The sequence below is a fragment of the Streptomyces sp. NPDC047108 genome (assembly GCF_040643575.1).
Classification (GTDB): domain Bacteria; phylum Actinomycetota; class Actinomycetes; order Streptomycetales; family Streptomycetaceae; genus Streptomyces.
On sequence record NZ_JBEYUP010000001.1, the window covers coordinates 238402 to 296072 of the forward strand.

At 71.8% G+C, this 57671-nt stretch carries 39 protein-coding genes, 1 tRNA gene and 5 pseudogenes (1 of these 45 running past the window's edge); 18 read left to right on the top strand and 27 right to left on the bottom strand.

What is annotated here, in order from left to right; translation table 11 throughout:
* From ABZ822_RS01065 to fabG, 5 genes are all read right to left on the bottom strand, one after another.
* On the bottom strand, positions 1–1067 hold the 5' portion of the coding sequence (locus ABZ822_RS01065; protein ID WP_360845434.1) for a beta-ketoacyl-[acyl-carrier-protein] synthase family protein. The gene continues 199 nt to the left of window position 1, outside the view; 1067 of the gene's 1266 nt are visible here — the first part of the coding sequence; its start codon is at positions 1065–1067; its stop codon lies off the left edge, out of view.
* Positions 1064–1489, bottom strand: coding sequence for a cupin domain-containing protein (locus ABZ822_RS01070; RefSeq protein WP_360845436.1), 426 nt, complete (start codon positions 1487–1489; stop codon positions 1064–1066). The genes ABZ822_RS01065 and ABZ822_RS01070 overlap by 4 nt, the downstream gene beginning before the upstream one ends.
* Before the next feature lie 157 nt (positions 1490–1646).
* The gene (locus ABZ822_RS01075; RefSeq protein WP_360845438.1) at positions 1647–1967 is read right to left on the bottom strand and encodes a TcmI family type II polyketide cyclase; all 321 of its coding nucleotides are present in this window, start codon (positions 1965–1967) and stop codon (positions 1647–1649) included.
* 155 nt (positions 1968–2122) lie between these two features.
* Entirely contained in the window at positions 2123–3607 is a 1485-nt protein-coding gene (locus tag ABZ822_RS01080) for a peptide MFS transporter (protein ID WP_360845440.1), read from the bottom strand.
* Between the two features lie 10 nt (positions 3608–3617).
* Positions 3618–4358: a 3-oxoacyl-ACP reductase FabG gene (gene fabG / locus ABZ822_RS01085; RefSeq protein ID WP_360845442.1), complete on the bottom strand. Its 741-nt coding sequence runs from the start codon at positions 4356–4358 to the stop codon at positions 3618–3620.
* A gap of 152 nt (positions 4359–4510) precedes the next feature.
* Here fabG and ABZ822_RS01090 point away from each other — a divergent pair, with 152 nt between their 5' ends.
* On the top strand, positions 4511–6784 hold the full coding sequence (locus tag ABZ822_RS01090; protein WP_360845444.1) for a multicopper oxidase family protein: 2274 nt from the start codon (positions 4511–4513) through the stop codon (positions 6782–6784).
* Here ABZ822_RS01090 and ABZ822_RS01095 read toward each other — a convergent pair.
* Entirely contained in the window at positions 6745–7911 is a 1167-nt protein-coding gene (locus tag ABZ822_RS01095) for an acyltransferase domain-containing protein (protein WP_360845446.1), read from the bottom strand. The genes ABZ822_RS01090 and ABZ822_RS01095 overlap by 40 nt on opposite strands.
* A 96-nt stretch (positions 7912–8007) precedes the next feature.
* On the opposite strand from ABZ822_RS01095, the gene ABZ822_RS01100 reads away from it, so the two are divergent.
* From ABZ822_RS01100 to ABZ822_RS01115, 4 genes are all read left to right on the top strand, one after another.
* Positions 8008–9606 carry an acyl-CoA carboxylase subunit beta gene (locus ABZ822_RS01100; protein ID WP_360845448.1) on the top strand — a complete coding sequence of 533 codons (1599 nt, stop codon included), beginning with the start codon at positions 8008–8010 and terminating at the stop codon, positions 9604–9606.
* Positions 9603–9833 (top strand): acyl-CoA carboxylase epsilon subunit, encoded by a 231-nt coding sequence (locus ABZ822_RS01105; protein ID WP_360845450.1) that lies wholly within the window; start codon positions 9603–9605, stop codon positions 9831–9833. Before ABZ822_RS01100 ends, ABZ822_RS01105 begins: the two co-directional genes overlap by 4 nt.
* Before the next feature lie 328 nt (positions 9834–10161).
* The gene (locus ABZ822_RS01110; protein ID WP_360845452.1) at positions 10162–11568 is read left to right on the top strand and encodes a diaminobutyrate--2-oxoglutarate transaminase family protein; all 1407 of its coding nucleotides are present in this window, start codon (positions 10162–10164) and stop codon (positions 11566–11568) included.
* Positions 11514–15758: a Pls/PosA family non-ribosomal peptide synthetase gene (locus tag ABZ822_RS01115; RefSeq protein WP_360845454.1), complete on the top strand. Its 4245-nt coding sequence runs from the start codon at positions 11514–11516 to the stop codon at positions 15756–15758. Before ABZ822_RS01110 ends, ABZ822_RS01115 begins: the two co-directional genes overlap by 55 nt.
* A gap of 202 nt (positions 15759–15960) precedes the next feature.
* On the opposite strand, the gene ABZ822_RS01120 is transcribed toward ABZ822_RS01115, so the two are convergent.
* The 7 genes from ABZ822_RS01120 to galU form a co-directional block, all read right to left on the bottom strand.
* A tRNA-Ala gene (locus tag ABZ822_RS01120) sits at positions 15961–16034 on the bottom strand.
* A 101-nt stretch (positions 16035–16135) separates the two neighbouring features.
* The gene (gene glpR / locus ABZ822_RS01125) at positions 16136–17386 is read right to left on the bottom strand and encodes a gephyrin-like molybdotransferase receptor GlpR (RefSeq protein ID WP_360845456.1); all 1251 of its coding nucleotides are present in this window, start codon (positions 17384–17386) and stop codon (positions 16136–16138) included.
* Between the two features lie 151 nt (positions 17387–17537).
* Positions 17538–18161: a GNAT family protein gene (locus ABZ822_RS01130; protein ID WP_360846902.1), complete on the bottom strand. Its 624-nt coding sequence runs from the start codon at positions 18159–18161 to the stop codon at positions 17538–17540.
* Between the two features lie 2 nt (positions 18162–18163).
* Positions 18164–18658: a MogA/MoaB family molybdenum cofactor biosynthesis protein gene (locus tag ABZ822_RS01135; RefSeq protein ID WP_360845458.1), complete on the bottom strand. Its 495-nt coding sequence runs from the start codon at positions 18656–18658 to the stop codon at positions 18164–18166.
* The gene (moaC, locus tag ABZ822_RS01140; RefSeq protein WP_360845460.1) at positions 18655–19185 is read right to left on the bottom strand and encodes a cyclic pyranopterin monophosphate synthase MoaC; all 531 of its coding nucleotides are present in this window, start codon (positions 19183–19185) and stop codon (positions 18655–18657) included. The genes ABZ822_RS01135 and moaC overlap by 4 nt, the downstream gene beginning before the upstream one ends.
* A gap of 54 nt (positions 19186–19239) precedes the next feature.
* On the bottom strand, positions 19240–20535 hold the full coding sequence (gene glp, locus ABZ822_RS01145) for a gephyrin-like molybdotransferase Glp (RefSeq protein ID WP_360846904.1): 1296 nt from the start codon (positions 20533–20535) through the stop codon (positions 19240–19242).
* 106 nt (positions 20536–20641) lie between these two features.
* Positions 20642–21565 carry a UTP--glucose-1-phosphate uridylyltransferase GalU gene (gene galU / locus ABZ822_RS01150; RefSeq protein WP_360845462.1) on the bottom strand — a complete coding sequence of 308 codons (924 nt, stop codon included), beginning with the start codon at positions 21563–21565 and terminating at the stop codon, positions 20642–20644.
* Between the two features lie 82 nt (positions 21566–21647).
* On the opposite strand from galU, the gene ABZ822_RS01155 reads away from it, so the two are divergent.
* A complete protein-coding gene (locus ABZ822_RS01155; RefSeq protein WP_360845464.1) occupies positions 21648–22244 on the top strand; it encodes a 5-formyltetrahydrofolate cyclo-ligase in 597 nt (198 codons plus the stop codon).
* 101 nt (positions 22245–22345) lie between these two features.
* On the opposite strand, the gene ABZ822_RS01160 is transcribed toward ABZ822_RS01155, so the two are convergent.
* Positions 22346–25108, bottom strand: coding sequence for a penicillin acylase family protein (locus ABZ822_RS01160; RefSeq protein ID WP_360845466.1), 2763 nt, complete (start codon positions 25106–25108; stop codon positions 22346–22348).
* Between the two features lie 194 nt (positions 25109–25302).
* On the opposite strand from ABZ822_RS01160, the gene ABZ822_RS01165 reads away from it, so the two are divergent.
* From ABZ822_RS01165 to mscL, 5 genes and pseudogenes are all read left to right on the top strand, one after another.
* Positions 25303–26802: a potassium/proton antiporter gene (locus ABZ822_RS01165; RefSeq protein ID WP_360846906.1), complete on the top strand. Its 1500-nt coding sequence runs from the start codon at positions 25303–25305 to the stop codon at positions 26800–26802.
* Positions 26803–27127: 325 nt separating this feature from the next.
* Positions 27128–28420 (top strand): annotated as a pseudogene (locus ABZ822_RS01170) (MFS transporter); the annotation flags it as partial.
* Positions 28421–28669: 249 nt separating this feature from the next.
* The gene (locus tag ABZ822_RS01175) at positions 28670–29074 is read left to right on the top strand and encodes an FmdB family zinc ribbon protein (protein ID WP_360845467.1); all 405 of its coding nucleotides are present in this window, start codon (positions 28670–28672) and stop codon (positions 29072–29074) included.
* A gap of 106 nt (positions 29075–29180) precedes the next feature.
* Positions 29181–30029, top strand: coding sequence for an S-methyl-5'-thioadenosine phosphorylase (locus tag ABZ822_RS01180; RefSeq protein WP_360845469.1), 849 nt, complete (start codon positions 29181–29183; stop codon positions 30027–30029).
* A 529-nt stretch (positions 30030–30558) separates the two neighbouring features.
* Positions 30559–31047 (top strand): large conductance mechanosensitive channel protein MscL, encoded by a 489-nt coding sequence (gene mscL, locus ABZ822_RS01185; RefSeq protein WP_360845471.1) that lies wholly within the window; start codon positions 30559–30561, stop codon positions 31045–31047.
* 64 nt (positions 31048–31111) lie between these two features.
* Here mscL and ABZ822_RS01190 read toward each other — a convergent pair whose 3' ends face one another.
* From ABZ822_RS01190 to ABZ822_RS01215, 6 genes and pseudogenes are all read right to left on the bottom strand, one after another.
* On the bottom strand, positions 31112–31312 hold the full coding sequence (locus ABZ822_RS01190) for a hypothetical protein (RefSeq protein ID WP_360845473.1): 201 nt from the start codon (positions 31310–31312) through the stop codon (positions 31112–31114).
* Positions 31313–31377: 65 nt separating this feature from the next.
* Positions 31378–31629 (bottom strand): annotated as a pseudogene (locus tag ABZ822_RS01195) (hypothetical protein); the annotation flags it as partial.
* Positions 31630–31631: 2 nt separating this feature from the next.
* Positions 31632–32252 (bottom strand): Rieske (2Fe-2S) protein, encoded by a 621-nt coding sequence (locus tag ABZ822_RS01200; protein WP_360845475.1) that lies wholly within the window; start codon positions 32250–32252, stop codon positions 31632–31634.
* Positions 32249–32848, bottom strand: a complete 600-nt coding sequence (locus tag ABZ822_RS01205) for a 4Fe-4S dicluster domain-containing protein (protein ID WP_360845477.1) — start codon at positions 32846–32848, stop codon at positions 32249–32251. The genes ABZ822_RS01200 and ABZ822_RS01205 overlap by 4 nt, the downstream gene beginning before the upstream one ends.
* Positions 32849–32855: 7 nt before the next feature.
* A complete protein-coding gene (locus ABZ822_RS01210) occupies positions 32856–35039 on the bottom strand; it encodes a molybdopterin oxidoreductase family protein (RefSeq protein ID WP_360845479.1) in 2184 nt (727 codons plus the stop codon).
* Positions 35036–36046, bottom strand: a complete 1011-nt coding sequence (locus ABZ822_RS01215; RefSeq protein WP_360846908.1) for an MFS transporter — start codon at positions 36044–36046, stop codon at positions 35036–35038. Before ABZ822_RS01215 ends, ABZ822_RS01210 begins: the two co-directional genes overlap by 4 nt.
* 397 nt (positions 36047–36443) lie before the next feature.
* Between ABZ822_RS01215 and ABZ822_RS01220 the strand changes: the two genes are divergently transcribed.
* On the top strand, positions 36444–37619 hold the full coding sequence (locus tag ABZ822_RS01220; protein WP_360845481.1) for a low temperature requirement protein A: 1176 nt from the start codon (positions 36444–36446) through the stop codon (positions 37617–37619).
* 241 nt (positions 37620–37860) lie between these two features.
* Here the strand turns inward: ABZ822_RS01220 and ABZ822_RS01225 are convergent, their stop codons facing one another.
* The 4 genes and pseudogenes from ABZ822_RS01225 to ABZ822_RS01240 form a co-directional block, all read right to left on the bottom strand.
* Positions 37861–39855: a fructose-specific PTS transporter subunit EIIC gene (locus tag ABZ822_RS01225; protein WP_360845483.1), complete on the bottom strand. Its 1995-nt coding sequence runs from the start codon at positions 39853–39855 to the stop codon at positions 37861–37863.
* Positions 39856–40282: 427 nt separating this feature from the next.
* Positions 40283–41212, bottom strand: a pseudogene (gene pfkB / locus ABZ822_RS01230) (1-phosphofructokinase); the annotation flags it as partial.
* Positions 41209–41970 carry a DeoR/GlpR family DNA-binding transcription regulator gene (locus tag ABZ822_RS01235; protein WP_360846910.1) on the bottom strand — a complete coding sequence of 254 codons (762 nt, stop codon included), beginning with the start codon at positions 41968–41970 and terminating at the stop codon, positions 41209–41211. The pseudogene pfkB and the gene ABZ822_RS01235, both read right to left, overlap by 4 nt.
* A gap of 312 nt (positions 41971–42282) precedes the next feature.
* The gene (locus ABZ822_RS01240) at positions 42283–43290 is read right to left on the bottom strand and encodes a sigma-70 family RNA polymerase sigma factor (protein ID WP_360845485.1); all 1008 of its coding nucleotides are present in this window, start codon (positions 43288–43290) and stop codon (positions 42283–42285) included.
* A gap of 171 nt (positions 43291–43461) precedes the next feature.
* On the opposite strand from ABZ822_RS01240, the pseudogene ABZ822_RS01245 reads away from it, so the two are divergent.
* Positions 43462–43977: pseudogene (locus tag ABZ822_RS01245) on the top strand (N-acetyltransferase family protein); the annotation flags it as partial.
* A gap of 281 nt (positions 43978–44258) precedes the next feature.
* On the opposite strand, the gene recQ reads toward ABZ822_RS01245, so the two are convergent.
* A complete protein-coding gene (gene recQ / locus ABZ822_RS01250; RefSeq protein ID WP_360845487.1) occupies positions 44259–46277 on the bottom strand; it encodes a DNA helicase RecQ in 2019 nt (672 codons plus the stop codon).
* 987 nt (positions 46278–47264) lie between these two features.
* On the opposite strand from recQ, the gene ABZ822_RS01255 reads away from it, so the two are divergent.
* The 5 genes and pseudogenes from ABZ822_RS01255 (at position 47265) to ABZ822_RS01275 (ending at position 55833) form a co-directional block, all read left to right on the top strand.
* Entirely contained in the window at positions 47265–49511 is a 2247-nt protein-coding gene (locus tag ABZ822_RS01255; RefSeq protein ID WP_360845489.1) for a glycosyltransferase, read from the top strand.
* Positions 49508–50788 (top strand): acyltransferase, encoded by a 1281-nt coding sequence (locus ABZ822_RS01260; protein ID WP_360845491.1) that lies wholly within the window; start codon positions 49508–49510, stop codon positions 50786–50788. Before ABZ822_RS01255 ends, ABZ822_RS01260 begins: the two co-directional genes overlap by 4 nt.
* A 70-nt stretch (positions 50789–50858) precedes the next feature.
* A pseudogene (locus tag ABZ822_RS01265) lies at positions 50859–51136 on the top strand (TIGR03767 family metallophosphoesterase); the annotation flags it as partial.
* 105 nt (positions 51137–51241) lie between these two features.
* Positions 51242–53323, top strand: coding sequence for a SpoIIE family protein phosphatase (locus ABZ822_RS01270; RefSeq protein ID WP_360845493.1), 2082 nt, complete (start codon positions 51242–51244; stop codon positions 53321–53323).
* Between the two features lie 35 nt (positions 53324–53358).
* On the top strand, positions 53359–55833 hold the full coding sequence (locus tag ABZ822_RS01275; RefSeq protein ID WP_360845495.1) for a SpoIIE family protein phosphatase: 2475 nt from the start codon (positions 53359–53361) through the stop codon (positions 55831–55833).
* 101 nt (positions 55834–55934) lie between these two features.
* Here ABZ822_RS01275 and ABZ822_RS01280 read toward each other — a convergent pair whose 3' ends face one another.
* Together ABZ822_RS01280 and ABZ822_RS01285 are read right to left on the bottom strand one after the other, a co-directional pair.
* Positions 55935–56909, bottom strand: coding sequence for a CU044_5270 family protein (locus ABZ822_RS01280; RefSeq protein WP_360845497.1), 975 nt, complete (start codon positions 56907–56909; stop codon positions 55935–55937).
* Positions 56902–57519, bottom strand: coding sequence for an RNA polymerase sigma factor (locus ABZ822_RS01285; protein ID WP_360845499.1), 618 nt, complete (start codon positions 57517–57519; stop codon positions 56902–56904). The genes ABZ822_RS01280 and ABZ822_RS01285 overlap by 8 nt, the downstream gene beginning before the upstream one ends.
* Positions 57520–57671: the final 152 nt, after the last annotated feature.

Genomic DNA, 57671 nt, shown 5'->3' on the forward strand with positions numbered 1-57671 from the left:
ATCTCGATGGAGCCGATCGAGCCGAGCGAGTGCCCGACCATGGACTTGATCGAGCTGACCGGGATCCGGTACGCGTGCTCGCCGAGGCTGCGCTTGTACGCGGCGGTCTCGTGGCGGTCGTTCTGCTTGGTGCCGGAGCCGTGGGCGTTGGCGTAGTCGATCTCGTCGGGGTTGATCCGGGCCTCGTCGAGCGCGGCGGTGATCGCCTCGCCCATCTCCCGCCCGTCCGGGCGCAGTCCGGTCATGTGGTAGCCGTTGGCGCGGGCGGAGTAGCCGGCGACCTCGCAGTAGATACGGGCGCCGCGCCGCCGGGCGTGCTCCAGCTCCTCGATCACGAAGACCGCGGAACCCTCGCCGAGGACCAGCCCGTTGCGTCGCCGGTCGAACGGGCGGCAGGCGTGCTCGGGGTCGTCGTTGCTGGTGGAGGAGGCCCGCAGGGTGTCGAAGCAGGACACGGTGATCGGATAGATCGGGGCGTCCGTGGCTCCGGCCACCATCACCTCGGCCGAACCCTCGCGGATCAGGTCGACGGCGTACCCGACCGCGTCGATGCCCGCGCAGCAGCCGGAGCTGACGACGGTCGCGGGACCCTCGGCCCCCGCGGCCCACGCCACCTCGGTCGCCAGGGAGCTGGACATCACGTACGAGTAGAGGTGCGGCACCATGTAGCCCTGATCGACCAGCCACCGGCGGCCGTTGTCGCTGACGGTGCGGTACTCCTGCTCCATGGAGATGGCGTTGCCGACGCCGTTGCCGACGCTGACGCCGATGCGGTGCGGGTCCTCCGCGTCGAGGTCGATGCCGCTGTCGGCGACGGCCTCGCGGGCGGCGACGATCGCGAACTGTCCGGCCCGGTCGGTGCGCGCGATCTCCTGGTACGACAGGCCGTTCCGCTCCGGGTCGAAGTCGCACTCGGCCCCGATCCGGCTGCGGAACGGCGACGGGTCGAAGAGCGTGATGCGCCGGGTCGCCGTACGGCCCTTGACGATCATCTCCCAGAAGTTCTCGCGGCCCGGCTGCCCGGGGGCGACGACACCGATGCCGGTGATCACCGCGCGTGCGGTCATCGCACGTCCCCCACTTCGGGCAGGGTGCCCTCCCCCGGCAGCGGCTCGCAGTCCACGTGCCCGAGTTCGGGGCGCGGGGCCAGAGGGCTGAGGAAGAACGCGACGAACGCCTGCTCGGTGCCGGGGTTCTCGATGCGGTGGCGCACGCCGATCGGGACCATGAAGGACTCGCCCGGCTCCAGCACCACCTCCCGGCCCTCGACCCGCAGCAGGATCCGCCCGCGGATGGTGTGGAAGAACTCCTCGGAGTAGGGGTGGTAGTGCTCGGAGACGAACTCTCCGGGCTCCAGCGTGCCCACGCCCATGAACCCCGAGGTGGCTCCGCAGGTCTTGGGGCTGAGCAGGACACGCAGGTCGCCGCCGCGCTTGCGGTTCGGCTCCACGTCGTCGATGGCGACCTTGGTCAGGTCGGAGGTCTGCATAGGTGCTCCACAGGTGGGGACGGAAATACCGGGGACGGAGTGCGGCGGACCGGCGGACTCGGTGGTCCGGATGCGGCCGGACAGGGCCTGGGGCCCGATGCGCCTTACAGGGCCTGGGGCCTGATGGGCCGGACAGGGCCTGATGAGGCCGGCGGGTTCAGGGCGTCCAGCTGTAGAAGGCCTCGGCCATGGAGTCCTTCGGCTCGCGCCACGACGGGTCGTACGGCGTCATGAACTCCTGCAGCCGGGTGTTGATGTCCTGGTAGAGCGGGTGGCTGCGGGCCTTGTAGAGATCGCCGTTGATGGGCGCCTCCGCCTCGACGAGGTGGAAGTACAGCCCGTGGAAGCGGAAGAGCGTGCGCCGCTGGACGCCGATCATGTGCGGCAGATCGGTCGCGTCGGACTCGGCGAAGAGCGCGGCCACCTTGTCCGCGTCGTCGGGGTCCATCCGCGCCACGATGAGGGTGCGGTGCGCCATGGAGACTCCTTCGGGTAAGGCCCGGAGCGGTCGGGCAGGACGGACGGCCGTGGCGCCCGTGAGCGGACGGGTGCCGTGCCCGGAAGCGGTCGGGCGGCTGTCCGAATGCGATGCTGGCCCGCAGGACTTGAGACCTCGTCCAGGGCAGCTCGACGTCAGATTCGTGCCGTTCTGCGGCGGAGTAAAAGGGCGGTAAAGGCCGCTGCTGCGGCGAATCCCGCCAGGTAGATCCAGAGCGGCAGGACGCCCACGAGATGCGACAACTGCCCGCCGACACCGGCTCCCAGGGCCGCCCCGAGATAGAAGAGCCCCATCATCCGGCTGCCATGCCCTTCGGGCGTCGACTCCGCCGTGGTGCTCAGCCCGACGGGCCCGAAGACGAGCTCGCCGCACGTCATGCACAGGAAGGCGCCGAGCAGCCACAGGGCGGAGACGAGGGTGTTCCCGTCCGCGGCGAACCACGCCCCGGTGGCCAGGACGGCGAAGCCGCCCCCGGCGCACAGCAGTCCCGAGGAGAACTTCTGCACCACCCCGGCGCGTGCCCCGATCCGCAGCCACAGCCAGGCGAACAGCGGCGCCAGGAGCAGCAGGAAGAGCGGGTGCGCCGACTGGAACCAGCTCGCGGGCACGGTGAACCCGGCGATCCCGCGGTCCGTGTGCTCCCGCGCGAACAGGCTGAAGACGGAGCCCAGTTGGCCGTACATGGCCCAGAACAGCACCGAGGGCACGAAGATGCGCCGGTAGCCGCGGATCCGCGCGCGCTCCGCCTCGTCCAGCTCCGCGCCGCGCAGCAGCCGCCGGAAGTACCAGACAGGCGCCACCAGTGACGCCAGCCCGCACAGGGCCAGGACCGGCCGCAGCGGCAGGCCGCCCGCGACGGCGACACCGGCCCCCAGCAGCACGGCCACCGCAAGGGCGGCCCAGGCGCGGCGGATCAGGCGGCGCAGCGCGTCGGGCGGAAGGGGGCGGCTGGGGCCGGTCGCCGCGCCGCGCAGCGACGAGGCGCCGTGCAGGTACTGGAGGACGCCGAAGGCCATGCCGACGGCAGCGGCGCCGAACCCCAGGTGCCAGTCGACGCGTTCCCCCAGGGCGCCGGTGACGAGCGGGCCGACCAGGGCGCTGACCTGGATGCTCATGTAGAACAGCGAGAACGCCGCCTGCCGCCGGCTGCTGCTCGCCCCCGGGTTCATCTGGTCGAACATCACGGGCAGGTTGGGCTTGAGCAGCCCGGTGCCGCAGGCCACCAGGACCAGGCCCAGATAGAACGTGGCATGGGCGGGCACCGCCATGGAGAGGTGGCCGGCCATGATGACGAGGGCGCCGCAGAGCATGGCCCGGTGGGTGCCCAGCACCCGGTCCCCGAGCCAGCCGCCGGGCATGGCGGCCAGGAACGACGCGGAGATGTAGAGGCCGAAGAGGGCGCCCGCCGTGCCGTCGGAGAGCCCGAGGCCTCCCTCGGAGGCGGGCGCGGTCGCGTAGAGGAAGAGCAGCGCCTGCATGCCGTAGAAGCTGAAGCGCTCCCACATGTCGGTCATGAACAGGGTGGAGAACCAGCGCTCCCGGAACATCGACCGCAGCGGCCTGCCGGGATCGTCCTGAACGGTGGCGGGTCGCGCGGCCGCCGTGCTGCCGGAGGTCATGACGCCCTCCTCACAGCGCGATCCCGCCGTCGATCTGCACCACTTGACCGGTGATGTAGTCGGCGGCGTCGGAGACCAGGAACGCGACGAGTTCGGCGACGGACTCCGCGCTGCCGAAGCGGCCCATGGCGATCTTGCCCAGGGCGGCCTCCCGCGCCTTGGCCGTCATGCCGTCGAGCATCTCGGTCTCGATGAAACCGGGCGCGACCGCGTTGACCCGCACGCCGTAGGGCGCGACCTCCTTGGCCAGGGCGCGGGTGAGGCCGTTCAACCCGCCCTTGGCGGCGGCGTAGTTGGTCTGGCCCGCGTTGCCGTACACCCCGATGACCGAGGAGACGTTGACCAGTGCCCCGGCCCTGCGGGTGAGCAGGCCGCGTACGACGGCGCGGCAGACGTTGAACGTACCGTCCAGGCTGGTGCCGACCACGGCCTGCCAGTCCTTGGCGGCCATCAGCGCCATCGGCCGGTCCCGGAGCACACCCGCGGAGTTGACCACCGCATAGGCCGGGCCGAGCTTCTCCTCCGCCTCACCGACGAAGGTGCGGACTGCCTCGGCGTCGGTGACGTCGCAGACCACGTGGTGGGCCCGCGCACCGGCCTCGCCGATCAACCGTGCGGTCTCCAGGGCGGCTTCGTCCGCCGACCGCGAGCAGAAGCCGATGGCGTACCCCGCCCGCGCCAGCCGGACCGCGACCGCGCGGCCGATGCCCCGCGATCCGCCGGTCACCAGCGCACTGCGCCTTTGCTGCATCTCGTGTCCCCTCCCACGTGCACGGCAGGGCCGGGGCGGCGTGCTCCGGCCGAGCGCGAGCATCGTCCAGCCGCCTCGAGGGAGACTCGAAGGAGTGGCATGGACCGGCATCCTCGAGGGATGCTCGAAGGAGACCCGCCAGGCTGTCGCCCATGGTGGAGAACCTCTTCGAACAGAACATCCTCTGGGCCGTGTTGACGGCCGTCTTATGGGGATTCGCGGCCCGCGGGGCGCGACGGCTGGCGACCCGGCCCACCGCGGCTGCCCTCCGGCGCAGGGCCCTGCTCGGTCTGATCCTGCTGAGCTGCGCGCTGCTGGCGCTGGCTCTGCGGGCCGGCCTGGCGCTCGCTCTCGCCGGTGCCGCCGGGTGGCTCGGGGCGGCCGACTACGTGCTGTTCGGGGCGCTGCCGCCGGTGCTCGCGGGCGTCGCCGTGGCATCTCTGGCCGTGCCCGCGTACGTACGGGTGTGGCGCGCGGCACGGAGCGCGGCGGCGGACCGACCGGACGCGCCCGCGCCGGACACCGGGGACGCCGTCGCGCGTCCCGGTCTGCCCGAACTGCGGGCCCTGGCCTCACGGACCCGCCTGATGGTCCCCGTGCAGTCCGGATGGGTCGCCACCCTGCTGGGCGCCGCGTACACCCTGCACCCGCCCACACCCCCGTACCTGGGCATGGTCCTGGTGGAACTCGCCCTGCTGGGCGCCGCGTCGGGGGCCCTGCTGCTGCTCCAGCAGCGCCGCCGCCCCGCTCTCACCGCCCCGGACTGGCGGCCCCCGTCCCGACCGGGACGCCTGCTGCGTGCCACCGCCGTGGTGACCGGTCTGGCGGTGCTGACCGTCGGCGGCTGCTCCCTGGTGGCCGAACAGAGCCGTCTGCCGGGCCGGATGGGCGAGTCGGGGCACGAGCACTCCTACGACACCGGAGGCGGCGCGTCCGCCGGCCGGGCCGCCGCTCGCACCGTCGACGACCTCACCGGTGACCGCGAGGGCGAGCCGGACCGGCGCTTCACCCTGACCGCGACGGACCGCACGGTGCGCCTGGCGTCGGGCGAGAAGGTGGCGGCCCTCGCCTTCAACGGGCAGCTCCCCGGGCCCGAACTGCGCGTGCGCCGCGGCGAACTGGTCGAGGTGGTCCTGGTCAACCAGGACGTGAAGGACGGCGTCACCCTCCACTGGCACGGCGTCGACGTCCCCAACGCCGAGGACGGCGTCGCCGGGGTCACCCAGGACGCCGTGCGTCCCAGCGAGCGCCACGTGTACCGCTTCCGTCCGGACCGGGCGGGCACCTTCTGGTACCACTCGCACCAGCAGTCCAGCAGCACGGTGGCCCGCGGCCTGTTCGGGTCGCTGGTGGTGGAGGAGCCCGACGGGGGCGACCCGGAGGTACTGGACCGCACCGTCGTGGCGCACGCCTGGACCGTCGGGGGTGCGAAGCCCGCCGCGGGACCGCCCCGCGGAGGCGGAGGCGGGGGCGGTGGGGGCGGAGGCGCGCTGAGCGGCGTCAACGGCGCCGGCGGCACCCTGCGGACCGCCTTCGGCGACGACACCAGGACGCGGAAGGAGTCGGTGAAGGCCGGCACCGAAGTGCGGCTGCGCCTGGTGAACGCCGACAACTGCCCCCGCACGTACTCGCTCGCCGGAACTCCCTTCAAGGTCGCGGCCATCGACGGCAACGACGTGAACGAGCCGACGGACCTGCGGGACCGGCGGCTGCGGATCGCGGGCGGCGGACGGTACGACGTCACCTTCCGCCAGCCAGCAGGGCCGGTCCATCTGACCGTCGTCGGGGACGCCAACGCCTCCACCGCCAGCCACGGCTTCGAGGGCTGCGGCGAGGACGGCGCCTACGGAGCGGGCCGCGCCGAGACGGCGTCCCTGCTCCTGGCACCGGACCCGGCCACCGGCGAGCAGCCCCCTGCCGTCACCGGCCCGCTGTTCGACCCGCTGCACTACGGCTCGCGCGGCACCGCCCCGTTCGGCAGCTCACCGCGCTTCGACCGGGACTTCCATCTCGTCCTCGGCAACAGCTTCGGCTTCTTCGACGGCCGGCCCATGGTGCTGTGGACCATCAACAACGCGGTCTACCCGGACATCCCGGCCCTCCTGGTCAAGGAGGGCGACCTCGTCCGCACCACGTTCGTCAACCGGAGTCTGGACGACCACCCCATGCATCTGCACGGCCATCGCATGCTCGTCCTCTCCAAGGACGGCAGGAAGGCGACCGGCAGCCCATGGTGGACCGACACCCTCAACGTCGCACCGGGCGAACGCTACGAAGTGGCCTTCCGCGCCGACAACCCCGGTCTGTGGATGGACCATTGCCACAACCTCGACCACGCGCGGGACGGCATGGTGCTGCACCTCGCCTACGACGGCGTATCGAGCCCCTATGAGGCGGGGAGGTCCACCGGCAACCTCCCGGAGTGATCCGGGCCCGGGGTTCCCGCGACCGGGCCCGGAGTTCCCGCGACCGTGGCCGAGGCTCCGGCCGCCGGGCCCGGCGTTCCCGCCGGGCGCGCCGACCGGGCCGGCAGATCCGCCGCTCCGGTCGGGGCACCCTCCCGCGCGGGCAGCGCCCCCTCCCTGAGCAGACGCTCGCGCACCGCCCGCACACTCCGCCGGTCCGCCTCGGGTCCCATGGCCCGGGGCGGCAGCGCGGGCACCACCGCGCTGCGCCCCGAGCGCACCGCCTCGTGTCCCCGCGCCAGCACCGTGAGGCTCTGCGAGGGCCCGGCCTCGACCAGCAGACGGTCGCCGTCGCGCAGCACCCGGTCGAGCGTCGGCCGGAACAGCACCGGCGCCGTCGGCTGCACCGCCCAGAAGGCGGGGCGGACGGCCTCCGCCGGGCTCAACAGCCCCGCGGTGTAGGCGGAGTAGAGGGGCGTGCGCGGCGCGGCGAGCCGCATCGTGGCGACGAGCGCCTCGGTCTCCGGCACCAGCGGTGCCAGGGCGGGGCTGTGGTACGGCGTACGGGAGGCGAGCCGGCGGAAGGTCCTGCCGTCCGCGACGAGCCGCTCCGCGACCGCGCGCAGCGGCTCATCGGGCCCCGACAGCACCGTGTGGCGCGGGGCGTTGACGGCACCCACCACCACGCCGTCGCCCAGGTAAACCGACAGCTCGTGTTCCGCGGCCGCCACGGCGAGCATCCCGCCCCCCGGTGTCGCGCCCTGCATCCGCACCCGTGCCCACAGCAGCCGCACGGCGTCCTCCAGGCGGAACACCCCGGCGAGCACGGCAGCGGCGAACTCGCCCATGCTGTGGCCGAGATACGCGGCCGGCCGCACGCCCCAGCTCTCCACCAGCCGCCCCATCGCGTAGTCCACGGCGAACAGCAGCGGCGCCGAACGGCTGTCGGCGTCCATCGGCTCGAAGGGAGCCTCCGCCAGCCAGTCGGCGCGCACGGCCTCGCCCTCGGCACCGAGTGCGTCCAGCACCGCGTCGACGGCGTCGGTGAAGACGGGCTCGTGTCCGTAGAGGCCGGCCGCCATCTGCGCGTGCTGGGCGCCGGTGCCGGGGAACATCAGGACCACGGAACGGTGCTGGGGACACGTCATGGCGCGAGCGTGGACGGCCCGGGTCGAGCCGCACTCCACCCGTACGTCCAGAGGCCGTCGAGTCCGTCTTGAGCAGGCGCGCGCACGCTGGTCCGCATGAGCGTCGTCGAGGAAACGCCCCTGAACACCCTGGCCCCCGCGGACGGCCATCTGCGCGACCGTGCCGCCGAACTCAGCGAGCTGCGCGAGAGCGTGCGGCGCGGTCCCGGCGAGCGGGCGACCGCAGCGCAGCACGCCAAGGGCAAACTGACCGCGCGCGAGCGCCTCGCGCTCCTCTTCGACGAGGACACCTTCACGGAGGTCGAGGAGCTGCGGCGGCACCGGGCCACCGGCTTCGGGCTCGAGGACCGGCGTCCGCACACCGACGGTGTGGTCACCGGCTGGGGCCAGGTCCGCGGCCGTACGGTCTTCGCCTACGCCCACGACTTCCGGATCTTCGGAGGTGCCCTCGGCGAGGCCCATGCCGAGAAGATCCACAAGCTGATGGATCTCGCCGAGTCCGCGGGCTGCCCGGTGGTCGGCCTGTGCGACGGCGCGGGCGCCCGCATCCAGGAGGGGGTGACGGCACTCGCCGGCTACGGCGGGATCTTCACCCGCAACGTCCGCAACTCCGGGGTCATCCCGCAGATCAGCGTGATCCTCGGACCGTGCGCGGGCGGCGCCGCCTACTCCCCCGCGCTGACGGACTTCGTGTTCATGGTGCGCGGCACCTCCCAGATGTTCATCACGGGCCCCGACGTGGTGCAGGCGGTCACGGGCGAGGTCATCACGCACGACGCCCTCGGCGGCGCCGACGCTCATGCCTCCGTCTCGGGCGTGGCCCACTTCGCGTACGACGACGAGCAGGGCTGCCTGGAGGACGTGCGGCATCTGCTGTCCCTGCTGCCGTCCAACAACCGCGAGCTGCCGCCCGCAGAGCCCACCGCCGATCCGGCGAACCGCCGCACCGAGGCGCTGCTCGACCTGGTCCCGGCCGACCCCGGCCGGGCGTACGACATGCGGGCCGTGATCGCGGAGATCGTCGACGACGGCGAGGTCTTCGAGGTCCAGGAGTCCTGGGCGACCAACATCGTCTGCGCCATCGCACGGCTCGACGGCCAGGCGGTGGGCATCGTCGCCAACCAGCCCGCCGCCTTCGCCGGGGTGCTCGACATCCATGCATCGGAGAAGGCGGCGCGGTTCGTCCAGACCTGCGACGCGTTCAACCTGCCCCTGGTCACCCTGGTCGACGTCCCTGGCTTCCTGCCCGGCGTGGACCAGGAGCACGGCGGCATCATCCGCCACGGCGCCAAGCTGCTCTACGCGTACTGCAACGCGACCGTGCCGCGCGTGCAGCTCATCCTGCGCAAGGCCTACGGCGGGGCGTACATCGTCATGGACTCGCGCTCCATCGGCACGGACATCTCGCTGGCCTGGCCGAGCAACGAGATCGCGGTGATGGGTGCGGAGGGCGCGGCGAACGTCGTCTTCCGCCGGGAGATCGCCGCCGCGGAGGACCCGGACGCGACCCGTGCCCGGCTGGTCAAGGAGTACCGCGCCGAGCTGATGCACCCGTACTACGCGGCCGAGCGCGGGCTCGTCGACAGCGTGATCGACCCGGCGGAGAGCCGCATCCGGCTGATAGGGGCGCTGGCGATGCTGCGGGCCAAGCACGCCCCGCTGCCCACCCGCAAGCACGGGAACCAGCCCCAATGAGCGGCCCCGACAGCAGCGATGGCCCGGGCGGCATCGTCCGCGTCGTCCGCGGTGAGCCGCGCGCCGAGGAACTCGCCGCTCTCCTGGTCGTCCTCCGTGCCCTCGCCGGTGCCGTCGCGCCTCCTGCCGCCGCACCGTCCCGGGCGGCGCCGTGGGCCCGGCTCGCCGCCGGGGTGCCGGCCGCGGCCTGGCTCGCCCGTCCCCGTCCGGGGTGGCGCACTCCCTGACCCCGCCCTCAGGACCGCCCGCTCTCCGCCACTCGCCCCCGTACGCATCCCGTACGCACCCCGCCCCGACCGGTCGGATGCGACGCGAAGAGCTCGTGGACACCGGCTATCCGACGCCCTTTCCGGGCAGAACAATCCAAAACGCACATTCGGTCGTAAGAGAAGAGTGCGCTCGCTCCAGCCCGGTCCGACACCTGGTCCGGGACGGCCGGGCCGGTCCCGACCACGTATGACCGACCGCAGGAGTGACCAGCGGTGTCCGCGTGTCACCGATGGGTGAGCGCAACCGCACCACCGCATGACCATCACGATCGTTGCGGAGAGTCCGATGACGATGTTCCAGCAGCCCGACACCGTGACCCGTCCGCATGTCGACTCCGAACTGCCCGGACCGCGCTCGTCGGAACTCCTCGCCCGGCAGGACCGACGGGAGTCCAACGCGAGGGTCTACCCCCGCCACTTCCCCATCGCCGTCGACGAGGGCTTCGGCAGCTTCGTCCGCGATCTGGACGGCAACGTCTTCATCGACTTCCTGGGCGGCGCGGGGGTGCTCTCCCTCGGTCACAACCATCCGGAACTGGTCCGCACAGTCGCCGATCAGCTCGGCAGATTCACCCACGGCCTGGACTTCCCCACCCCCGTCAAGGACGCGTTCACCGAGGCCCAGCTCTCCATGCTGCCGCCGGGTATGCGCGAGCGGACGAAGCTCCACTTCTGCGGTCCGACCGGAGCCAACGCGGTCGAGGCCGCCGTGAAACTCTGCAAGACGGCGACGGGGCGCGCCGACATCATCGCGTTCCAGGGCGGCTTCCACGGCGGCACGCACGCCGCCATGGCTCTGAGCGGGACGGTGGCACAGAAGGAGCCCGTTCCGGGCGGAGTGCCCGGCGTCCACTTCTTCCCCTACTCGTACTGCAGCCGGTGCCCGCTCGGCCTGGACCCGGACACCTGCGACACCAACTGCGTCGGCTTCCTCGAGCGCTCGCTCAACGACAGCCTTGCGGGCATCCCCCACCCCGCGGCCGTCGTCCTCGAGCTGGTGCAGGGGGAGGGCGGAGTGGTACCCGCCGGGCCCGAGTTCGTCCGCCGGACACGGGCGCTGACCCGCGACCTGGACATCCCGCTGGTGATCGACGAGGTGCAGACCGGCGGCGGCCGCACCGGCACCTGGTTCGCCTTCGAGCAGTACGGCATCGAGCCCGATGTCGTCGTCGCCTCGAAGGCACTGAGCGGCATCGGCGCCCCGGTCGCACTGATCCTTTACGACGAGCGGCTGGACGTGTGGGCCCCGGGCGCGCACACGGGGACCTTCCGCGGCAACCAGCTCGCGTTCGCCTCCGGCCTGGAAGCCATCCGGATCTTCCGCCGTGACGACGTCCTGGGGAACGTACGGCGCCGCGGCGACCAGATCGGGACCCGGCTCGCCGAGCTGAAGGACCAGCCGTGGGTGCGCGAGGTGCGCGGCCGCGGGCTGATGTGGGGCATCGAACTCGCCGACCCCCGCGACGGCCGCCCGGCCGGTGCGCTCGCCGCCGAGGTGCAGACGCGCGCGCTGCGCCACGGGCTCATCGTGGAGCTGGGCGGACGCGACGACTGCGTCGTCAGGATGCTGCCGCCCCTCAATGTGACCGCCGAGGTCGTCGACATCGCCTGCACGATCCTCGTCGACGCCATCGCGGAGTGCGCCGCCGCGACACCGACGGCACCGACGACGCCGACCACCGCCGCGGCATGAGCACCGAGGCACGCCACGCACGGACCCGCGACGGCCGGGACATCTCCCCGGAGGGCCCGCCGGAACACCGGCCGCCGGGTCCGGTCCTGATCGCGTCCGGCCGCGAGCAGACGATCCGCTGGCGCCCCGGTGAGCGTCTGGAGCACCTCTTCGAGACCCGCTGCGATCTCCTGCGGACTCCCCCCGTCGGGACCCGACCACCAACGACCGGACGACCACAAACAACCGGACGACCGCCGACGGACGAACGAACGGCGGCGGACGAACGAACGGCGACAGGCGGTGGACCGGCGACGACCGGGCGACCGGCGGTCGACGAGGGCAACTCCGTCCTGACGTACGACCAGTTGGACGCCCGCGCCAATCAGCTCGCCCGCCATCTCCTGGCCCGCGGCGTGCGCCCCGGCGACCGTGTCGGGCTCCTCTTCGCGCGGGGCGTGCACGCGTACGTCGGCATGCTGGCCGTCCTCAAGGCGGGCGCGGTGTACGTCCCGCTGGACGCCGCCTTCCCGTCCGACCGGCTGGCGTACATCGTGCGGGACGCAGGAGTCCGCACCGTCCTCTCGCACTCCCTCCTGCGGGACCGCCTCGAGCACACGGGCGCGGCCGTCCTCTGCGTCGACGAGGCGGCGCCGCTCCTCGCCGCCGAGGATCCGCGGCGTCTTCTGCCCGGCGAGCGCGGCGACCCGCCCGACGACCTCTGCTACATCATCTACACCTCCGGCTCGACGGGCCGTCCCAAGGGCGTGGCCATCACCCACGCCGGTATCTGCAACTTCGTGCGCGTGGCGGGCGAGGTCTACGGACTGCGGCCGGATGACCGGGTCTACCAGGGCATGACGATCGCCTTCGACTTCTCGGTCGAGGAGATCTGGGTGCCCCTGATGGCGGGCGCGACCCTGGTGCCCCGTCCGCCCGGCTCCCCGCTCGTCGGCCGCGACCTGTGGGAGTTCCTCGACACCCGTTCCGTCACCGCTCTGTGCTGTGTGCCCACCCTGCTGGCGACGCTGGAGGCGGAACTCCCCTCGCTGCGCTTCCTGCTGGTGTCCGGCGAGGCGTGCCCGCAGGACCTCGTCACCCGCTGGCACCGACCGGGACGCCGCTTCCTCAACGTCTACGGCCCCACGGAGGCCACCGTCACCGCGACCTGGACGCCCGTCCACCCGGACAGGCCCGTGACGATCGGCGTACCGCTGCCCACCTACTCGGCCGTGATCCTCGACCCCACGGCCCAACGAGCCATGAAGCCGGGCGAGATGGGGGAGATCGGCATCGCGGGCGTCGGTCTCGCCCGCGGCTATGTGAACCGGGACGACCTCACCGACCGGGCCTTCGTCGAGGACTTCCTGCGGATCGGCAACAACCCCTCCGGCAGGATCTACCGGACGGGCGACCTCGGGCGGGTCAACGACGACGGCGAGATCGAGTACCACGGCCGCATCGACACCCAGGTCAAGATCCGCGGATACCGGATCGAGCTGAGCGAGATCGAGTCGGTCCTGCTGCAGGTCCCCCGCATCGCGCAGGCAGCCGTCGCCACCCATGAATCGGCGCCCGGGCTGGTCGAGTTGGTGGCGTACTACAGCCCGCACCGGTACGCGGAACGGCCCGACCCGGACCGCGTCCGGCAGGAGCTGCGCGCCCGGCTGCCGGGGTACATGGTGCCTGCGTACCTGGAGGAGATGACGGCCCTGCCCGTCCTCCCCAGCGGGAAGATCGACCGCAAGCACCTTCCGCCGCCCAGCGGTCCGCGGAGCCCGGCCACCCGCCCGTACACCCCGCCGGCCACCGGCACCGAGGCGGTCCTGGCCGGCCTGCTGGCCGGTGCCCTGGGCCTGGAACGTGTCTCCGCCGACAGCCACTTCTTCGACGATCTCGGCGCGAACTCCCTGCTCATGGCCCGGTTCTGCGCCCGCGTGCGCAACCGCCCCGGGCTGCCGCCGGTGTCGATGCGCGACATCTATCTGCACCCGACGATCGCCGGCCTCGCCACGGCGCTCGCCGAGGCCCCGCGCGCGCCCGAGAGCGCCCCCGTCACGACGGCACCCGCGGAACAGCTCCCGGGCACACCGCGGTACGCCCTCTGCGGTGCCCTCCAGTTGCTGCTGTTCCTCGGCTACGTCTACTGCGGCTCCCTGCTGCTCATCGAGGGCTACCGCTGGGTGTCCGACGGCAGCGGGCTGCTGGACGACTACGTGCGCTCGACCGTGTTCGGCGTCGCCACCTTCCTGGCCCTGGCGGCGGTTCCGGTCGTGGCCAAGTGGATGCTCATCGGGCGGTGGAGACCCTGCGAGGTCCGCCTGTGGAGCCTGACCTATCTCCGGTTCTGGACGGTCAAGACCCTGGTCGGGCTGAGCCCGATGCTGCTGTTCGCCGGTTCGCCGCTGTACGTGCTCTATCTGCGGGCGCTGGGCGCGAGGATCGGGCGCGGCACGGTGATCTTCACGCGGTCCGTCCCCGTCTGCACCGACCTGCTGACGGTCGGCGAGAACACCGTCATCCGCAAGAACGCCCTCCTCAACTGCTACCGCGCCGAGGCCGGCCGGCTGCGCACGGGCCGCGTGACCCTCGGCGACGACGTCCTCGTCAGCGAGCACACGGTCCTCGACATCGAGGTGACGATGGGCGACGGCGGGCAGTTGGGGCACGCGTCCTCGCTGCACGCCGGGCAGACCGTACCCGCGGGCGAGGCGTGGGCCGGATCGCCGGCGCAGCGGACCGGCACCGACTTCCGGGCCGTCGAGCCGGTGCGCTGCGGCACCGTACGCCGCGCCCTCTACGCCGCCGCGCAACTCCTGACCGTGCCGCTGCTCTACGTGCCGGTGGCCCTGGGCGCCCTCGGCGCGCTGCTCCCGCAGGTCCTCACCACCGACCAGCCGATCCTGACGAGCCCGGCCTTCTACCGCGACCAGATCCTCGCGTCCCTGGTGCTGTTCTTCGGCCCCCTGCTCGCAGGGCTCGCGTTCGTCGTCGCCGTCCCGCGCCTGCTGAACGTCGTCCTCCGGCCGGACCGGGTCTATCCCCTCTACGGGTTCCACTACTCCGTGCAGCGGACGATCGCCCGCATCAGCAACATGTCTGCGTTCATGGGCCTCTTCGGGGACAGCGCGTTCATCGTCCACTACCTGCGGTCCATCGGATGGGACCTGTCCAGGGTCGTGCAGACGGGCTCGAACTTCGGGGTCGCGCAGCAGCACGAGACGCCGTTCCTGGCCGTCGTCGGCAGCGGCACGATGGTCTCCGACGGGCTGTCCGTCATCAACGCCGACTTCTCCAGCACGTCCTTCCGCGTCACCAGGACGGCTGTGGGGCCGCGCAACTTCCTCGGCAACGACGTGGCGTACCCGTCCCGCGGCAGAACGGGCGCGAACTGCCTGCTCGGTACGAAGGTCATGGTGCCCGTGGACGGCGAGGTGCGCGAGGGCGTCGGGCTGCTCGGGTCCCCGTGCTTCGAGATCCCGCGGTCGGTGCAGCGCGACAGCCGCTTCGACCGGCTGAAGAGCCGCGAGGAACTCCCCCGGCATCTCGCCGCCAAGAGGCGTCACAACACCGCCACGATCGGGCTGTTCCTGCTCGTGATGTGGATCGAGTTCTTCGTTCTGCTGCTGCTCGCGGTGCTGGCCGCGGAGCACTACACGGCGATCGGAGCCCTGGCCGTCTCCGCAGCGGCCCTGCTCGGCACCGCCTTCACCATCGCTTTCTCCACCCTCGCCGAACGGGCCGTGCTCGGATTCCGCTCCCTGCGCCCCCGGTTCTGCTCCATCTACGACCCGCAGTTCTGGCGCCACGAACGCATGTGGAAGCTCAGCATGGTGCCGCTGTTCAACGGCACACCGTTCAAACCCCTGCTGTGGCGGCTCGCGGGCGTGCGCATGGGCCGCAAGGTCTTCGACGACGGCTGCGGCATCCCGGAGAAGACGCTCGTCACGATCGGCGACGGCTGCGCGCTGAACATGGAGTCCACGATCCAGTGCCACTCCCTGGAGGACGGCACCTTCAAGACGGACCGCATCACGATCGGCGACGGCTGCACGCTGGCCCCGGGGGCGTTCGTCCACTACGGCGTGACGATGGGCGACGGCGCGACGCTGGGCCCCGACTCGTTCCTGATGAAGGGCGAGGAGATCCCCCCGGGCGCACGGTGGCGCGGCAACCCGGCGCGCGAGGCCGGTCCCGTACCCGGCCGGTGACGGCGTCCGTGGTATTCCGCCTGGCCGCGACCGCACAACTGCCGTACGGGCACTCGCCGGGATATCAACGAGATCGATGACGACAGGGAAGCAAAAAGGCACCGCCTCAGGTACCGGGTCTCGGCGGACGCCCCCGTTCATCGCGCCTGAAACGACGAGATCCCGATCGGACGGTGACCGTCTGATCGGGATCTTCTTGCGGTGGACCTGAGGGGATTTGAACCCCTGACCCCCTCGATGCGAACGAGGTGCGCTACCGGTCTGCGCCACAGGCCCTTGCAACGGGTGAAACCTTAGCATCCCGGCCCGGGAGCCTGGAAATCCGTTCCCGGGCCGGTGCGCTGAGTGCGCCGGTCACGCAGGGCGTATCGGAAGGCTCACTCGTTGGCTGCCCGGGGCCGGTCCACATCGTCCGCCTGGGCACCCGCCGAAGGCGGGGCGTACTGGTCGAACAGCGGCGTGCGGCCGCGCTCCCGAGCGCGGCGGCCCGTCGGGCGCCGGGCGGCGGGCTCCGCCTCAGCCGGGGTCTCGGCCTCGGAAGCGGGCCCGGCCGTGCTCGACCGGGCCGAGCTCCATGCGTCCGGGGCGTCGAGGTCCAGGCTCCCGGTGGCGCGCGGGGCGACCGGAGCCGTCACGTACGTGGGCAGCGGCACCGGGACCGGGTCCCAGGTGTCGCCCTCGCCCGTGCCGCGGCGGCGCTGCTGGTCGACCCACTCCGCGTGGTCGGTCTGCTCCACCAGCGCCCGCCTGCCCGCGGTGTGCGGGGAGGCCGGGGCCGGGGCGTCGGCGGGCGGGGCGTCCTGGAGGAAGGCCCGGCCCTCGCCCTCGTCGACGGAGTCGGCCTGGGCGCGCGGCTCGGGGCGGGCCGACGGCCGGCGCCGCTCGTGCAGGCGCCGGGCGGCGTCCTCGGCGCGGCGCCGGTCCATGGTGAAGGCGAAGCGGCGGCGCTCCTGGACGCGCAGGTGCGCGATGTAGAGGCTCAGCAGGACGGCGGGGACGGCCGGTGCCCACAGGAAGGCGAGCCCGCCGACCGCCGCGACGACGGAGCCGAGGGTGAAGGCGAGGAAGAGCACCATCGTGGTGCGCCGGCGCCGGGCGATGGCCTGGGAGCGCCGGGCCCGCTGCGCGGCCGACATCGCCTGGCGCTGCGCGGAGGGCCGGGGCGCGGGGCGCTCGGCCCGCTCACGCGGGGCGTCATCCCGGCGGTGAGCCGCGTCATCGCGACGGTGGGCGGCCTCGTCACGCCGCTGCGACGTTTCATCACGCCGGTGGGCCGCCTCGTCGCGCCGCTGCGGCGCGTCGTCGGTGACCGCGGTGGTGCGGAGCATCGTCTCAGTGGCGGCGGACACGGCGAACGACCGGACGTCGACCGATCCGGTCTCGGCGTCCGGGTCCGTGGTACTCCGCTCCGGTTCCTCGTCCTCCCCGTCGGCGGAGCCCCGCTTCTCCAGGTCCTTGGCGTAACGGCGCTCCATCCCCGCCCGTCCGGCGAGCAGCCGGATGGCGGTGCTGAAGCGTTCCGTCGGACGGGCTTCGTTCAGCTCGTCCTGCCTACGGAGCCACATCGGCACCAAGTAGGCGGCCCAGGCCCCGACAATGACTGCGTAGATGAGGCCGCTGCTGCTCACGCCTCACACGGTAGAGGGGTTTGCATGGGGCCATCTGCCAATTGGCGCGGTGTGTCGCACGATCTGGCTGATATCTCGAACTTTTCTTGTGATTGTTGAGATCAGCAGACGGCAATTTGCGATCCGGCACGGTCAATTTCGAACAAGTTTTTTATTTGCGCGCCGTTCCGGGACGCAACCGGTGCCAGCGCGCGACCATACCTTCGGGGACTTCCTCCGCCGTCAGCGCGTAGACCAGGTGGTCACGCCAGTCGCCGTCGATGTGGAGGTACCGCGGGCGCAGACCCTCTTCGCGGAATCCGAGTTTCTCGACGACCCTGCGGCTCGGCACGTTCTCGGGCCGGATGCACACCTCGATGCGGTGGAGTCCGACCGAACGGAAGCAATGGTCGACCGCGAGTGCGACGGCCGTCGGCATCACGCCGCGGCCTGCCACCGCCTGGTCGACCCAGTAGCCGATGTGACCCGAGCACATCGAGCCCCACGTGATTCCGGCGACCGTGACCTGCCCGACGAGCCGGCCCCGGTACTCGATGACGAACGGCAGCATCCGTCCGGCGTGGGCCTCTCCGCGCAGATGGCGGACCATCTGCCGGTACGTGGGGCGCTGGGTCAGGGGGCCGCCGGGAGCGGGCGGCGGCACGGTCGCCTCCCAGGGCCGCAGCCAGTCCCGGTTGCGGCGGTTGACCTCACGCCAGAGGCGCTGGTCGCGCAGCCTTATGGGACGGAGGGCGATATCGCCGTCCGCCAGCTCGACGGGCCAGGGGACGTTCAGGTTCAGCTCCCCGCTGGTCTGGGGTGATCGCCGCCGCGGATCTGGTCGACGGCGTGGACGAGCAGGCGTTCCAGGACGGCGAGGCCGTCGCGGACACCACCGGTGGAACCGGGGAGGTTGATGATCAGCGTAGTGCCGGCGACGCCCGCCAGCCCGCGGGAGAGCGCCGCGGTGGGTACGGTGGCCAGCCCTTCGGCACGGATCGCCTCGGGAATCCCGGGGACCTCGTAGTCGAGGATGCGGCGGGTCATCTCGGGCGTGCGGTCGGTGGGCGAGATGCCGGTACCGCCGGTGGTGAGCACGACGTCGTACCCGGAGGCGACCGCTTCGCGCAGGACGACCTCGACGGACTCCCCGTCGGGGACGACGCGCGGCCCGTCGGCCTCGAAGCCCATCGCGGTCAGGCCCTCGACGAGCAAAGGGCCGCCCTTGTCGGCGTAGACGCCTGCGGCGGCGCGGTTGGAGACGGTGACGGCCAAGGCGCGGCGGCGGCTCATACGTCACCCCGCTCGGCGGATCCGGATCCGCCGTGACCGGCTCCCGGGCGGTGCCAACTCCCGGACTTTCCGCCCGTCTTCTCCTCGACCCGGACGTCGGTGACGACCGCCGCCTTGTCCACGGCCTTCACCATGTCGATCACGGTCAGGGCGGCGACCGAGACGGCGGTGAGGGCCTCCATCTCCACCCCGGTCCTGTCCGTCGTCTTCACGGTGGCCGCGATCTCCACCGCGTCGTCGGCCACCGCCAGGTCGACCGTGACGCCGGAGACGGCGAGCGGGTGGCAGAGCGGGATCAGGTCGGGCGTCCGCTTGGCCCCCATGATCCCGGCGATGCGGGCAGTCGCCAGGGCGTCCCCCTTGGGCACTCCCTCCCCGCGCAGCAGCTCCACGACGCGGGGCGAGACCAGGACGCGCCCGGTCGCCCGGGCGGTCCGCGCGGTGACGTCCTTCCCGGAGACGTCGACCATTCGGGCGGCGCCCGCGTCGTCGAGGTGCGTGAGGTGCTGCTGCTCGCCGCTGCTCATCGTTCTCCCGGTCCGGTGTCCGTGGGCAGGGATGGTACCGGCAGCGCAGGCGGATCAGTCGAGGAGGACGACGGTCACCTCGGCCCCGGGCTCGACGGACGTGGTGTCCTCGTCCAGGACGATCAGGGAGTTGGCGAGGGCCAGCGCCTTCACCAGGTGCGAGCCCGCACCCCCCACAGGGGTGACGGCCCCGTCCGCGTACCGCCCCCGCAGGAACTGGCGCTTGCCCTTCGGGGACGACCCGATGCCCTGCGGGCACGTCGCGCGGACGGTCTCTCGCTCGACCGGTTCGAGGCCCATGAGGGAGCGGATGGCGGGGCGTACGAACAGCTCGAAGGAGACATAGGAGCTGACCGGATTGCCGGGCAGGGCGAGCAGCGGCGTACGCTCGCGGCCGATGCGGCCGAACCCCTGCGGCTTACCGGGCTGCATGGCGAGCTTACGGAACTCGACACGTCCGACGGTGCCACCGCCGTCTCCCTCCTCGTCCTCCTCGTGCCCCTCGAACCGGGACAGCGCCTCCTTGACCACGTCGTAGGCACCGACGCTGACCCCGCCGCTGGTGACGACGATGTCGGCGCGGATCAGCTGGTCCTCGATGGTGGAGCGGAGGGTGGCGGCGTCGTCGGCGACGGCACCGACGCGGTACGCGATGGCTCCGGCGTCACGGGCGGCCGAGGTGAGCGCGAAGCTGTTGGAGTCGTAGATCCGGCCCGGGCCCAACGCCTCGCCGGGCGGGACGAGTTCACTGCCGGTGGAGAGGACGACCACGCGCGGGCGCGGACGGACCCGGACCGTGCCGCGGCCGATGGCGGCGAGCAGCCCGATCTGTGTGGGGCCGAGGATCGTCCCTGCGGTGAGGGCCAGTTCCCCCACGGAGACGTCGGAGCCGCGGCGGCGGATGTGCGCGCCCGGCTCGGCGGCCCGGTGGACGCGGACCTCGCCGGTGGCGCCCTCGGGGGCGTGCGCCGCGGCCGCCATGCCAGTGGCCGGGCCACCGCCCGTACCGCCGTCGGTCCACTCGACGGGGACGACCGCCTCGGTGCCCGGCGGGACGGGTGCGCCCGTCATGATGCGGGCGGCCTCCCCGGGGCCGACCGAGGGCAACTGCCCGCTGCCCGCGGCGATGTCCCCGACCACGGTGAGGACGGCCGGATACTCCTCCGTGGCTCCGGCGACGTCGACGGCACGCACCGCGTAACCGTCCATGGAGCTGTTGTCGAAGGGCGGCAGGGCGGTGGGGACGGTGACGTCCTCGATCAGTACGCAGCCCTGGGCGTCGAGGAGTTGCAGCTCGATCGGCTCCAGGGGCCGCACGTGGCGGAGGATGTCGTCCAGGTGCTCCGTCACCGTCCAGACGCGGTCGCCCTCGGGCGCTCCGCGCGCCGCGCCGTGGCCCGGGTCCGGGTCCGTGCGAGGAATGCCGGCCCCCCGTCCGTCCGACGCGGCGGCCCGGTCAGCGGTGTCGCTCAACGTGGTCCATCTCCTCCGTGACGTAACTGCGAAGCCAGGCCCGGAAGTCCGGTCCCAGGTCTTCACGTTCGCACGCCAGTCGGACAATGGCACGCAGGTAGTCGCCGCGGTCACCGGTGTCATAGCGACGGCCCTTGAAGACGACGCCGTGGACGGGCCCGCCGAGGGTCGGGGTCTCGGCGAGCGTACGGAGAGCGTCGGTGAGCTGGATCTCGCCACCGCGGCCGGGCTCGGTCTTGCGGAGCACCTCGAAGACGGCCGGGTCCAGGACGTAACGCCCGATGATCGCGTAGTTGCTGGGCGCCTCGGCGGGGTCGGGCTTCTCGACCAGGTCGGTGATCTGCACGACGTCGTCCGCGCCGGTCGCGCGGACCGCGGCGCACCCGTAGAGGTGCACCTGGGAGGGGTCGACCTCCATGAGCGCGACGACGCTGCCGCCGTGCTGCTCCTGCACCTCGATCATGCGGGAGAGCAGCGGGTCGCGGGGGTCGATGAGGTCGTCGCCGAGGAGGACGGCGAAGGGCTGCTCGCCGACGTGCGGAGCGGCGCACAGGACGGCGTGGCCGAGGCCCTTGGGGTCGCCCTGGCGGACGTAGTGCATGGTCGCCAGGTCGCTGGACTCCTGGACGCGGGCGAGACGGGACTCGTCGCCCTTCTTCAACAGGGCCGATTCCAGCTCGTAGTTGCGGTCGAAGTGGTCCTCGAGCGGGCGCTTGTTGCGCCCGGTCACCATGAGGACGTCGGGGAGGCCGGCCGTGACGGCCTCCTCCACCACGTACTGGATCGCGGGCTTGTCGACCACCGGCAGCATTTCCTTCGGCGTGGCCTTGGTGGCCGGAAGGAAGCGGGTTCCGAGTCCTGCCGCGGGGATGACAGCCTTGCTGATCCGGGAGCGCGATTCAGTCATGCGGCACACCATAACCGGTGAGTATGAGGAGAAGATGGGCCCCTGGTTCATACGTTCTCATAAAGAGAGGTTTGTGCCCACCGTGAGTCGAAGTCACTCTAGGAAGGCCGAGTTGCGGCGGGATCTCCTGGCGGTGAGAGCCCGGTTGACAGTGGATGACGTCCGGGAGACGGGCGCGGTTCTCGCCCGGCGCGCACTGGAGCTGGCGGAGCTCGCGGAGGCGCGTACGGTCGCCGCGTATGTGTCGGTGGGGCGCGAACCCGGGACGCGCGCCCTCCTCGACGCGCTGCGCGCCCGGGGCACCCGCGTCCTGCTCCCCGTCCTGCTGGAGGACAACGACCTCGACTGGGGCGTCTACGAGGGCGGGGAACGGCTCGCCCCCGCGCGGCGCGGGCTGCTGGAGCCCGAGGGCGGGCGGCTCGGTCCCGAAGCGATCACGACCGCGGACGCGGTGCTGCTGCCCGGCCTCGCCGTGGACGAACGGGGCCTGCGCCTCGGCCGCGGCGGCGGCAGCTACGACCGCGTCCTGGCCCGGCTGGAGCGCGCGGGTGCCGACCCGGCTCTGGTGGTGCTGCTCCACGACGGCGAGCTGCTCGGCGCGGGCGAGGTCCCGGCCGAGGCGCACGACCGACCGGTGCACGCCGCGGTGACTCCCTCGGGGGTCCGCCGCTTCACCTGACCCCGCACCCTGCGGGACACCGTACGGTCCTGGACCGAACGGACCGCGGCCCCGCTCCCCCGGCGTCGGGGAGGGCGGGGCCGCGGTGCTGTCCGCAGGCGCTACGGCGTCAGCGCCAGTCGGTCCGAGGTCGTCTTCGTGACCTTCTCCTCGCTGAACGCCCAGGGCAGCAGCTCACCCTTGGCCCACTTCTCCGTCTGGTCGGTGTAGTGCGGGTGGTAGGCGTGGCCCGATGCTCCGGTGAGGTTGATCCAGCGGGACTTGTCCATGTCCCCCAGGTTCACGATCATCCGCATCGACGGCACCCAGATGACGTCGTACCCGCCGGCCGCGTTCCAGCCGGTGGCGTTGACCGCCGCCTCACCGCCGCCCAGGTTCCAGGGCCCCCGGTTCAGGACGTGCTGGACGATGCCGGGCCCGGCTGTGCCCAGGGTCTGGTTCTTCAGCGTGAGCTGGTGCAGGCGGCCCCAGCTCCAGGTGTCGATGTCCTTGCCGAGCTTGGCGGTGAGTTCGGCGCGGGCGTCGCGCATGGCGTGGGCGAGCAGCTCGTCACGGCTGCGGTCACCGGGGTTGCGGACCGTGCCGGAGGTCTTCCACCAGTCGTTGTTCTCGTCCTTGAGTATGCCGCGGACGACCTCGTACCAGCGGTCGCCGCCGTCGGGCTGCGCCTCGTCCGGGGCACGCTCGCCGCACTCGCGCACGGTCCGGGCGTTGCCGTCCAGATCCTCCAGCGGGCCGGCGTCGTCGGTGGGGCGCACCCGCAGGCACTGGCCCTTGACGCGCACCTCCTTCGGCAGCTTGTTGCCGAAGGCCAGCTTGAGGGTGTTGCGCCAGACGGCGTTGAAGTAGGCGGCGGGGGCGGAGTCCGCGTCCTGGGTGTAGGCCCAGCCCTCCAGGAGCTTCTGCGCCTCCCGGACGAACGGGTCCTTGACGTCGATCTTGAGGAGGTACGGCGTCAGCAGCTCGGCGATCTCGCTGCCGTTGTCGAGCTGTATCTTCTGCATGTCGTCCGTCGAGATCTTGCCGCCGTCCTTGATCTTCGACTGGATGCGGTCGTTGATCCGCTGGCTGCGCGCCCCGTAACCCCAGTCGTCGGTGAGGTGGTACGGGTAGGTGCGCTGATCTATGACAGCCTGGTTGGCGGTCACGATGTAGCCGCGCGAGGGGTTGTACTCCCAGGGGAGCGCGGACTGCGGGACATACCCCGTCCACTTGTAGCGGGAGTCCCAGCCGGGGGCGGGATAGCGGCCGTCCGCGGGGTGGCGCCCGTCGCCCTTGCCGCGCACCGGGATACGGCCAGGTGCCTGGTAGCCGATGTTGCCCGCGGCGTCGGCGTAGATGATGTTCTGCGAGGGGACGTCGAAGCCGGCGGCGGCCTTGCGGAAACTCGTCCAGTCCTTGGCGGCGTTCAGCCCGAAGAGCGCGTCCATCGACGTGCCGGGCGACAGTGCCGTCCAGCGCAGCGACACCGCGTAGCCGTTTCCGCGGTCGGGTGCGGCGTCGCGCACGGGTGCCTGTCTGCCCACCGTGCCGAGTTCGCTGTTCCGGTCGGAGACGATCGGGCCGTTCCCGGTGGTGCGGACCGTGATCTCGCGCGAGGCACCGCCGGCGACCTTGATGGTCTCCTTGCGGGTCTTGAACGGAAGCTGCTTGCCGTCGGAGAGATAACTGCTGCTGGTGACCTTCTCCAGATACAGGTCCGAGACATCGGCACCGAGGTTGGTGAAGCCCCAGGCGACGTCCTTGTTGTGGCCGATGACGACGCCGGGCATGCCCGAGAAGGTGTAGCCGGCGACGTCGAAGGTGCAGGACTCGCTGACGGTCCGGCAGTGCAGGCCCATCTGATACCAGAGCGAGGGCACCTGCGGTGCCAGGTGGGGGTCGTTGGCGAGCAGCGGTTTTCCGGTGGCGGTGTGCTTCCCTGAGACCACCCAGGAGTTGGAGCCGATGCCGCTGCCGCTCGGGCCGAGCAGGGCGGGGATGTCCTCCAGGGTCTTGGACAGGGACGACAGCTGGGTCGCCATGCCCTGGGACGCGCCGCCGAGTCCGCTCGCCCCGCCCGTGCCCGCGCCCGCGGCCGTGCCGGTGGCGGCGGCCTTGGGGTCGAACTTCTTCGTGGCGCCGTCGACGCTGCCGCTGCCGACGATCGGCCGGTTCCGGTCGTACGGGTAGCCCGGGTAGAGGTCCTCGATCTGCCGCGGGGTGAGGCGGCTGGACATCAGCGAACGGTCGATCTCCTCCTGCATGTTGCCGCGCAGGTCCCACGCCATGGCCTTGAGCCAGGCGACCGAGTCGACCGGGGTCCACTTCTCGGGGGTGTAGTCGTGGCTCATGTTGAGCGCGGAGTACTCGACGGAGAGGGCCGAGCCCTCATGGTCCGCCAGATAGGCGTTGACGCCCTCGGAGTACGCCTGGAGGTACTTCTTCGTGCGCGGCGACAGCTTGGTGTCGTACTCCTCCTGGGCCACCTTGCGCCAGCCCAGCGTGCGCAGGAAGGCGTCGGTCTCGACCTGCCCCTTCCCGAACATCTCGGACAGCCGGCCCGCCGTCATGTGCCGGCGGACGTCCATCTCCCAGAAGCGGTCCTGCGCCTGGACGAACCCCTGTGCGCGGAACAGGTCCTCGTCGGTGTCCGCGTAGATCTGCGGGATGCCGTTGCCGTCGCGCTTCACCTCGACGGGTCCGGAGAGGCCCTTGAGCTTGATCGAACCCGTGGTCTCCGGGAACGAGGCACGCACGGTGCTGACGCTCCAGTAGGTGCCGTAACCGAAGCCCGTCAGCAGCAGTAGCACGACTGCGATCACGAGGAGGCGGGCACGACGACCCTTCTTCTTGCCGGAAGGGCCTGTCTTGTTGGCGGGCATCGCTGTCCTTCGCGGGGCAGGTGAACCTGGGAGTGCTGGAGCAACCATAGGCGGAGCACCTGAGCCGTCCGTACGGGGAGTCGGAGCCCCGCACCAGCCCGCGTCAAGAACCGGTAAAATGTTAGGTAAGGCAATGAACTTCCGGTCGGCGAGCGGGAACGTTTCGGTCGAAAACGCGAGAAAGGGTCTGGCCCCTGACTGTCCACCACCTCAATGAACTCCTGCTGGTCTGCTCGATCCTTCTGCTCTTCGCGGTGGCGGCGGTCAGGATCTCCTCGCGCAGCGGGCTTCCCAGCCTGCTCATCTATCTGGGCATCGGCGTCGCGGTCGGCGTCGACGGCATCGGCATCGAGTTCGACGACGCCCAGCTGACCCAACTGCTCGGCTACTCCGCGCTGGTCGTGATCCTGGCCGAGGGCGGTCTGTCGACCAAGTGGCGCGAGGTGAAGCCCGCTCTGCCGCTCGCGGCGGTGCTGTCGACGGTCGGAGTCGCGGTGAGCGTGGGGATCACCGCGGCCGCCGGGCACTATCTCGTCGGGCTCGAGTGGCGCCAGGCCCTGATCATCGGCGCGGTGGTGTCCTCGACGGACGCGGCGGCGGTCTTCTCGGTACTCCGAAAGGTGCCGCTGCCGCCGAAGCTGACGGGTGCGCTCGAGGCCGAATCCGGCTTCAACGACGCCCCCGTGGTGATCCTGGTGGTGGCCTTCTCCAGCGTCGGGCCGATCGACCCGTGGTATCTGCTGCTGGGCAAGATCACGCTGGAGCTGGCGATCGGAGCGGCGATCGGCCTGGCGGTCGGCTGGCTCGGGGCGTACGGGCTCCGGCACGTCGCCCTTCCCGCCTCCGGCCTCTACCCGATCGCCGTGATGGCGATCGCCATCACCGCGTACGCCGCCGGGGCCCTCGCCCACGGCAGCGGGTTCCTCGCCGTCTACATCGCGGCCCTCATCCTGGGGAACGCCAAGCTGCCGCACTGGCCCGCCACCCGCGGCTTCGCAGAGGGCATCGGCTGGATCGCCCAGATCGGCATGTTCGTGCTGCTCGGACTGCTCGTCACCCCGCACGAGCTGGGCGACGACATCGTGCCCGCTCTGCTCGTCGGGCTGGTCCTCACACTGGTGGCGCGGCCGGTCTCGGTCCTGGTGAGCACGCTCCCCTTCCGCACCACCTGGGCGGAGCGCTCCCTGCTGTCGTGGGCGGGCCTGCGCGGCGCGGTGCCGATCGTGCTCGCCACGATCCCGATGGTCTACGACGTCGACGCCAGCAAGGACATCTTCAACATCGTCTTCGTGCTGGTGATCGTCTACACGCTGGTGCAGGGGCCGACCCTGCCCTGGGTCGCCGCCCATCTGCGGCTCGGCGAGGCGGAGACGACGGCGGACCTGGGCATCGAGTCCGCCCCGCTGGAACGCCTCGGCGGACACCTGCTGTCGTTCTCCGTCCCGAGGAAGTCCCGGATGCACGGCGTGGAGGTCGGCGAACTGCGGCTGCCGGCGGGCTCCGCGGTCACCCTCGTCGTACGGGAGGGCGAAAGCTTCGTCCCGGCGCCTGCGACCGTGCTGCGGCGGGGCGACGAACTGCTCGTCGTGGCCACGGACCGGGTGCGGGACGCGGCGGAGAAGCGGCTGCGGGCAGTGTCGATGGGCGGCAAGCTGGCGGGCTGGCTGGGCACGGGCGACAACGGTCGGCGGTAGCCGGGGAGTCGGCGCCCGGGTGCGTACGGGCCGGGGCTGCGAGGCCCCGGCCCCTATCGATCCCGTGCCGGCCGATCCCAGGAGGACGAGATGCGCGGTCACGCACATCACAGGGAAGCGGCCGCGTACACCTGTACTATGAAGAGGCACATGACGATCCACTCTGCCTGATGCAGAGCTGGCGCGACCGTTCGGCGGCCGCGGTCCTTCTTGCCTCCTTCTCGGCGCGGACCCGGTATCTACCCCGGTCCCGCGAGAGGACAGCTCTCGGCGCACTCCGTGGCTACGGCACACGTGCGTCACCAGGTGGCAGAAAGGCACGGCCGTGGGATCCGCGGTCTCGAGCACCACCACACCTTCCGTCAAGCGTCCCGGCTACGGGCAGTTGCTGCGCACACCCGGCGCATGGACGTTCCTGCTTCCCGGCTTCGCCGCACGGCAGCCCTTCGCGATGCTCACCATCAGCATCGTGCTGCTGCTCCGCCACACCACCGGCTCGTACGGCATCGCCGGTGCGGTCGCAGCCGTCTCCGGGGTCTCCATGGCCCTGTTCGCCCCGCAGGGAGGCAAACTCGCCGACCGGTACGGACAGAGCGCCGTTCTCGTACCCGGCGTCCTGATCCACGCGGCGTCGGGGGCGCTGCTGACGGCGCTCGCGCTGGCGCACGCTCCCCTGTGGGCGCTGTTCGCCGCCGCCGTACCGACCGGTGCCTCCATTCCGCAGATCGGCCCCATGGTGCGGGCCCGCTGGGCGTCCACGCTCGGCGGCGGCACCCCGGACGACTCCGGCAGCGCCCCCGGCACCAGTTGGGGACGGAACCCGCTGCTGACGACCGCGGCGGCCTTCGAATCCGTCACGGACGAATTGACGTTCGTGATCGGCCCCGTGCTCGCGACCGCGCTGTGCACCGGCGTGCACCCGGCCTCGGGCCTCATCGCGGAGGCCGCGCTCACACTCGTGGGCGGCCTGCTCTTCGCGGCCCAGCGGCGTACGGCACCGCCCGTGAACCGGCGGACGGCCGGAGCCGCCGGCAGCGAGCCGCCCACCTCCGCCCTCGCCGTACCGGGCGTGCGCGTGCTGGCCGTGGCCTTCCTCGGCATCGGGTCGGTCTTCGGCGGCATGCAGGTCGCGCTGACCGCCTTCGCCCAGGAGACCGGCCACCCGGGTCTGAACGGAGTGCTCTACGGCGTCTTCGCCGCGGGCAACATGCTCGCGGGCATCGCCTGCGGTGCCATCGCCTGGCGCACCTCGCCGCAGCGGCGGCTCGTGCTGTCGTACGCGGCGCTGGCGCTGGCGTGCTCGGTCCTCTGGGCGGCGCACTCGCCGCTGCTCCTGGGTGGTCTGGGGCTGCTGGCCGGGCTCTGCATCGCTCCGGCGCTGATCACCGGCTACACGCTGGTGGACGCGCTGGTGCCGGCGGCGTCCCGTACGGAGGCGTTCACCTGGCTGACCGGGTCCGTCGCCCTGGGGCAGGCCGCGGCGGTCACGGCCGCCGGGCAGCTGGCCGACGGTTTCGGCGCGAGCGCCGCGTTCACCGTGCCGCTGACCGGAACGGCACTGGCGCTGGTGACCGTGGTCGGGCTGCGGGGGCGGATCGCGCCCCGCGGGACGGGCCGGGTGGCGGCCGGAGCGGCGCCCTCTGCGTCATCGGCGCCCTCTGCGTCATCGGTGACGGCCGAAGCTGGTGCGCAGAAGGCGGGCGCGTCGGAAGCGGCTGCGCCGGAGGCTCGTGGAGCGGGCCGGGCCGCTGCCGCAGCGGCACGTGGGGTCGATCACCGTGTGCCCGTTGCGGTGGACTGAACCGGCGGAATGCTGCACTATATAGCGTCGTTAGCACTCATCGAGTGAGAGTGCCAGGAGGAGCAAGTGCCGACCTATCAGTACCAGTGCACCGAGTGCGGCGAGGGCCTCGAGGCGGTGCAGAAGTTCACCGACGACTCCCTCACCGAGTGCCCCAACTGCAAGGGGCGCCTGCGCAAGGTGTTCTCCGCGGTCGGTGTCGTGTTCAAGGGCTCCGGTTTCTACCGGACGGACAGCCGCGGTTCGTCCACCGGCTCGGCCGGTAACGGATCGAAGACCTCGTCCGGGTCGTCCTCGGAGTCGAAGAGCGACAGCAGCTCGTCCTCCTCGTCGACCTCGTCGTCCGGTTCGTCGTCGTCCGGTTCCTCGTCCTCGGGGTCTTCTTCGTCCTCGGGGTCCTCGTCGTCCTCGTCGTCCTCGTCGTCCTCGTCGTCCTCGTCGTCCTCGGCGAAGTCGGGCAGCGCGGCCTGAGACGTCACGGCGACCGGCGCCGTCACCGACTCGTACCGGACCCCCCTCCCCTCATGTTCAGGGGAGGGGGGTCCGGCGTGTGAGAGGGGCCCATAGGGTGGGGCCCATGGTCGAGACGAGCACCTCCCAGGCGGACATCGGAGTCATCGGCGGGTCGGGGTTCTACTCCTTCCTCGACGACGTGACCGAGGTCACGGTCGACACCCCCTACGGGCCGCCGAGCGACTCACTCTTCCTCGGCGAGGTCTCGGGCCGCCGGGTCGCCTTCCTCCCCCGCCACGGCCGCAAGCACCACCTCCCGCCGCACCGCATCAACTACCGCGCCAACCTGTGGGCGCTGCGCTCGCTCGGCGTGCGCCAGGTGCTGGGGCCGTGCGCGGTGGGCGGCCTGCGGACCGAGTACGGGCCGGGCACGCTGCTCGTACCGGACCAGCTCGTGGACCGCACCAAGGGGCGCACCCAGACCTTCTACGACGGCGAGGCGCTGCCCGACGGCCGTGTGCCGAACGTGGTGCATGTCGCCTTCGCCGACCCGTACTGCCCGGTGGGGCGGGAGGCCGCGCTGACCGCGGCACGCGGACACGGCTGGGAGGCGGTGGACGGCGGGACGCTCGTGGTCATCGAGGGGCCGCGCTTCTCGACCCGCGCGGAGTCGCAGTGGCACGCCGCCCAGGGCTGGTCGGTCGTCGGCATGACGGGACACCCGGAGGCGATCCTCGCGCGTGAACTCGGGCTGTGCTACTCGACGATGACGCTGGTCACGGACCTCGACGCGGGTGCGGAGACGGGTGAGGGCGTCTCGATGGCCGAGGTGATGCGGGTGTTCGGGGAGAACGTGGCACGGCTGCGGTCCGTCCTCTTCGACGCGGTGAAGGGGCTGCCGGCGGCGGAGGAGCGCGCCTGTCTGTGTGCGACGGCGCTGGACGGCATGGACACCGGGCTCGAGCTTCCGTAGCGGTCTCTCGGTGTAGCGGTCTCACGGCGGCGCCCTCTCGTGTCGGAGGCCGAGGCCGGTCGGCGCGCATGTCGGCGGTGGAAGCCGGTCGTGCTCGTGAGGGTGACGAAGTTTTCCACAGTCGCGGGGCCGTCCACAGGGCTCAGCGGGGTCGGGCGAGAACGAGCAGGGTGAGTGCGGAACGAGAGCGACACGGCTCTCTCCGGCGCTTCGGCGACCCCGCTCTCCACGACAGGTGGTGTCCTGCCCATGTCACGCATCGTCAGCCACATCGGTCACGCACTTCCCACGCCCGCGCCTCGTTCCGTCCCTCTGTTCGCGCCCGTGCGATCGGGCGGCCGTCGACATCGCCTGCTCAGAGCGGTGCGGAGGCGCCGTCGCGGCCTGGCGTTCCTGCTGGCGGCCGTGGCGGCGACGGCGGCTGCCGTGGCCACTTCCGACGGACGGGATTGGACAGCACTCGCCCTGCCTGTCGTAGATTGCGGAGCCGTCCGTTCCATCGATCGTGTGCGCAGAGAGAGGCTCCGAGGTGAGCGAGGAGAACAAGGGCATCCTGGAGGGCTTCAAGCAGTTCCTGATGCGCGGGAACGTGGTGGAGCTCGCGGTCGCGGTGGTCATCGGAGCGGCCTTCACGAACATCGTGAACAGCGTCGTGAAGGGCTTCATCAATCCGGTCCTGGGCGCCATCGGGTCCACGAACCTCGACCACTACTCGCTGTGTCTGAGCGACACGTGCGTGAAGAACGCCTCGGGCGAGGTCACCGACGGGCTCTATTTCCTCTGGGGCTCCGTGCTCAGCGCCACGATCACGTTCCTCATGACGGCGGCGGTCGTCTACTTCCTCATGATCCTGCCGATGAACCGGTACAAGGAGCGGCAGGCGGCCAAGGCCCCCATCGACGCCTCAGCGGCCCAAGTGACCGAGATCGAGCTGCTGACCGAGATCCGGGACCTTCTGGCGGCGCAGCGGGACGGCACGGCTCCGGGCCGTCTGCCCACGCAGAAGCAGCAGCCCTGATCCCAGCCGCGGGAGAGCGGCGAGGAGTACCGAGAGGACGGGTGTCCCGCCGCCCGCCTGACGGTCAGCCGTGGTGCGGGGGCTTCTCGTCGAGGAAGCGGGCCAGGTCGGCGGCGCTGTCGCCGCCCGAGGGGCGATCGCCCCAGCCCTGGTCGGTGTCGTCCGTGGAGGGCCGGGCCAGCGGATCGTCGAAGTCCAGCCTGGCCGCCAGAGCGGCGGCGCCCTCGGCGGACTCGGGCCGTTCGGGCGTGGGGACGGTGCTCATGCGTCCAGGGTACGGGGATGGTGGCGGCGGCCTTCCTGGCAGGTGGCCGAGCGGTGGGGTCCCGCTCAGCGGTCCTGGGGATCCAGCAGCCACAGCACGAGGACGACGGCGAACGACAGCCCGAGAAAGCCCGTACACCACCAAGCGGTGCGCGCGCTGCCCTGCATCCAGGCGTCGACAGCCACGGACAGCGCCCAGAGCTGTCCGACGACCACGGCGAGGGCCAGGGCGAGCCGGCCCGACAGCCGGGTGGAGCGCCCTGGTTGCCGCTGGGTGTCCGAGCCCATGCCGGGGCCGCTGTGCCGAACGCGCGGGTCGGTCACACCGATTCACTCCCCACCGGGGGCGCTTCGGGACAGCCGATCTCGCGGGCCGTGTCCGGGTAGTTCTTGAGCAGCTGGCGGCACAGCCCTTCCTCGATCGTCTCGCCGGAGCGTGCGCTGCCGATGGCCCAGATGCTGCCGTCCAGTTGCTCGACGACCGCGATCTTCGGCAGGCCGCGCGGGGGAGGCCCGGCGACGACCTCTCCGGTGCGGGCGTCGAAGACGCCGTCGTGGCACGGGCAGTACAACTCGCCGTCGGCTTGCGGCTTTTCGCGCCAGAGCACCCCGCAGGCCATGTGGGTGCAGACGGCGGAGTAGCCCACGAGGGATCCGTCGACGAGCCGTACGGCGACGGCGCGGTCGTCCGCTCCGGGATACCGGAAGGCGACGGCCTGCCCGACGGCGAGGCGTGCGGCGATGCGCTGCGGCCCCGGGGATTCGTCCGCGTCGGCCTCCCGGTTCAGCATGCCTCCGGCGACGCCCACTCCGCCCAGGGTGAGGCCGCCGGAGACGACGGCCAGGATGCGCAGATAGTCGCGCCGGGTGGTCGGGGGTGCGGCAGCGGAAGGACCGGGCGGGGCTTCCGGCCGGTCGTCCGTCTCCTCCGTCAGGCTCATCGCACGTCCACTCCGTTCACCTCGACGACCGGGAGCCCGGCGGGCACCGGCCACTGCACCTTGTCGGCGGGCACGACCGTCGCCACGCCCGTTCTGACCGTCGCGTCGCCGAAGGCGAACGAGTCGGCGACCTGGACGCCGGGGCGTGCGGCATACAGGTCGTCGAGCGTTCCGTAGAACAGGGCGCCCGTGGGGCAGACGGTGGCGCACAGAGGGTCGAGTTCCTGGGCGGTGCGGTCGTGGCACAGGTCGCATTTCATGGGGACCTTCGTGCGGAGGTCGATCTCCGTGGCCCCGAAGGGGCAGGCGTTCACGCAGTCCGAGCATCCGATGCAGCGGGTGACGTCGGTCTGCTGCACCACGCCGTCCGGGGTGATGCGCAGCGCGTCGGCCGGGCACACCTGGACGCACGGCGCCGCCGGGTCCTCGCAATGCATGCACAACGTGGGAAAGGAGGCGGTGTTGTGGCCCTCGTCGGGCTGGTCGATGTGCACGAGCGCGGTGCCGCGGTGGGAGTCGCACTGACGGCAGGCGGAGACACAGGCTCCGCAGCCGGTGCAGCGCTCCGGGTCGATGAAGAGTGTCCTGCCCATCATCGTCGGCTCAGCCCCTCTCGTCCGTGGTGGAGTTCCCGGGACCCACGAGCGGGTTCGCGGGCCGTACGGCGTCGGGGGGCGGGAGCGGGCCGGGCACCTCGTCGGCGGACTCTCCGCGTTCGATGCGGCAGGCGCACAGCTTGTAGGCCGGGACGTGGGACTGCGGGTCCCACGCGCCGGTCGTCAGGGCGTTCGCGGCCGCGGGGAACGGCCAGTGGTTCGGCACGAACACCGTGTCGGGCCGGATGGCCTCGGTGACGACGGCGGGCAGGACGACCGTGCCGCGCCGGGTGACGACGCGGACGGGGTCGCCGGTGCGGTAGCCGTGCGACGGGTGCAACTCGGCCCAGGGGTGGGGGGATTGCTCGGTGAGTCCGGGGAAGCGCCGTGTGTGGTTGCCGGTGAGATAGTGCGCGCCGGTGCGTCCGGTGGTGAGGGAGAGGGGGTACTGCTCGTCGGACGGTTCGGGGGGCTCATGCCACTCGACGGGCTGCAGATGGAAGGTGCCGTCGGGGTGGTGACTGCGGCCGTCCTCGAAGAGCCGCGGGGTTCCGGGGTGATCGGTGGAGGGGCAGGGCCAGGCGATACCCCCGGTCTCCGCCAGCCGTTCGTAGGTGATGCCGGAGCAGTCGTAGGGCGTGCCGGCGGAGGCGGCCCGCAGTTCGTCGAAGACCTCGCGCGCGCCGGCGAAGGCGAACGCGTGGCCCGAGCCGAGCCGCAGGGCGAGCTGGCACAGCACCCAGATGTCGGTCCGCACCCCGGGCGGGGGGTTCTGCGCCTTGTTGTGCTTGACCACGCGGGCCTCGGCGTTGGCCATGACGCCCTCGTCCTCGGCCCAGGAGGCGACGGGCAGGACGACATGGGCGTCGGCGGCGGTCTCGGAGAGGAAGACGTCGCACTGGACGTGGAAGTCGAGGGCGTCGAAGGCGTCCTTGGCGGACGCACGATGAGGGAGGGAGGCGAGAGGGTTGGTGGCGACACCGATCAGGCCGCGGATCTCTCCGCGCCGCATCAGGCGGGCCATGTCCGCCATCGAGGCCCCGGCACTGGGCAGTTGGGACGGGTCGACGCCCCAGAGACGGGCGATCTGCGCCCGGTGCTCCGGGTCGGTGACGGACCGGCCGCCGGGGAGTGTGTCGGCGTGCAGGCCCTGCTCCCGGCCGCCCGAAGCATTGGCCTGGCCAGCCAGGGTGCCGTACCCGGCGCCGGGTCGGCCGATGTTGCCGGTGGCGACGCACAGGTTGATGAGGGACAGGCAGTTGCCGACGCCGTGCGTCTGGTGCTGGAGACCGCGCGCATGCCACGCCATGGCGTTCCGGGCCCGGCCGAAGACCCGCCCGACCTGCTCCACCTGCGCGACGGAGATGCCGCAGATCACGGCGGCACGTTCCGGCGGGTACGCCGCGGCGGTCTTCCGTACCTCCTCCCAGCCGGTGGTGTGTGCGGCGAGGAAGGCGCGGTCGGTCAGACCGTCCCGAACGGCCACGTGCAGCACGGAGTTGAAGAAGGCGGCGTCGGTGCCGGGACGGAGGGCGACGTGAATGTCCGCGGTGCGGGCGACGGCGGTCTCGCGCGGGTCGACGACGATCAGCGTCGCCCCTCGGTCCCGGGCGCCCCAGACGTACTGCATCACGACGGGGAAGCACTCTCCGGTGTTCGAGCCCGCGAGGAGGAGGCAGTCGGACTCCAGCATGTCGGCGAAGGGGTTGGCGGCCCGGTCGATGCCGAAGGCCAGGTCGGCGGCCATGCTCGTGGCCGCGGAGCCCAGCCTGCCGTTCCCGTCGACGTGCCGGGTCCTCAGGGCCACGCGGGCGAACTTGCCGAGGAGGTAGGCCTTTTCACACGTCAGGCTTCCGCCGCCGAGCACACCGACGGCGTCGGGACCGTGGGCCGTGTGGATGCGCCGCAGTTCGGAGGCGGTGTGGTCCAGGGCCTCTTCCCAGGTGGCCCGGCGGAAGGGCTCACTGCGCGTGCGCCGGATCAGCGGTGTGGTGAGCCGGTCGGGATGGCCCAGTTGCTGGTGGGCGTCAATGCCTTTGGAGCAGAGCCGTTTGCGGTTGATGTCGTGGTCGCGGGGTTCGATGCCGAAGACCGTGCCGCGCCGGTCCACCCGGAGATACAGGCCGCACTGCACGCCGCAGTAGCCGCAGTGGGTGGGCACGCGCGTCTCACCGGTGCCGGGCGTCGTCATGTGGCGCCCTTCTTCGACCCGGCGAAGTACGCGCCGCCGCGCAACCGCCGTTTGCAGCGCGGGCAGTACGCGGTCCACTCCTCCAAGGGGAGGTCCAGATCGCCCATCGTGGTGCGGAGGTTGGAGGCGGCGGGCTCGGTGCCGAGGGGTTCCTCGCAGCCCTGGCAGGTGCGGACCTCCCCGGACCGCCGGGCGCGGTCCCCCATGAGCCGGGCACCGGCCGAGGCGGGGCGCTGCACGATGTGGAAGAACTTCCCGAACGGCAGGCAGATGAGGGTGAAGACCACGGAGACCATGTGGAGGACCGCCAGGAACGCATAGCCGCGGCCGCCCAGGAAGAGCGAGGAGAAGGTGAGGAGCAGCCCCGTCACGGCGATCACGATCAGGGCGAGCAGCGGCAACATGTCGTACGCGAAGTTCTGGCCGGTGACGCCGCCCCGGTTGCGCATCCGGAGCCAGAGGAAGTACCCGGCGCCCGCGATGACGAGGACGGCGGCCAGGTCCAGGACGTGGAACAGCGCCCATCCCAGGACGTTGAGCGCGTCGAAGCCGATCACCTCGAATCCCCAGATCCGCAGCTCGTACCCCGGGCCGGCGGGGCTGGCCGCGGTGAAGGACACCCATCCCCAGGTCATCGGGAAGGTGATGAGAGCGGCGAGCAGACAGCCCCAGACGATGAGCTGGTGCGCGATCCAGCGGGTGCGCGAGCCCGCGCCCGGGGGCGTTCTGAATCCGAGTTGGACGGCGAGGGTCCGGGCCAGGGCCCTCGGAGCCGCGCGCAGTCCGGCCTTGGAGAACAGGGAATGCCGGCCCTGCCGGCGAAGGTTGCGGGGGGCGGGTGCCGAGAGGCGGACCGTACAGCGGTACGCGACACCGAAGGCGAGGAAGACGGTCGCGACGGCGTAGGGCAGCAGAGCGGAGTCGAAGGTCCGGAGGTAGCGGCTGCCGAACACGATGGCCAGGACGAGCAGCAGGGAGACGGCGGTGGCCACGGAGGTCGCCCGCAGCGCGGTGGGGGACGGCGCCGCTGCTGCCGGACGTGCGGCTGAGGGCTCGGACACACGGTCACCGTAACGGCTTATGGGGCGGTAAGCCCGATATGCGAGGCGCGCGGGTGAGAGGTGAGATGAGGATGCGGACAGGTCACGGACCGTCATGGGTCGCGGGGACGAGATGCGGAGGGGCCCCCAGATGAACGAGCACGCACGGCCGGGGCCGTCCGAACCTTCCGGAGCGTCCGGGTCGTCGAGGTCTTCCGCGGGTTCAGGGCCCTCCGGGTCTTCCGGGTCTTCCGGGTCTTCCGGGTCTTCCGGGTCTTCCGGGTCTTCCGGGTCTTCCGGGTCTTCCGAGGGTGCCGGGCCCTCCGGGCCGGGCCACGGCGGCGCCGCGGCGCCCCTGCGCCGGATGACCGCCCGCAGCCGCGACGAGGCGCACCGTGCGGCGACGCCGCTGGAGCTCTTCTTCGACCTGGTCTTCGTCGTGGCCATCGCGCAGGCGGGTGTGTCCCTGGCTCACGCCCTCGCCGAAGGGCACTACGCGCACGGCGTCGTCGGGTACGCGATGGTCTTCTTCGCCATCTGGTGGGCGTGGATGAACTTCTCGTGGTTCGCCTCCGCCTACGACACCGATGACGTGCTCTATCGCGTCACCACGCTCGTCCAGATGACGGGTGTGCTGATTCTGGCGGCGGGTGTGTCCCGCGCGCTCGACGACAACGACTTCGTCCTCGTCTGGTTCGGCTATGTGGTGATGCGGATCGCGCTGGTCAGCCAGTGGCTGCGGTCCGCCCGGTCGGCCGGTGGCCCTGAGCGCCAGATGGCCCTGAGATACGCCGCCGGGGTGAGCGCCTGCCAGATCGGGTGGCTCGGGCTGCTGTTCCTGCCGGACCACGCCAGACCGTGGCTGTTCCTGGTGATGGCTCTGCTCGAGCTGTCCGTCCCGATGTGGGCCGAACAGAAGTGGCAGTCGACCTGGCACCCGCACCACATCGCGGAGCGGTACGGACTGTTCACCATCATCGTCCTCGGCGAGACCGTCCTGGCGGCGACGACGGGCATCCGGGTGGGCGTCGACGAGAGCGACGAACTCGGCCGTCTCCTGCCGATCGCGGGCGGCGGCTTGCTGATCATCTTCTCCGCGTGGTGGATCTACTTCGTGGTCCCGGCCCATGAGCGGCTCACCTCGAACCGGGTGGCGTTCCTCTGGGGGTACGGCCATTACCTGGTGTTCGGCTCGGCGGCCGCCATCGGCGCCGGCATGGAGGTGGCGGTCCAGGAGGCCGTCGGCACAGCGCACATCTCCACGGAGGCGGCGGCGCTGACCGTCACGATTCCGACAGCCCTTTATCTGTTCACGGTCTGGCTGCTGCACGCGCGGTACAGCAAGCGCGGCGTCGGTCAGGCCATCCTGCCGGTGACCGCGGCCCTGGTGCTGGCCTGCACGTTCGCGGGGCGGGCAGCGGTACTGCTGGCAGGTGCCGTATCGGCGCTCTCGGTCGTGGCCGGAGTCATGGTGGCCACGCGTCAGACGCGCGCGGGGCTCGGCGAACAGGAGACGGGGCAGGAGCAGGAGAGCGCGTGAACGGCACCTTCGCAGGCGGCGCCGTCCGGGTGGTCGGCGCCTCGCCCCGTGACGTCATGGGCGGGCGCGTACGAGGGTGGCTAAGGGGTGGGACGGGCGCACGGGGCCGCGGGGGACGGTACGCCGGCGAGGGCGCGATCGTTCCGTCATCGGCGCAGGGCACGCTCGTGTGGCCGATCGGCGTCCGGACGTACTCCTTCACGGGCCCTCGTCGTCCGCCAGTACCCCGCGGGCTCGCGGCTCAGGCCGTGACCGGGACCTTGGGGCCGGTGTCCGCCGCGTCCCCGGCCGCCGTCGACCCGCCGTCCGCGGAGGCGGTCCGCCGGGCGCCCTTGAGGAGGACGACCAGGCCCGTGGTGACAGCGGTACCGGCCGCGATCGCCACCACGTAGAGCAGCGGCCCGCCGATCAGCGGCAGCACGAAGACGCCGCCGTGCGGCGCGCGGAGCGTGCAGCCGAAGGCCATCGACAGCGCACCGGTGACCGCGCCGCCCGCCATCGCGGACGGGATGACGCGCAGCGGGTCAGCCGCGGCGAACGGGATCGCGCCCTCGGTGATGAAGGACGCGCCCAGCACCCAGGCCGCCTTGCCGTTCTCCCGCTCGGCCTTGGTGAACAGCCTGCTGCGGACGGTCGTCGCCAGGGCCATCGCCAGCGGCGGGACCATACCGGCCGCCATCACCGCGGCCATCACCTTGAGGCTGCCCTCGTTGGGGTTGGCGAGGCCGCCCACGGCGAAGGCGTACGCGACCTTGTTGAGCGGACCGCCGAGGTCGAAGCACATCATCAGGCCGAGGACGACACCGAGGATGATCGCGTTCGCCCCGGAGAGGCCGCTCAGCCAGTCGGTCAGCCCGGACTGCAAGGACGCGACGGGCTTGCCCACGACCAGGAACATCAGGAACCCGACGAGAGCCGACGAGATGAGCGGCATCACGACGACCGGCATGATGCCCCGCAACGGCGCCGGGACGCGCACCCGTTGGATCGCCATCACCACCGCGCCCGCGAGCAGACCGGCGATGAGGCCGCCGAGGAACCCGGCGTTGACGGTGAGGGCGATGGAACCGCCGACGAAGCCGGGCACGAGTCCGGGCCGGTCCGCCATGCCGTACGCGATGTAGCCGGCGAGGACGGGCACCAGGAAGCCGAAGGCCACTCCGCCGATCTGGAAGAGGAGAGCGGCCCAGCTGACGGCCTCGGTCCAGACGAAGTGCTTGGCGACGGAGGGCGCCTCGTTGATCTCGTAGCCGCCGATGGCGAAGGCCAGGGCGATCAGAAGGCCGCCCGCGGCGACGAACGGCACCATGTAACTGACGCCCGTCATCAGCCACTTGCGCAGCCGGGTGGCGTAGCCGTCGCCCGGCCCGCCGTCACGGTCCATCGGAGCGCCCGTGCCGGCGGAGGCGGTGGGGGCGGTGGCCTCACCGCGCGCGGCCTTGTCCCGGGCCTCGGCGATGAGTGCGCCGGGCCGGTTGATGGCGGCCTTGACACCCACGTCGACGGTCGGCTTGCCGCCGAAGCGGGCCTTGTCCCGTACCTCCACGTCGTGCGCGAGGATCACGGCGTCGGCGGCGGCGATGACGGCGGGGTCGAGCCTGCTGAACCCGGCCGATCCCTGGGTCTCGACGACGAGTTCGGCACGTTCCGCCTCTGCGGCCTTCCGCAGGGACTCGGCGGCCATGTAGGTGTGCGCGATCCCGGTCGGGCAGGACGTCACGGCGACGATCCTGAACGGCGCCGCGTCGGCGGGGGTGTTGTCCGTCGCGTCGGCGGGATCCTCCGGCGGAGGTACTTCGTCTCCGCGGACGAGGGCGGCGGCCCGCGCCGCGTCGCTCTCCGACCTGAGCGCGCCGGTGAAGTCGGCGTCCATCAGCCGCCGGGCGAGGGCGGACAGGATCGACAGGTGGTCGGCGTCCGCGCCCGCCGGGGCGGCTATCAGGAAGACCAGGTCCGCCGGGCCGTCCGGCGCGCCGAAGTCGAGGCCCCGGCCGCTGCGTCCGAAGGCGAGGGTCGGTTCCGCGACATGCTCGCTGCGGCAGTGCGGAATGCCGATGCCGCCCTCCAGCCCGGTGGGCATCTGGGCCTCGCGCGCGGCCACGTCGGCGAGGAAGCCGTCGAGGTCGGTGACACGGCCCGCGCGGACCATACGCTCGGCGAGCGACCGTACGGCCGCTTCCTTCGTCTCGGCGGACAGGTCGAGGTCGACCAGCTCCGCGGTGATCAGCTCAGTCATCGCGTGGCTCCTTGCTCGCGACGCCGCCCGTGGGCGGAGGGGTTGGGGACGGGTGCCCCGGGCGGGGCGAACGGCCGGGGGCAGGGGCCATGGGGCCGGGGCCGCCGGGGAGAGCCCCCGCGCCGGGGTGATGCAGGGGCTGCCGGTCCGACGAACACGTCGGGGCAACAGAGGAGTTGACCGGACCGGCCGCGTGCAGCCGCGTGCAGCCGCGGGAAACGTCTCATGACGGCGGCTCCCCAGGCGTCTCGTACCGCCCGAACCGCGGCTCGTCCGACGGCCTCGGCTTCCCGTACGACAGAGGCTTCCCGTACGACAGAGACTTCTCGTACGACTGAGGCTGCCCGTACCGCGTCGGCTCCCCGTACGACGGAGGCTCCTCGTACGCCGACGGCGGCGGCGCGGCCGGGAGGGCGACCGGCGCGGCCAGTACGCGGTCGAGCGGCACGTCCGAGGTGGTGAGGACCGCGTCCGGCGCCAGATCGGCCGGCGTCGGCATGACACTTCCGGGGAGCTGGACCGCTGCCGCACCGTGCGCAACCGCGGAGGCCAGCGCCACCTCGCCGGTGCCGCCCGCCGCCAGGAATCCGGCGAGCGAGGAGTCCCCCGCGCCGACATTGCTGCGGACGACCGCGACGGGCGCCGTGCCGAGGTACGTGCCCGAGGCGTCCACCAGGAGCTGGCCGTCCGGTCCGAGGCTGGCCAGCACCGCCCGCGCCCCGCGGTCGCGCAGTTCCTCCGCCGCCTTGACCGCGTCGCCGACGGTCGCGATCGGCCGTCCGACGGCTTCGGCGAGTTCCTCGGCGTTCGGCTTGACGACGTCCGGCGCCTCGCACAGGGCGGCCGCGAGCGCGGGACCCGACGCGTCGACGGCGATCCGTGCCCCCGCGCGGTGCGCGCGGGCCACCAACTCCGCGTACCACTCGGGCGGAAGGCCGCGCGGCAGACTGCCGCAGCAGGCGATCCAGTCCGCGTCCGCCGACCGCTTCCCCACCGTCTCCAGCAGCGCTTCGGCCTCGCTCGCGCCGAGCACGGGCCCGGCCGCGTTGACCTTGGTGAGCGTCGCGTCGGCCTCGACGAGGGTGATGTTGACCCGCGTCGATCCGGCCACGGGCACTCCGGCGGCCTCGATGCCGTACGCGCCGAGCAGCCGGGACAGGTGCGCGCCCTCGGGCCCGCCGAGGGGGAGGACGGCGACCGTGCGGTGTCCGGCCGCGGCTACCGCGCGCGAGACGTTGACGCCCTTGCCGCCCGGATCGACACGGTCGGCACCCGCCCGCAGCACCGCGCCGCGATCGAGCGCGGGCAGCTCGTACGTCCGGTCCAGGCTCGGGTTGGGGGTGACGGTGAGGATCATGCGCGGACCACTTCCGGGCCGCGGCGCTCGACGGCGCGGGCGTCCTCCTCGCCGAGGCCGGTGTCGGTGATCAGCAGGTCGACGTCGGCGAGGTCGCCGAAGCGGGCGAACTGCTCGCGGCCGAACTTGGCGGAGTCGGCGAGCAGCACGACCCTGCGGGCGGCGGCGACGGCCGCGCGCTTGACCGCGGCCTCGGCCAGATCCGGTGTGGTGAGACCGCCGTCGACGGAGAAGCCGTTGGTGGCGATGAAGGCGACGTCCGCACGGATCTCTCCGTAGGCGCGCAGGGCCCAGGCGTCGACGGCGGCGCGGGTGCGGTGGCGTACGCGACCGCCGACCAGGTGGAGCGCGATGCCGGGGTGGTCGGCGAGGCGGGCGGCGACGGGCAGCGCGTGGGTGACGACGGTGAGGCCGGATTCGAGGGGGAAGGCGCCGGCGAAGCGGGCCGCCGTGGTGCCCGCGTCGACGATCACGCTGCCGTCGGCGGGCAGTTCGGCGAGTGCGGCGCGCGCGATGCGGTCCTTCTCGTCGGCGGCCACGGTGTCGCGTTCGGCGAGGTCGGGCTCGAAGTCGAGGCGGCCGGCGGGGATGGCACCACCATGGACGCGGCGGACCAGACCCGCCCGGTCGAGGGCCTTCAGATCCCGCCGTACGGTCTCGGCGGTGACCTGGAACTCCTCGGAGAGGGACAGTACGTCGACCCGGCCGCTCTCCCGGGCGAGGCGCAGGATCTCCTGCTGGCGCTCCGCTGCGTACATGTGGGTTCGGTTCCGTTCCATGCCCGATCCTGTGGTTTCGCGGCCAGGCTAGGGGCCGGATTCCGGAAAGTAAACAGACTCGGGCAGGCAATCGGGCAGGAACGGGCAGGGCTGCCGACGCCCGCAGCGCGCTCTCGGAGAGGGCCCCTTCTCAGGGTCCGGCGACCCCACCCGACCGCCACCGCCCCCAGGACAGGAAGAGACCCCCAGAACACGGCCCCCCGGACACAGAAGAGCCCCGGCGCCAGGGGGGAGGCGCCGGGGCTCTGATCAGGTGGAGCTCAGTCGGAGGGCGCAACGCCCCCGCGGGCACTACGCCGCGGCATCAAAACCCGTGTCGCGAGCCAGCTTCTTCAGCTCGAGCAGCGCATGCTTCTCGATCTGCCGGATCCGCTCACGCGTCAGGCCGTGCTGCTTGCCGACCTCGGTCAGGGTGCGCTCCCTGCCGTCGTCGATGCCGTACCGCATCTTGATGATCGACGCCGTGCGCTCGTCGAGCTTGCCGATCAGATCGTCCAGCCCCTCGCGCCGCAGCATCACCAGGACGGACTGCTCGGGCGTGGCCGCGGACGTGTCCTCCAGGAGGTCGCCGAACTGGGTCTCGCCCTCGTCGTCCACCGACATGTTCAGGCTGACCGGGTCACGCGCCCAGTCGAGGACGTCGCCGACGCGCTCGGTCGTGGAGCCCAGCTCCTCGGCGATCTCGCCGTGCTCCGGGTCCCGGCCGTTCTCCCGGTTGAACTCCCGCTGCACCCGCCGGATCCGGCCGAGTTCCTCGACGAGGTGGACGGGGAGCCGGATCGTGCGGGACTGGTCGGCTATGGAACGGGTGATGGCCTGCCGGATCCACCAGGTCGCGTACGTGGAGAACTTGAAGCCCTTGGTGTAGTCGAACTTCTCCACCGCGCGCACCAGGCCGGCGTTGCCCTCCTGGATCAGGTCGAGCAGGGGCAGCCCGCTGCGCGGATAGCGGCGCGCCACCGCGACGACGAGACGGAGGTTGGAGCGGATGAAGACGTCCTTCGCGCGCTCGCCCTCGGCCGCCAGGGCCTCGAGCTCCTCACGGCTCGCCCCGGCCGCGTCGGTCTCGCCGCCCTCACCGTCGAGGATCTGCCGGGCGTAGACCCCCGCCTCGATGGCCTGGGACAGCTCGACCTCCTTGGCGGCGTCGAGCAGAGGGGTGCGCGCTATCTCGTCGAGATACATGCCGACCAGGTCACGGTCGGCGATTTCTCCGCCAACGGCGCGACCACTGTTCACCCGGTCGGTCTCGGTGGTCGTGCCGTCGGACTGACGACGGGCGACGGCGCGGGTTGCCATGCGTGCTCCCTTTCACGGTGTCGGTCTGACGCGGGTTCCTGGGGGCGGTACACCCTGGCATCGGGTGCCCGTTCCGATGGAAACAACGACTGGAATCCGGACACAATTCCCAAGCCGCCCGACGAATTTTCTGATCATGCAGTACCCTGTCCGGCCACACAGGGAGGCGACATGGTGTCGGTATCGCCGGAAGTGCAGGTCAGGCCCGGCGCGGAGGGCGACATCGAGGCCCTTACGGATCTCTACAACCACTACGTCCGCGAGACGGCGATCACCTTCGACACCGAGCCCTTCACGGCCGAGGAGCGCCGCCCGTGGCTGCTCTCCCACAGGAAAGACGGCTTGCACCGCCTGCTGGTTGCTCAGGAAGGGCCCGGTGGCCGGATTCTCGGGTACGCGACGAGCAGCAGCTTCCGCCCGAAGCCCGCCTACGCCACCTCGGTCGAGGTCAGCGTCTACTGCGCCCCCGACGCGGGCGGGCGCGGCATCGGCACACTGCTCTACAAGGCGCTGTTCGAGGCGCTGGACGGTGAGGATCTGCACCGGGCGTACGCGGGGATCGCCCTGCCCAACGAGGCGTCGGCCCGACTGCACACCCGCTTCGGCTTCACGCACGCCGGGACGTTCCGGGAGGTCGGGCGGAAGTTCGGCCGCTACTGGGACGTGGCCTGGTACGAGAAGCCGCTCGGGGCGCTGGGGCCGTGCGCGGATGAGGCGGATGAGGCGAACGCGGCCGGTGAGGCGGGTGTGGCTGGCGTGCTCGGCGAGGTGGGTGTGCTCGGCGAGGCGGGCGTGCCCGGCGAGGCGGCCCGGTGAGGGCACCTCCCCGGGATCGCCCCACCCGGGCTACGACCGGCCCCACTCGGCGATGCGCTTGACCCCCGCGAGGCGGGCGTCCCACTTCGCGGCCATCCGGTGAGCGCCGGTCGTCGTCGGCCGTCTCCTCGCCCGGGAAGCGGCCGGCCGCCTCACGCCCCGGCGAGCAGCTCCAGGATCTGCTCGCCGTACTTCGCCAGTTTGTTCTCGCCCACACCGCCGACCGTGCCCAGCTCCGCCAGGCTCGACGGTGCCACCGTGGCGATCTCGCGCAGCGTCGCGTCGTGGAAGATCACATACGCGGGGACGCCCTGTTCCTTCGCGGTGGCCGCGCGCCAGGCCCGCAGCTCCTCGAAGACCGGCACGGCCTCCTCGGGCAGGTCCGCAGGGGCCGCGCGGCGCGCGCCCTCGCCCTTCGACGGCTTCGCCGCCCGCGCCGCCCTCTCGGGGTCGCGCCGCAGCGGCACCTCGCGCTCCCCGCGCAGCACCTCGCCGCTCGCGTCGGTGAGCACCAGCGTGCCGTACTCGCCCTCGACCGCCAGCAGCCCCTGGGCGAGCAACTGCCGCGCCACGCCGCGCCATTCGGCCTCGCGCAGATCGGTGCCGACCCCGAAGACGCTGAGCGCGTCGTGGTCGAACTGGATGACCTTCGCCGTCTTCTTCCCGAGCAGGATGTCGACGATCTGACCCGCCCCGAACTTCTGCCCGCGTTCGCGCTTCAGCCGGACGACGGTCGACAGCAGCTTCTGCGCGGCGACCGTGCCGTCCCAGGACTCGGGCGGGGTCAGACAGGTGTCGCAGTTGCCGCACGCGGTGCTCTTCTGCCCGAAGTAGGCGAGGAGTTGGACCCGGCGGCACTCGACGGTCTCGCAGAGGGCGAGCATCGCGTCGAGGTGGGTGGCCAGCCGCCGCCGGTGCGCCTCGTCGCCCTCGGAGTCGGCGATCAGCTTGCGCTGCTGGACGACGTCCTGCAGTCCGTACGCCAGCCAGGCGGTGGACGGCAGACCGTCGCGCCCCGCACGCCCCGTCTCCTGGTAGTAGCCCTCGACGGACTTGGGCAGGTCCAGGTGCGCCACGAACCGTACGTCGGGCTTGTCGATGCCCATGCCGAAGGCGATGGTGGCGACGATGACCACGCCGTCCTCACGCAGGAACCGCGCCTGGTGCTCGGCACGGGTCCGTGCGTCGAGCCCGGCGTGGTACGGCAGGGCCTCGATCCCGCTGCGCGCCAGGAACTCGGCGGTCTTCTCGACGGAGGCGCGGGACAGGCAGTAGACGATGCCCGCGTCGCCGGGGTGCTCGGTGCGCAGGAGGTGCAACAACTGCTTCTTGGGCTCGGCCTTCGGCGCGATCCGGTACTGGATGTTGGGCCGGTCGAAACTCGCCACGAAGTGGCGGGCGTCCTGCAGCTTCAGCCGTGACGCGATCTCGGCGTGGGTGGCGGGCGTCGCCGTCGCGGTGAGGGCGATGCGGGGGACGTCCGGCCAGCGCTCGTGCAGTTCGGACAGGGCCAGGTAGTCGGGGCGGAAGTCGTGACCCCACTGGGACACGCAGTGGGCCTCGTCGATGGCGAACAGGGCGATCTCGCCGCGCTGGAGGAGGCGCGTGGTCGCCTCGACCCGCAGCCGCTCGGGCGCGAGGTAGAGCAGGTCCAGCTCGCCCGCGAGGAACTCGGCCTCGACCAGCCGCCGTTCGTCGGGGTCCTGCGTGGAGTTGAGGAACCCGGCGCGTACGCCGAGGGCGCGCAGGGCGTCGACCTGGTCCTGCATGAGCGCGATGAGCGGCGAGACGACGACGCCGACGCCGCGCCGTACGAGCGCGGGGATCTGGTAGCAGAGCGACTTGCCGCCGCCGGTGGGCATGAGCACGAGCGCGTCGCCGCCCGCGACCACATGCTCGATGATCTCCTGCTGTTCGCCCCGGAAGGCGTCGTAGCCGAAGACGCGCCGCAGGGTCTGCAGAGGCGGCCCTCCGGCCGCTTCACCGGCGTCCGGAACGCCGCTGTCCGGAACGCCGCTGTCCGCACCGTCGCTGTCCACGCCACCGGCGTCCGGAACGCCCGTGTCCGGTACGGAACCGGCCGGCGCGCCACTCGCGTCACTGCCGTCACTCGGGTCGTTCAGGTCGCTCGGGTCGTGCGTCACGGGACCGGTCGCCTCGGGGTCGTCCATCCGGCCATCCTAGGATGATGCGGATACGGAGCGGGGCGTTCCCTCTCCCCCGCAGAAATGCGGAAGTCGAGTCGATTTCCCTAAACCTCATCCACGCAATGCCTTCACATTGCGGGGACGGTGTGTTCAGTCGCGGGACCCCTGGTGGCGGCTTTAATCAAGGTGTTACTCCCGCGTACGGTCCATGACACGCTGACCGTGAACTCTGGTGTCGCCGCTGCCGGCATTCGGCGCGGCACGACCCGGACTTCACCCCCACCCCCCACTGGTCCTCCGCCACAATCCGACAAGGATGGGACCGCGATATGGAGAACTCGCCGGAGCGCACTCATGTGCTCCGGGGTGCGGCCCCGCCGCGCCCCCGCGCACCCGGACGGCAGCCGCACGGACTGCCGCACCCGGACAGGTCTTGTCGGCGCCGCCCGAACGAACCGGCCCCTGCCGCCGCGCAGTTGCCCCTGCGCAAGCCCGGTACGGGCCGCGCGGATCCGCAGGTCCGCGCCGCTTCCCGTCCGGGGGAGGCATCGCCCCGGGGCCCGGCGGTCCGGAAACACCCATGGCTACGGGCCTTCCCGGACCGGTGAGCATCCATGCTTTCCGAGTACTCGGCTTCATGAGTACTCAGAAAGCCTGAGTATCGGAAAGCCGGATGCACAGGGAACTCCGGGTATCCCCCGCACCCTCGACCATCCGGGGACTTCTTCCTGTGCTCGACCGCTCCCGGCAGTTCGTCCGGGGCCGCGGAGTGCACGGGTTGTTTCCGTTGTATCCACGAGCTGTTCGGCCCCCGTTCCACCCGGCGGCGCAACCCCCCACCCATTCCCGCGCTCTTGTCGGCCGTACCGGATTCTTGAACAACTTCCGTGCAGAGGAAGGAAATTCACGGTGCTCACCTCGCACCCGACACTCTCACTGCGTTTGCCCGCGGCAGCCCCCGGCCGCGAGGACGAACAACCCCCCACCGGTGGGCGCGTGCTGGCGGTCGGCATGCCCGGACCGAGACTCGAGCAACTGACCAGGACCCTGATCTCCACCGGGCACGAGGTGAGCCACGCTCCGCCCGGCCGCGTGACCGAGGCACTCCAGCAGGCTCCCCCGGACGCGATCGTCGCCCTGGACGACGACCGGAGCGGGCCGCTCGGCGCGTACGGGCTGGATGTGATCCGCGAGGTCCGCGGTGCCCCCGCGGGCGGTGCGCTGCCTCTGCTGATGGTGACGGACAGCCCCGGCGCGGCCGATGTCGCGGACATGCTGCGGCACGGCGCCGACGACTGCATACCCGAGACCTCCGACCCCGTCGAACTCACGGCGCGTATCGAGGCCAAGCTGCGCCGCGTTCCGGTCCCGGTCGAGAATCTTCTGCTCGACCCGCGCACCGGGCTGTACTCCGAACCGCACTTCCTCGACGAGCTGGACCGCGAACTCCAGCGCCCGCGCCCGGCCCGCAGCGGCGGTGTGCTGGCGATCGTGAGCGTCGCGGAGATGAGCGTGCTGGAGTCCCGGCTCGGCCCGCGCGTCCGCCGCGAGGTGGCCGAACGCCTCGCGGCGGTCGCCGAGAAGCTCGGCGGCCCGTGCGACCGGCTGGGCTGGGACGACGAGGGCCGGCTGCTCGTCCTCATGCCGGGCGTGGACGAGGAATCCGCGCGCCGCCGGCTGCAGAAGTTCGCTCACACGGTCGCGGGCACCCGCTTCATCGTCGCGGACGAGAACGTGCTGCTGACCCCGGCGATCGGCTGGACGCCCCTGGCCGGGTGCGACCGCAGGACGCGGGTCGTGGAGCAGGCGCGCGGCGCGGCGGCCGAGGCGTCGACCCACCGCGATCTGCGCCCGGTGCGGTACGCCCCGTGGATGCGCGGCACCGCCCGCCCCAACCGCCTGGGTGCGGCGGTCCGTTCGTTCCTGACGTGGCTGTCCCCGGTCGTGGTGCTGGCCGTCGGCGTGGGTGTGCCGTTCGTGCTCTACCAGCAGGTGTACACGCTGGGCTTCGACCTGGGGTCCGTCATGTACTGGGTGGTGGTGTCCGGGCTGCTGATCTCCGCGCTGCTCATCGTGATGGAGTGCCTGTTCTCGCTGGACTCGGTCTCCCGCCCGGCGAAACCGGGTGCGCCGTACCCGACGGCCAGCGCCGTCATCGCCGCCTACCTGCCGAACGAGGCCGCCACCATCGTCGACACGGTCGAGTCGTTCCTGTGCCTGGACTATCCGGGCGAGCTGGAGATCGTGCTGGCGTACAACACCCCGCATCCGCTGCCCGTCGAGGACACCCTGCGGGCCATCGCGGGCCGCGATCCGCGCCTGGTGCTGCTGCCGGTCCAGGGCAGCACGTCGAAGGCGCAGAACATCAACGCCGCAGTGACCCGCGTCCGCGGCGAGTTCGTCGGCATCTTCGACGCCGACCACCACCCGGCCCGCGACGCCTTCAAGAACGCCTGGCACTGGCTGTCCAACGGCTACGACGTCGTCCAGGGCCACTGCGTCGTCCGCAACGGGGACAGCACCTGGGTCTCCAAGCTGGTGGCGGTGGAGTTCGAGACGATCTACGCCGTGAGCCACCCGGGCCGCACCCGGCTCTACGGCTTCGGGGTGTTCGGCGGCTCCAACGGCTTCTGGCGCACCGACCTCCTCGCCCGCACCCGTATGCACGGCTCGATGCTGACCGAGGACATCGACTCCACGATGCGGGCCCTGAAGGAGGGCGCGCGGTTCGCCATGGACCGCACGCTCATCTCGCGCGAGCTCTCCCCCACCACCCTGACCTCGCTGTGGAACCAGCGGTCGCGCTGGGCGCAGGGCTGGCTTCAGGTCTCCCTCCGGCATCTGTGGCAGGCGCTGCGCTCCCCGGTGTTCACGCGCCGTCAGAAAGCGGGTCTGTTCGTCCTGCTGGGCTGGCGGGAGGTGCAGCCGTGGCTGACGCTGCAGATCCTGCCGGTGCTGCTGTACTCGGCCTGGCGAGCGGGCGGCGTCGGCGAACTCGACTGGACCGTACCGGTCTGCCTGCTGGCCACGCTGTTCACGGTCTCGGCCGGACTGATCCAGGCGGCGTTCGCGTGGCGGCTCGCCGTGCCCGAACTCCGCAGGCGCCGCGGCTGGTTCTGGCGCTACGTCCTGGTGTCCACCGTCTTCTACAGCCACTTCAAGAACATGCTGGCCCGGCAGGCCTGTCTGAAGGAGGCGCTGGGCGACCGCCAGTGGCGCGTCACCCCGCGGGCCGCGAAGGCGGTGGCCCAGCCGTGAGCACGACGTCCGCACCCACCGACACCCCTCGGGCGGCGGCCGCTTCCCCCCGCAAGGAGGCCCGCGCACGCACCGAGGCGGCCTCGCCGTCCCGGCCCCCGGAGGGCACTCCTCCCGGCGGCCGGGCGCGGGAGATCGAGGGCTTCCGCGGTCTCGCGGCGCTCAGCACGGTGATCTTCCACGTCTGGCAGCAGTACTTCCGCTACGACGCCGACGGCATCCATCCGCCGGTCGACAACCCGTACGTCGGCGCGGTGATCTCGCTGGAGGTCATCGACCTCTTCTTCGTGATGTCCGCGTACCTGCTGACGCTCTCGTACGCGCGGGCGGCGATCGACGGCGGTTCGGTCCGCCCGGCCCGGGTGTTCCTCTTCCGGCGCGCGATACGGATCGTGCCGCTCTACTTCCTCGCCGTCCTGCTCGTCTGGGCATCCCGCAACCCGACGCTGCCGGGCAACTGGTCCGATCTGCTCCAGCATCTGACGTTCACTCATGTCTTCAGCCAGGAACAGATCTTCTACACCCTGGGCCCCACCTGGTCCCTGTCCCTGGAGATCATGTTCTACCTCGCGCTGGTCGCGCTGGGGCCGCTCGCCGTACGGGCCTGCCGCTCGTTCGGGTCGCGGCGCGCACGGGTCGCCGTGTGCGCCGGAGGGTGTCTGCTGCTGTTCGTGGTGCCGGTGATCTGGATCGCCGTCGCCCACTACGGGTTCGGGATCCCGCACACCGAATGGCCGGTGTACTTCGGCCCGCAGGCCCGCTTCGGCGGCTTCGCGGCCGGTATGGGCCTGGCGGTGGCGATGGTCGCGCTGGGCGAACGGGGCCGGATGAACACGGGCCCGGCGATCGTGCTCCGGAGCGTCGTGCTGGTCGCGCTGTTCCTGCTGTCGCTGATCTCGGTCCCGGAGAACGCCCTGTTCACCTTCTTCCACCCGCTCGCCTCGCTGCTGTGGGTGGTGCTGCTCTACAGCACCATCCACGTCCGGCGGCGGGGCCGGTGGCACAAGGCGCTGACGGCCCGCTGGCTGACCGGTGCCGGGCTGGTCAGCTACAGCCTCTTCATCTGGCACGAGCCGATCATGCTCAAGCTCTACACCTCGGGCCTGCTGCCCTCGGGCCCGAGCGGCTATCCGCTGGCGACGCTGATCGTCCTGGCGGTGGCCGTCCCCGCGGCGGTGGCGAGCTACTGGCTGATCGAGTACCCCTCCGGGCTGCTGGGGCGGCTGAAGGACAAGTCGGGGCGGCCGCGCGACTTCTACGCGGAGCCGGCGCGCTAGCGGAGCGGACGGTGGCCGTCCGTGCCGGGGACATCCGGCGCGGACGGCCACCGTTCCTCACGGCTCACCGAAGGCCAACACCGCCTCCCACGTGGACTGTCCGCACCACGCGCGGCTGATCGAGCCGACGACAACCACGACGGCACGCTCTCCCTCTTCACCACACTGATCGAGTCCGCGGCGCCGTACGGTACGGAGACCGCCGACCCGTCGGCCGGCGGCCTCGCGTCCCTGTACCGGGAGTTGCCGTACAACGGCCCCGGCCTCGCCGCGGGTCCGGTGGACGGGGTGCACCCGGGCTGGGCGGGGGCACCCGGGGACCGGAACACCGAGCTGCTCATACCCCGCGCCCAGGCCGCGCCGCCCCTGTCCCCGTCGGGACCGGGGCGGCGCGGACGGACCGCACCGTACGCCCTGCCCTGGATCGGGCCTCCGCGCTAGCCTGGTGTCATCGTGGAGGACACGCACGAATCACCGAGTGATGTGCCCGATCCGCCCACGCCGGCGGTGGGCTATGCGGGCGTGTTCAGCGACCTCCTTCCGATCGCGCTGTGGCGGGCCGACGCCGACGGGCATGTCGTGCAGTGGTCGCTCGCCGCCCGGGAGCTGCTCGGCTACAGCCCCGAGGAGCTCATCGGCCGGCATCTGAAGCCCGTTCTCGTCCCCGAGACGCACTGGGAACTGGCCGACCGCCTGCTGAGCCGCGTCCGGTCCGGCGAGGCCGTCGTCGGGTCCCTCCCGGTCCGCCATCGCGACGGCCACATGGTGGAGATGGAGACCTGGATCTGCCCGTCAGCCGACGAGCAGGGCCGTACGGGCATCCTGGTCGTCTCGGCCGAGACGTCCGCGGTCGTGGGCATGCGGGACTCGCTGGCCGCCATGGAGGGACTGTTCGCCCAGTCACCCATCGGGCTGGCCATGCTCGGCCCCGACCTGCGCTTCCGCCGCGTCAACGAAGCCCTGGCCCGGATGACCGGCGTCCCCGCGCCCGAGCACATCGGCAAGCGGGTGGGCGAGGTGGCGCCGGACATCAACGCGGCCGGCCTGGAGGCCGTCATGCGGCAGGTCCTGGACACCGGTGAGGCCGTGGTGGACCTCCGCCGCCCCGGCCGCACCCCGGCCGACCCCGACCGCGAGCGCATCTGGTCCTGCTCGTACGCGCCTCTGCTGGACGGCTCCGGCAGCCGGCTGGGCGTGATCGCCTCCCTGATCGACATCACCGAGGCGCAGCTCGCGCACACCGAGGTCGAGCAGGCCCGTGAACGCCTCGCCCTGCTCGCCGCCGCCGGGACGCAGATCGGCACCACCCTGAACCTGCGGCGCACGGCCGAGGAGGTGGCCCAGGTCCTGGTGCCGCAGCTCGCCGACTCGGCCGATGTGCACCTGCTGGAGGAGGTGCTCGGCCCCGACGGGGCACCGCAGCCGTCCACCCAGGGGTGGGTGCGCCGCGTCGCCGTCATCTACACCGATCCGGCCGCGCCCCAGCAGGACTTGGCGGTCGGCATGACGTACCAGGTGCCCCGCGAATCGGTGTACGAGCAGGTGATCGCCAACGGGCGCGCCATCAACCTCTACCTGTCGGACATCCCGGCGCTGATCACCGACCCCGGTGCCGAGCGGCTGCGCGACTACCTGCGCCGTCGGATCGGCGCGTCCCGGCTCGTCCCGCTGGTCGCCCGCGGCACCGTCCTCGGCGCGGTGATCGTCACCCGCACCCGCGACCGCGAGCCGTTCGACGACCAGGAATGCCTGCTCATGGACGAGGTGGTGTCGCGGGCCGCGCTGAACATCGACAACGCCCGCATGTACACGAGCGAGCGGCGCGCTGCCCTGACCCTCCAGCGCAGCCTCATGAACACCTCACTACCGACCGTGACCGGTCTCGACCTCACCGCCCGCTATCTGCCGGCCAGCGCCCATGAGGTCGGCGGCGACTGGTTCGACGTCATCGCGCTGCCCGACGGCAGGACCGGACTGGTCATCGGCGACGTGATGGGGCACGGCATCCACGCGGCGGCGGTCATGGGCCAGCTCCGTACGGCGCTGCGCACGCTGGCCCGCCACGACATCCCCCCGGCCGAGATGCTGGTCTCCCTCGACGCCGCCGTCGCCGACTTCGGCGAGAACGAGATGGCGACCTGCGTCTACGCCGTCCACGACCCGGCCGCCGGCGAGGTCCTGATCAGCAGGGCTGGCCATCCGCCCCCGGTGGTGGCCGACACCGAGGGCCGCGTCCGGTTCGTCGAAGCACCGCCGGGCCCGCCCCTGGGCGCGGGCGGCGGGGACTTCCAGGCCGAACGCGTGCTGCTGCCCCCGGAGAGTCTGCTGGTGATGTACACCGACGGGCTCGTCGAGGCACGCGACCGGGACCTCGGCCGGGGCATGCACGAACTCACCCACGCCCTGGAAAAGCTCGACCGGCCCCTGGAGGAGATCTGCGACGGACTGCTGAACCGCATGCTGCCCCCCGTGGTCCAGGACGACGTCGCGGTGCTCCTCGCCCGGCCGTCGCCCCGGGCGCCGCTGGGCCGATGAGCGCACGTCCCCGGTTCGTACGAGGGTGGTAGGTGATGGTGGACATCCCGGTGACGACGCCCGGCGAGGGTCCGGACGACCCGTTCGCCGTGCACCGCTCCGCCACGGCGGTGCTGGACGGCCACGGCACGATCGTGGGCTGGAGCCGGCAGGCGCAGGAGTTGCTCGGCTACCGGTCCGACGAGGTGATGGGCCGTCCGGCGCGCGACTTCCTCGTCCATCCGCAGGACGAGGAGCGGGTCATGGGCGAGTTGGCCGCCTGCGTGGAGTCGGAGGGCTGCTACTTCGGGATCGTGCCCGTCCGGCGCCGTGACGGCGAGCGCGTGGACCTCGGCTGCCGGGTCCGGGTGGTGGCGCGGCCTGACGGGCCCGAGTGGTTCGTCGTCGGCGCCCCCGCCGAGCAGGTCATGCAGTGGGAGACGGACCGGTCCGTCCTGGACGGGATGTTCCGCCGCTGTCCCATCGGCCTGGTGGTGCACGACCCGGAGCTGAAGTTCCTGCGGGTGAACCGGGCGATCGCCAGGTTCGGCGAGATCCCGCCCGAGGCGTTCCCGGGGCTGAGCCTCGGCGACTTCCTGATGGAGCCGGAGACCGACCGTGTGGAGACCCAGCTGCGGCGGGTGCTCGCCACGGGCGAGCCGACGATCTTCATCGAGCAGCGCGGGCGGCTGCAGAACGACCCCGGCCAGGAGCGGGTGGTGTCCATCTCCGCCTTCCGGATGGAGGACCCGGCCGGGCGCGTCCTGGGGGTCACCGAGACCGTCGAGGACGTCACCGAACGCTACCGTGCCCGTAAGCGCCTGGCCCTGGTGAACGAGGCCGGCGCCCGCATCGGGACCACCCTGGACGTCGCGGAGACCGCGCGCGAACTGGCCGCCGTGGCGGTCCCCGACCTGGCGGACTGCGTCTCGGTCGACCTGCTCGAACCGGTACCCCGGGGCGGGGAGACCTCCAAGGATTCCTCCGGCGCCCTGTCCCGGGCCGCGGTCCTCAGCGTCTCCGCGGAGGCGTCGGACCTGATGTACCCCGTGGGCCATGTGATGCGCTTCCCGTCGGACGCCCCGCAGGCGCTGTGCATGGCCGAGCAGCACCCCGTGCTCGAAGCGGTCCTGCGGGTCTCGCCCGGCTGGTCCTCCCTCGACCCGGACAAGGTCGAGCGCGTCCGCGACCTGGGCGTCCACTCCCTGATCGCCGTTCCGCTGATGGCGCGCGGGCTCGTCCTGGGCGTGGTGAGCCTGTGGCGGTGGCGGCGACCCGAGCCGTTCGAGGAGGACGACCTCACCCTGGCCGAGGAGCTGGCCGCCCGCGCCGCCGTCTGCATCGACAACGCGCGCCGCTACACCCAGCAGCACGAGGCGGCGCTCGCCCTGCAGCGCAGCCTGCTGCCGGGCGGGGTCCCCGAGCACCCGGCCGTCGAGGTCGCGCACCGCTACCTGCCGGCCGACGCCACGGCGGGCGTGGGCGGCGACTGGTTCGACGTCATTCCGCTCTCGGGCCTCCGTATCGCCCTCGTCGTGGGTGACGTGGTCGGCCACGGCATCCACGCCGCCGCCACCATGGGCCGGCTGCGCACGGCCGTCCACACCCTCGCCTACCTCGACCTCCCCCCGGACGAAGTGCTGTCCCACCTCGACGATCTCGTCGACCGCCTCGCCGCCGAGCAGGAACCGAACCGCGAACCCGTCCCCCAAGTCGTCGGCGCGACCTGCCTGTACGCGGTGTACGACCCGGTCTCCCGGCGCTGCTCCTTCGCGCGCGCCGGCCACCCGCCGCCCGCCGTGGCGAGCGCCGACGGGTCGGTGTGGCTGCCGGACTCACCCGTGGGCCCGCCGCTGGGCCTGGGCAGTCTGCCGTTCGAGAGCGCCGAACTGGAGCTGCCCGAGGGCAGCGTGCTCGCCCTCTACACCGACGGCCTGATCCGCGCCCAGCACCGCGACCTCGACGAGGGGCTGGCCCGACTGCGCACCGCGCTGAGCGACCCCTCACGCCCCGTCGAGGCCATCTGCGCCGCGGTCGAGAACGCGCTGCCGCCCGACCGCTCCCACGACGACGCGGCGCTGCTCGTCGCGCGCACCCGCGGACTGCCGTCCCACCAGGTCGCCACCTGGCAGCTCCCGGCGGAACCGACCGCGGCGGCTCGCGCCCGCGCGCTCACCGCGACACAGCTCACCGAGTGGGGGCTGGGCGAGATCGGCTTCACCACCGAACTGATCGTCAGCGAACTGGTCACCAATGCCTACCGCTACGGCGGAGGTCCCGTCGTCCTGCGCCTCATCCGCGACAGCCACCTCATCTGCGAGGTCTCCGACACCAGCAGCACGTCCCCGCACCTGCGCCGCGCGCGGACGACGGACGAGGGCGGGCGCGGGCTGTTCCTGGTCGCCCAGCTCACCGAACGCTGGGGCACGCGCTACGTACGCGACGGCAAGACGATCTGGACCGAACAGCCCCTGGTCTCGGCACCGGAGGTGGGAGGCCTGGGCGAGGCCCTGCTGTCGGCGGAGTGGTGAGGACTTCTCCCGCCCGACGTCCGTCGCACGCAAGGGAGTTCGCCACGACGGCCGAGGACCCCCGGCCGCTTCCGGCCGGGGGTCCACGTGGGGGAGGGCTTCTACGGCCGCTGCTTCGCGCGGTCGACGACGGCGTAGCTGTCGAGGTACGAGAACTGGTCGTAACTCTCCTTGCCCGAGTCGGCCGTCCGCGTCGACTTGAACCCGAGGTACTCGTACGTGTCCTTGTCGAAGATGAAGACCGTGTCCCAGGTCCACTCCTGGCTCGGATCGTTGTACGAGATCGCGATTCCGCTGCGGCCCTTGGCGTCCTCAACGCCGGGGGTCGCGGTGACGCCGGGGATCTTCGCCAGCGCCTCGAACGCGGCCGCGCGCAGACCGTCCGGCATCACGGGTGTCCGGTAGAGCAGGCCGGCCAGCGAGAAGTGGATGTGCGGCCACTCGTCCTTGGGGATCTCGTCGACGGACCGAGGCTGGGTCTCCGGCGGACCGTCCGGGGTCCGGACGGCGAGGATGAGCTTGTCCGGGTCGGTGGGCAGCTTCTTCAGCGTGCTCCAGTCCGACGGAGGCCAGGACGTCTCGTTGGCCTTCGGCGGATCCGACCACCAGCCCTTGCCGATCTCCATCACCCAGGAACGCTTGGAGCCGTCCACGGACGTCCAGTTCTCGTCGACGTAGGACTTGGTCTCGTGGGTCTTCTGTTCGGTCTCCTTGACGATCTCCTTGGTGTAGATGAACTGGTCGTCGCGCGGGGCGACTTCGGTCGACTGCCGGCGCTCGCGTTCCGCGGCGGCGTTGAGCACGGTCGCGGCGCTGACCGGCCGCATGCGTGTCTCCGTTCCGGACCGGTTGCCGCTGTCGTCGAGCGCGATGACCGCGGTCGTCGCGACGGCCGCGGCGGCCGCGACCGCCACCGCCATCCGCAGCACCGGGCGGCGGAACAGCGGGACGGCAGGAGCGGGATCGCGCGGACCGGACATCTCCCGGAACAGGCGGGCACGGGCGCGCAGCCGGGCGTCGTCCGTGAGCGGCTGCGCCTCGGCGTCCCACTCCCGCAGGACTTTGAGGTCATTCATGGCTGGATTCCTCTCGGAATGCTGTCGGATCAGTACCGCCCAACGCCTCGCGCAGCGTGCTGCGAGCCCGGTGCATCCGTGAACGGACCGTTCCCACCGGTACATCCAGTGCCGACGCGGCTTCCTCGTAGCTGAGGTCGCCCCAGGCCACCAGCAGCAACACATCGCGGTTGCGGGCGGAGAGCCGGGACAGTGCGCCGGCGAGTTCCCGGCGCACTCCGTGGGCACTGACCCGAGCGGCCACCTGGTCGGCGACGCCGTCGTGCTGCCCCGGCGCGTCGTCCGCCGGGAGCTTCGCGAGCGCCTTGAAGCGCCGGGCCTCGGCCCGGCGGTGCCGCCCGACGAGGTTGGTCGCGATGCCGAACAGCCAGGGGCGGGCGTCGGCCCGCTCGGAGTTGTACGTGTGCCGCCGCTGGAACGCGATGGCGAAGGTCTCCGCCATCAGGTCGTCGGCGACATCCGTACCGAGACGGCGTGCCGTGTAGCGGTGCACCGAATCGGCATGGCGGTCGAAGAGAACGGCGAATGCCTCGGGCTCATCCCGGGACCGCTCGATCACCGAGGCGTCGCTCAACCGCTGCCCCACCCGGACGCCTGGTTCGACGGTCATCGGGGCTCCTTTCGTCCGTACGTCTCTCGAAGACTTGGGCTTTCGCCCGTTCTTCGCCCTTCGGCGGATTCGGGTTCCATCCGGTGCGGTGACCGGTCGGGGCGGGGACGTCCGGAGGCGCGTGGAGGCAGTCTGCGGTAGGGGTGCGAGCA

Excerpts from the sequence above, each read along its gene's own strand:
- ABZ822_RS01070 (WP_360845436.1), bottom strand. The coding sequence starts at position 1,489 with ATGCAGACCTCCGACCTGACCAAGGTCGCCATCGACGACGTGGAGCCG.
- ABZ822_RS01075 (WP_360845438.1), bottom strand. The coding sequence starts at position 1,967 with ATGGCGCACCGCACCCTCATCGTGGCGCGGATGGACCCCGACGACGCG.
- ABZ822_RS01080 (WP_360845440.1), bottom strand. The coding sequence starts at position 3,607 with ATGACCTCCGGCAGCACGGCGGCCGCGCGACCCGCCACCGTTCAGGAC.
- fabG (WP_360845442.1), bottom strand. The coding sequence starts at position 4,358 with ATGCAGCAAAGGCGCAGTGCGCTGGTGACCGGCGGATCGCGGGGCATC.
- ABZ822_RS01090 (WP_360845444.1), top strand. The coding sequence starts at position 4,511 with ATGGTGGAGAACCTCTTCGAACAGAACATCCTCTGGGCCGTGTTGACG.
- ABZ822_RS01095 (WP_360845446.1), bottom strand. The coding sequence starts at position 7,911 with ATGACGTGTCCCCAGCACCGTTCCGTGGTCCTGATGTTCCCCGGCACC.
- ABZ822_RS01100 (WP_360845448.1), top strand. The coding sequence starts at position 8,008 with ATGAGCGTCGTCGAGGAAACGCCCCTGAACACCCTGGCCCCCGCGGAC.
- ABZ822_RS01105 (WP_360845450.1), top strand. The coding sequence starts at position 9,603 with ATGAGCGGCCCCGACAGCAGCGATGGCCCGGGCGGCATCGTCCGCGTC.
- ABZ822_RS01110 (WP_360845452.1), top strand. The coding sequence starts at position 10,162 with ATGACGATGTTCCAGCAGCCCGACACCGTGACCCGTCCGCATGTCGAC.
- ABZ822_RS01135 (WP_360845458.1), bottom strand. The coding sequence starts at position 18,658 with ATGAGCCGCCGCCGCGCCTTGGCCGTCACCGTCTCCAACCGCGCCGCC.
- moaC (WP_360845460.1), bottom strand. The coding sequence starts at position 19,185 with ATGAGCAGCGGCGAGCAGCAGCACCTCACGCACCTCGACGACGCGGGC.
- galU (WP_360845462.1), bottom strand. The coding sequence starts at position 21,565 with ATGACTGAATCGCGCTCCCGGATCAGCAAGGCTGTCATCCCCGCGGCA.
- ABZ822_RS01160 (WP_360845466.1), bottom strand. The coding sequence starts at position 25,108 with ATGCCCGCCAACAAGACAGGCCCTTCCGGCAAGAAGAAGGGTCGTCGT.
- ABZ822_RS01180 (WP_360845469.1), top strand. The coding sequence starts at position 29,181 with ATGGTCGAGACGAGCACCTCCCAGGCGGACATCGGAGTCATCGGCGGG.
- ABZ822_RS01190 (WP_360845473.1), bottom strand. The coding sequence starts at position 31,312 with ATGAGCACCGTCCCCACGCCCGAACGGCCCGAGTCCGCCGAGGGCGCC.
- ABZ822_RS01200 (WP_360845475.1), bottom strand. The coding sequence starts at position 32,252 with ATGAGCCTGACGGAGGAGACGGACGACCGGCCGGAAGCCCCGCCCGGT.
- ABZ822_RS01205 (WP_360845477.1), bottom strand. The coding sequence starts at position 32,848 with ATGATGGGCAGGACACTCTTCATCGACCCGGAGCGCTGCACCGGCTGC.
- ABZ822_RS01210 (WP_360845479.1), bottom strand. The coding sequence starts at position 35,039 with ATGACGACGCCCGGCACCGGTGAGACGCGCGTGCCCACCCACTGCGGC.
- ABZ822_RS01220 (WP_360845481.1), top strand. The coding sequence starts at position 36,444 with ATGACCGCCCGCAGCCGCGACGAGGCGCACCGTGCGGCGACGCCGCTG.
- ABZ822_RS01225 (WP_360845483.1), bottom strand. The coding sequence starts at position 39,855 with ATGACTGAGCTGATCACCGCGGAGCTGGTCGACCTCGACCTGTCCGCC.
- ABZ822_RS01235 (WP_360846910.1), bottom strand. The coding sequence starts at position 41,970 with ATGTACGCAGCGGAGCGCCAGCAGGAGATCCTGCGCCTCGCCCGGGAG.
- ABZ822_RS01240 (WP_360845485.1), bottom strand. The coding sequence starts at position 43,290 with ATGGCAACCCGCGCCGTCGCCCGTCGTCAGTCCGACGGCACGACCACC.
- recQ (WP_360845487.1), bottom strand. The coding sequence starts at position 46,277 with ATGGACGACCCCGAGGCGACCGGTCCCGTGACGCACGACCCGAGCGAC.
- ABZ822_RS01255 (WP_360845489.1), top strand. The coding sequence starts at position 47,265 with ATGCCCGGACCGAGACTCGAGCAACTGACCAGGACCCTGATCTCCACC.
- ABZ822_RS01275 (WP_360845495.1), top strand. The coding sequence starts at position 53,359 with ATGGTGGACATCCCGGTGACGACGCCCGGCGAGGGTCCGGACGACCCG.
- ABZ822_RS01280 (WP_360845497.1), bottom strand. The coding sequence starts at position 56,909 with ATGAATGACCTCAAAGTCCTGCGGGAGTGGGACGCCGAGGCGCAGCCG.
- ABZ822_RS01285 (WP_360845499.1), bottom strand. The coding sequence starts at position 57,519 with ATGACCGTCGAACCAGGCGTCCGGGTGGGGCAGCGGTTGAGCGACGCC.